Source organism: Psychrobacter sp. AOP22-C1-C5 (assembly GCF_052378885.1).
Taxonomy (GTDB): Bacteria; Pseudomonadota; Gammaproteobacteria; order Pseudomonadales; family Moraxellaceae; genus Psychrobacter.
This window is the reverse complement of record NZ_JBQSYC010000002.1, coordinates 173,014-230,684: the sequence shown is the minus strand read 5'-3', so window position 1 is coordinate 230,684 and position 57,671 is coordinate 173,014. Positions and strand designations below refer to the sequence as shown.

General features: G+C 43.9%; 52 protein-coding genes (2 of these 52 only partly in view). 35 read left to right on the top strand and 17 right to left on the bottom strand.

The genetic code is table 11. The features are described 5' to 3' along the window. From ACT3TH_RS03455 to ACT3TH_RS03400, 12 genes are all read left to right on the top strand, one after another. On the top strand, positions 1 to 683 hold the 3' portion of the coding sequence (locus ACT3TH_RS03455; RefSeq protein ID WP_444754460.1) for an MFS transporter. 682 nt of this gene lie to the left of the window's left edge; the window shows 683 of its 1,365 coding nt (coding positions 683-1,365); its start codon lies off the left edge, out of view; the stop codon is at positions 681 to 683. Between the two features lie 98 nt (positions 684 to 781). Beyond that, the gene (ssb, locus tag ACT3TH_RS03450; RefSeq protein WP_444754459.1) at positions 782 to 1,399 is read left to right on the top strand and encodes a single-stranded DNA-binding protein; all 618 of its coding nucleotides are present in this window, start codon (positions 782 to 784) and stop codon (positions 1,397 to 1,399) included. Positions 1,400 to 2,056: 657 nt separating this feature from the next. Then, on the top strand, positions 2,057 to 2,707 hold the full coding sequence (locus ACT3TH_RS03445; protein WP_444754458.1) for a hypothetical protein: 651 nt from the start codon (positions 2,057 to 2,059) through the stop codon (positions 2,705 to 2,707). Positions 2,708 to 2,798: 91 nt separating this feature from the next. Continuing rightward, on the top strand, positions 2,799 to 3,317 hold the full coding sequence (locus ACT3TH_RS03440; protein ID WP_444754457.1) for a BLUF domain-containing protein: 519 nt from the start codon (positions 2,799 to 2,801) through the stop codon (positions 3,315 to 3,317). Positions 3,318 to 3,368: 51 nt separating this feature from the next. After that, on the top strand, positions 3,369 to 3,806 hold the full coding sequence (locus ACT3TH_RS03435) for a BLUF domain-containing protein (RefSeq protein WP_444754456.1): 438 nt from the start codon (positions 3,369 to 3,371) through the stop codon (positions 3,804 to 3,806). A 547-nt stretch (positions 3,807 to 4,353) separates the two neighbouring features. Beyond that, on the top strand, positions 4,354 to 4,677 hold the full coding sequence (locus ACT3TH_RS03430) for an H-NS histone family protein (RefSeq protein ID WP_444754455.1): 324 nt from the start codon (positions 4,354 to 4,356) through the stop codon (positions 4,675 to 4,677). A gap of 250 nt (positions 4,678 to 4,927) precedes the next feature. After that, a complete protein-coding gene (gspN, locus tag ACT3TH_RS03425) occupies positions 4,928 to 5,752 on the top strand; it encodes a type II secretion system protein N (protein WP_444754454.1) in 825 nt (274 codons plus the stop codon). Next, the gene (locus ACT3TH_RS03420; protein ID WP_444754453.1) at positions 5,753 to 6,649 is read left to right on the top strand and encodes a type II secretion system protein N; all 897 of its coding nucleotides are present in this window, start codon (positions 5,753 to 5,755) and stop codon (positions 6,647 to 6,649) included. It abuts the gene before it with no gap. 142 nt (positions 6,650 to 6,791) lie between these two features. Then, positions 6,792 to 9,044 carry a type II secretion system secretin GspD gene (gene gspD, locus ACT3TH_RS03415; protein WP_444754452.1) on the top strand — a complete coding sequence of 751 codons (2,253 nt, stop codon included), beginning with the start codon at positions 6,792 to 6,794 and terminating at the stop codon, positions 9,042 to 9,044. A gap of 680 nt (positions 9,045 to 9,724) precedes the next feature. Then, positions 9,725 to 10,711 carry a TatD family hydrolase gene (locus tag ACT3TH_RS03410; RefSeq protein ID WP_444754451.1) on the top strand — a complete coding sequence of 329 codons (987 nt, stop codon included), beginning with the start codon at positions 9,725 to 9,727 and terminating at the stop codon, positions 10,709 to 10,711. A 71-nt stretch (positions 10,712 to 10,782) separates the two neighbouring features. After that, positions 10,783 to 11,673 (top strand): tRNA threonylcarbamoyladenosine dehydratase, encoded by an 891-nt coding sequence (locus ACT3TH_RS03405; RefSeq protein WP_444754450.1) that lies wholly within the window; start codon positions 10,783 to 10,785, stop codon positions 11,671 to 11,673. A gap of 21 nt (positions 11,674 to 11,694) precedes the next feature. After that, a complete protein-coding gene (locus tag ACT3TH_RS03400; RefSeq protein ID WP_444754449.1) occupies positions 11,695 to 13,548 on the top strand; it encodes an ATP-binding protein in 1,854 nt (617 codons plus the stop codon). A 148-nt stretch (positions 13,549 to 13,696) separates the two neighbouring features. Here the strand turns inward: ACT3TH_RS03400 and efp are convergent, their stop codons facing one another. Then, positions 13,697 to 14,269 carry an elongation factor P gene (gene efp / locus ACT3TH_RS03395; protein WP_444754448.1) on the bottom strand — a complete coding sequence of 191 codons (573 nt, stop codon included), beginning with the start codon at positions 14,267 to 14,269 and terminating at the stop codon, positions 13,697 to 13,699. Positions 14,270 to 14,426: 157 nt separating this feature from the next. Here efp and epmB point away from each other — a divergent pair, with 157 nt between their 5' ends. The 8 genes from epmB to ACT3TH_RS03355 all read left to right on the top strand — a co-directional run bounded on the left by epmB (position 14,427) and on the right by ACT3TH_RS03355 (position 25,225). After that, positions 14,427 to 15,434, top strand: coding sequence for an EF-P beta-lysylation protein EpmB (gene epmB / locus ACT3TH_RS03390; RefSeq protein WP_444754447.1), 1,008 nt, complete (start codon positions 14,427 to 14,429; stop codon positions 15,432 to 15,434). Positions 15,435 to 15,743: 309 nt separating this feature from the next. Continuing rightward, entirely contained in the window at positions 15,744 to 17,603 is a 1,860-nt protein-coding gene (locus ACT3TH_RS03385; protein WP_444754446.1) for a hypothetical protein, read from the top strand. A 137-nt stretch (positions 17,604 to 17,740) separates the two neighbouring features. Beyond that, positions 17,741 to 19,831 (top strand): EAL domain-containing protein, encoded by a 2,091-nt coding sequence (locus ACT3TH_RS03380; RefSeq protein ID WP_444754445.1) that lies wholly within the window; start codon positions 17,741 to 17,743, stop codon positions 19,829 to 19,831. Positions 19,832 to 20,047: 216 nt separating this feature from the next. Continuing rightward, a complete protein-coding gene (locus tag ACT3TH_RS03375) occupies positions 20,048 to 20,503 on the top strand; it encodes a c-type cytochrome (protein WP_444754444.1) in 456 nt (151 codons plus the stop codon). Between the two features lie 68 nt (positions 20,504 to 20,571). Beyond that, the gene (locus ACT3TH_RS03370; RefSeq protein ID WP_444754443.1) at positions 20,572 to 21,534 is read left to right on the top strand and encodes an AAA family ATPase; all 963 of its coding nucleotides are present in this window, start codon (positions 20,572 to 20,574) and stop codon (positions 21,532 to 21,534) included. Positions 21,535 to 21,588: 54 nt separating this feature from the next. Then, positions 21,589 to 22,626, top strand: coding sequence for a hypothetical protein (locus tag ACT3TH_RS03365; protein WP_444754442.1), 1,038 nt, complete (start codon positions 21,589 to 21,591; stop codon positions 22,624 to 22,626). After that, positions 22,623 to 24,908 carry a transglutaminase family protein gene (locus tag ACT3TH_RS03360; protein ID WP_444754441.1) on the top strand — a complete coding sequence of 762 codons (2,286 nt, stop codon included), beginning with the start codon at positions 22,623 to 22,625 and terminating at the stop codon, positions 24,906 to 24,908. Before ACT3TH_RS03365 ends, ACT3TH_RS03360 begins: the two co-directional genes overlap by 4 nt. A 26-nt stretch (positions 24,909 to 24,934) precedes the next feature. After that, positions 24,935 to 25,225, top strand: coding sequence for a DUF4031 domain-containing protein (locus ACT3TH_RS03355; protein WP_444754440.1), 291 nt, complete (start codon positions 24,935 to 24,937; stop codon positions 25,223 to 25,225). Between the two features lie 22 nt (positions 25,226 to 25,247). Here ACT3TH_RS03355 and ACT3TH_RS03350 read toward each other — a convergent pair whose 3' ends face one another. Then, on the bottom strand, positions 25,248 to 26,114 hold the full coding sequence (locus ACT3TH_RS03350; RefSeq protein ID WP_444754439.1) for a LysR family transcriptional regulator: 867 nt from the start codon (positions 26,112 to 26,114) through the stop codon (positions 25,248 to 25,250). Between the two features lie 305 nt (positions 26,115 to 26,419). On the opposite strand from ACT3TH_RS03350, the gene ACT3TH_RS03345 reads away from it, so the two are divergent. Beyond that, complete coding sequence (locus ACT3TH_RS03345; RefSeq protein ID WP_444754438.1) at positions 26,420 to 27,550, top strand: S-(hydroxymethyl)glutathione dehydrogenase/class III alcohol dehydrogenase; 1,131 nt, start codon at positions 26,420 to 26,422, stop codon at positions 27,548 to 27,550. A gap of 130 nt (positions 27,551 to 27,680) precedes the next feature. Here the strand turns inward: ACT3TH_RS03345 and ACT3TH_RS03340 are convergent, their stop codons facing one another. Next, the gene (locus ACT3TH_RS03340) at positions 27,681 to 28,334 is read right to left on the bottom strand and encodes a DsbA family oxidoreductase (RefSeq protein ID WP_444754437.1); all 654 of its coding nucleotides are present in this window, start codon (positions 28,332 to 28,334) and stop codon (positions 27,681 to 27,683) included. Positions 28,335 to 28,700: 366 nt separating this feature from the next. Between ACT3TH_RS03340 and ACT3TH_RS03335 the strand changes: the two genes are divergently transcribed. The 6 genes from ACT3TH_RS03335 (at position 28,701) to ACT3TH_RS03310 (ending at position 35,560) form a co-directional block, all read left to right on the top strand. Then, on the top strand, positions 28,701 to 29,354 hold the full coding sequence (locus ACT3TH_RS03335; protein WP_444754436.1) for a 2Fe-2S iron-sulfur cluster-binding protein: 654 nt from the start codon (positions 28,701 to 28,703) through the stop codon (positions 29,352 to 29,354). Next, positions 29,351 to 30,343 (top strand): FAD binding domain-containing protein, encoded by a 993-nt coding sequence (locus ACT3TH_RS03330; RefSeq protein WP_444754435.1) that lies wholly within the window; start codon positions 29,351 to 29,353, stop codon positions 30,341 to 30,343. The genes ACT3TH_RS03335 and ACT3TH_RS03330 overlap by 4 nt, the downstream gene beginning before the upstream one ends. 2 nt (positions 30,344 to 30,345) lie before the next feature. Then, a complete protein-coding gene (locus ACT3TH_RS03325; protein ID WP_444754434.1) occupies positions 30,346 to 32,766 on the top strand; it encodes a molybdopterin cofactor-binding domain-containing protein in 2,421 nt (806 codons plus the stop codon). 92 nt (positions 32,767 to 32,858) lie between these two features. Then, positions 32,859 to 34,220, top strand: coding sequence for an XdhC family protein (locus ACT3TH_RS03320; protein WP_444754433.1), 1,362 nt, complete (start codon positions 32,859 to 32,861; stop codon positions 34,218 to 34,220). Beyond that, positions 34,217 to 34,924 carry a nucleotidyltransferase family protein gene (locus ACT3TH_RS03315; RefSeq protein ID WP_444754432.1) on the top strand — a complete coding sequence of 236 codons (708 nt, stop codon included), beginning with the start codon at positions 34,217 to 34,219 and terminating at the stop codon, positions 34,922 to 34,924. Before ACT3TH_RS03320 ends, ACT3TH_RS03315 begins: the two co-directional genes overlap by 4 nt. Before the next feature lie 42 nt (positions 34,925 to 34,966). Next, positions 34,967 to 35,560 carry a GNAT family N-acetyltransferase gene (locus tag ACT3TH_RS03310; RefSeq protein ID WP_444754431.1) on the top strand — a complete coding sequence of 198 codons (594 nt, stop codon included), beginning with the start codon at positions 34,967 to 34,969 and terminating at the stop codon, positions 35,558 to 35,560. Positions 35,561 to 35,661: 101 nt separating this feature from the next. On the opposite strand, the gene ACT3TH_RS03305 is transcribed toward ACT3TH_RS03310, so the two are convergent. The 5 genes from ACT3TH_RS03305 to ACT3TH_RS03285 all read right to left on the bottom strand — a co-directional run bounded on the left by ACT3TH_RS03305 (position 35,662) and on the right by ACT3TH_RS03285 (position 38,705). Further along, positions 35,662 to 36,276: a hypothetical protein gene (locus ACT3TH_RS03305; protein WP_444754430.1), complete on the bottom strand. Its 615-nt coding sequence runs from the start codon at positions 36,274 to 36,276 to the stop codon at positions 35,662 to 35,664. 41 nt (positions 36,277 to 36,317) lie between these two features. Continuing rightward, entirely contained in the window at positions 36,318 to 36,935 is a 618-nt protein-coding gene (locus tag ACT3TH_RS03300) for a hypothetical protein (RefSeq protein ID WP_444754429.1), read from the bottom strand. A gap of 101 nt (positions 36,936 to 37,036) precedes the next feature. Further along, positions 37,037 to 37,786, bottom strand: coding sequence for a PhnD/SsuA/transferrin family substrate-binding protein (locus ACT3TH_RS03295; protein WP_444754428.1), 750 nt, complete (start codon positions 37,784 to 37,786; stop codon positions 37,037 to 37,039). A 3-nt stretch (positions 37,787 to 37,789) separates the two neighbouring features. Continuing rightward, complete coding sequence (locus ACT3TH_RS03290) at positions 37,790 to 38,284, bottom strand: PAS domain-containing protein (protein ID WP_444754427.1); 495 nt, start codon at positions 38,282 to 38,284, stop codon at positions 37,790 to 37,792. A gap of 58 nt (positions 38,285 to 38,342) precedes the next feature. After that, positions 38,343 to 38,705, bottom strand: a complete 363-nt coding sequence (locus ACT3TH_RS03285; protein WP_444754426.1) for a roadblock/LC7 domain-containing protein — start codon at positions 38,703 to 38,705, stop codon at positions 38,343 to 38,345. A gap of 414 nt (positions 38,706 to 39,119) precedes the next feature. Between ACT3TH_RS03285 and gdhA the strand changes: the two genes are divergently transcribed. After that, positions 39,120 to 40,466 (top strand): NADP-specific glutamate dehydrogenase, encoded by a 1,347-nt coding sequence (gene gdhA, locus ACT3TH_RS03280; protein ID WP_444754425.1) that lies wholly within the window; start codon positions 39,120 to 39,122, stop codon positions 40,464 to 40,466. A gap of 173 nt (positions 40,467 to 40,639) precedes the next feature. Here the strand turns inward: gdhA and hutI are convergent, their stop codons facing one another. From hutI to hutU, 5 genes are all read right to left on the bottom strand, one after another. Beyond that, positions 40,640 to 41,971: an imidazolonepropionase gene (gene hutI, locus ACT3TH_RS03275; protein ID WP_444754424.1), complete on the bottom strand. Its 1,332-nt coding sequence runs from the start codon at positions 41,969 to 41,971 to the stop codon at positions 40,640 to 40,642. 49 nt (positions 41,972 to 42,020) lie between these two features. Further along, complete coding sequence (hutG, locus tag ACT3TH_RS03270; RefSeq protein ID WP_444754423.1) at positions 42,021 to 43,049, bottom strand: formimidoylglutamase; 1,029 nt, start codon at positions 43,047 to 43,049, stop codon at positions 42,021 to 42,023. An 11-nt stretch (positions 43,050 to 43,060) separates the two neighbouring features. Continuing rightward, positions 43,061 to 44,623: a histidine ammonia-lyase gene (gene hutH / locus ACT3TH_RS03265; RefSeq protein WP_444754422.1), complete on the bottom strand. Its 1,563-nt coding sequence runs from the start codon at positions 44,621 to 44,623 to the stop codon at positions 43,061 to 43,063. A gap of 134 nt (positions 44,624 to 44,757) precedes the next feature. Further along, on the bottom strand, positions 44,758 to 46,119 hold the full coding sequence (locus ACT3TH_RS03260; protein ID WP_444754421.1) for a YjiH family protein: 1,362 nt from the start codon (positions 46,117 to 46,119) through the stop codon (positions 44,758 to 44,760). Between the two features lie 32 nt (positions 46,120 to 46,151). Continuing rightward, a complete protein-coding gene (gene hutU, locus ACT3TH_RS03255) occupies positions 46,152 to 47,867 on the bottom strand; it encodes a urocanate hydratase (RefSeq protein WP_444754703.1) in 1,716 nt (571 codons plus the stop codon). Between the two features lie 263 nt (positions 47,868 to 48,130). Here hutU and ACT3TH_RS03250 point away from each other — a divergent pair, with 263 nt between their 5' ends. From ACT3TH_RS03250 to ACT3TH_RS03230, 5 genes are all read left to right on the top strand, one after another. Continuing rightward, positions 48,131 to 48,886 (top strand): UTRA domain-containing protein, encoded by a 756-nt coding sequence (locus ACT3TH_RS03250; RefSeq protein WP_444754420.1) that lies wholly within the window; start codon positions 48,131 to 48,133, stop codon positions 48,884 to 48,886. 312 nt (positions 48,887 to 49,198) lie between these two features. Continuing rightward, positions 49,199 to 50,035 carry an amino acid ABC transporter substrate-binding protein gene (locus ACT3TH_RS03245; RefSeq protein WP_444754419.1) on the top strand — a complete coding sequence of 279 codons (837 nt, stop codon included), beginning with the start codon at positions 49,199 to 49,201 and terminating at the stop codon, positions 50,033 to 50,035. A gap of 14 nt (positions 50,036 to 50,049) precedes the next feature. Further along, complete coding sequence (locus ACT3TH_RS03240) at positions 50,050 to 50,778, top strand: amino acid ABC transporter permease (RefSeq protein WP_444754418.1); 729 nt, start codon at positions 50,050 to 50,052, stop codon at positions 50,776 to 50,778. Between the two features lie 160 nt (positions 50,779 to 50,938). Further along, entirely contained in the window at positions 50,939 to 51,685 is a 747-nt protein-coding gene (locus ACT3TH_RS03235; RefSeq protein ID WP_444754417.1) for an amino acid ABC transporter ATP-binding protein, read from the top strand. 406 nt (positions 51,686 to 52,091) lie between these two features. Continuing rightward, entirely contained in the window at positions 52,092 to 52,289 is a 198-nt protein-coding gene (locus tag ACT3TH_RS03230; protein WP_444754416.1) for a hypothetical protein, read from the top strand. 190 nt (positions 52,290 to 52,479) lie between these two features. Here ACT3TH_RS03230 and ACT3TH_RS03225 read toward each other — a convergent pair whose 3' ends face one another. Beyond that, positions 52,480 to 53,355, bottom strand: a complete 876-nt coding sequence (locus ACT3TH_RS03225) for a LysR substrate-binding domain-containing protein (protein WP_444754415.1) — start codon at positions 53,353 to 53,355, stop codon at positions 52,480 to 52,482. A gap of 349 nt (positions 53,356 to 53,704) precedes the next feature. Here ACT3TH_RS03225 and ACT3TH_RS03220 point away from each other — a divergent pair, with 349 nt between their 5' ends. Then, complete coding sequence (locus tag ACT3TH_RS03220; RefSeq protein ID WP_444754414.1) at positions 53,705 to 54,583, top strand: DMT family transporter; 879 nt, start codon at positions 53,705 to 53,707, stop codon at positions 54,581 to 54,583. Positions 54,584 to 54,632: 49 nt separating this feature from the next. Continuing rightward, positions 54,633 to 54,995 (top strand): 5-carboxymethyl-2-hydroxymuconate Delta-isomerase, encoded by a 363-nt coding sequence (locus ACT3TH_RS03215; protein ID WP_444754413.1) that lies wholly within the window; start codon positions 54,633 to 54,635, stop codon positions 54,993 to 54,995. Positions 54,996 to 55,348: 353 nt separating this feature from the next. On the opposite strand, the gene ACT3TH_RS03210 is transcribed toward ACT3TH_RS03215, so the two are convergent. The 3 genes in view from ACT3TH_RS03210 to ACT3TH_RS03200 are tightly spaced (at most 33 nt apart) and all read right to left on the bottom strand, a layout consistent with a single transcriptional unit that may run on beyond the window. Further along, positions 55,349 to 56,095, bottom strand: coding sequence for a lysozyme inhibitor LprI family protein (locus ACT3TH_RS03210; protein WP_444754412.1), 747 nt, complete (start codon positions 56,093 to 56,095; stop codon positions 55,349 to 55,351). A gap of 4 nt (positions 56,096 to 56,099) precedes the next feature. Beyond that, positions 56,100 to 56,747, bottom strand: a complete 648-nt coding sequence (locus tag ACT3TH_RS03205) for an anthranilate synthase component II (protein ID WP_444754411.1) — start codon at positions 56,745 to 56,747, stop codon at positions 56,100 to 56,102. 33 nt (positions 56,748 to 56,780) lie between these two features. Beyond that, positions 56,781 to 57,671 carry the 3' portion of an anthranilate synthase component I family protein gene (locus tag ACT3TH_RS03200; RefSeq protein ID WP_444754410.1) on the bottom strand. 522 nt of this gene lie beyond the right edge of the window, so only the last 891 of its 1,413 coding nucleotides appear in the window; its start codon lies off the right edge, out of view; it ends in the stop codon at positions 56,781 to 56,783.

The following is a 57,671-nucleotide window of genomic DNA, read 5'->3' as shown; positions in this document are numbered from 1 at the left end:
TCATTTTGCCGCATCAGCTGAGTGAGGTAATGGGTTTATCTGTGCGTCAGCAAGGCATGGTGTACTTGCCACTTTTATTCATTGGCTTTGCCATCGCGATTCCTTTTATCATCATCGCTGAGAAAAAACGTAAAATGCGCCAAGTCTTCTTAGGCGCGCTGGCATTAATGACGGTTTCTTTGGTATTACTTGCGCTTGGCAGTCAGGTCGGTGTGGGCATTATCTTAGGTTTGTTGTTGTACTTTATGGGTTTTAACTTGCTGGAGGCCACGATTCCTTCATGGATATCCAAGCGTGCGCCTGTTGCTAATAAAGCGACAGCGATGGGCTTAAATTCCTCCAGTCAGTTTTTGGGTGCTTTTGTTGGCGGTGCAATGGGCGGGCTATTACTTAGTCAGTCCAATCTGCTGGCATGGGGCATATTGGCAGTCATTATGGGCGCAGCCTTGCTTCTTATTATTCCTATTGCCCAGCCTCCCTACTTATCGAGTACGACAGTCACTATTCCCAAAAACATCAATATCCAAGACTGGTCACGTCAAATACTGGCGGTAGATGGGGTTGATGAATTGGTGGTTATGGCAAAAGAGCAGGTTGCTTATTTAAAGTTAGACAAGACACGATTAACAGATGATTCACGACAAGCGCTGTCGCATTTGGCACAGCGCCCCCTAGATATTTAAACAAAAATTGGTTAAAGTAAAATCGTATTGTTGATAGTATGCATTATTGCTATCAGATAACGATTCATCAGATTATTCATAAGAAGAAGGACGACACCATGCGCGGAGTTAATAAAGTTATCATCATCGGTAACCTTGGAGCAGACCCTGAGGCACGTCAATTCAATAATGGCGGTAGCGTAACCAATATCTCGGTTGCGACATCAGAGCAGTGGACAGACAAACAAAGTGGTGAAAAAAGAGAAGCGACGGAATGGCATCGTATCTCATTATTCAATCGTTTGGGCGAGATTGCAGCCCAATATCTGCGTAAAGGCAGCAAAGTCTATATCGAAGGCAGTTTGCGTACACGTAAATATCAAGATCAAAGCGGCCAAGATCGTTATATCACTGAGATTCGTGCTGAGCAAATGCAAATGTTAGATGGCCAAACTGGCGGCCAAGACAGCAGTAACTTTGGTGGTCAAAACCAAGGGCAAGGCGGTTATGGCAATCAAGGTGGCCAAAACAACTTTGGTCAGCAGTCTAACAATCAGCAAAGTGGCTACAATCAAGCTGGAGGCGCTGCTGCTCAAGGCATGGTACAAGGCAATAACCAAAACAGCTTCAGCAATTCTCAAAGCGCTCCCGCTCAGCAAAACCAATTCAATCAACCGACACAGCAAAAGCCTACTGCCATGCCAGATGGTCCCGTAGACGACGATATCCCGTTCTAAATCATATACTTGAAACCAATTATAAAAATAACTAACCCCCGTAATTACGGGGGTTAGTTATTTTTAGAGAGTGAAAAAACATAAAAACTCTGCTACGGCAGAGTTTTTTAATGCCTATTGATAAGTAATATAAAATATTATCTTTAAAATTTTTTATGCAATTGCATTAAATAAATAGTTTAGATAAAGACAGTATATATAAAATTCATTCTAAAATTGGTTAAAAATAAAACGTTTGTTTGTTTTTATTTCGACGATTACTGCTAATTGCTACTTGTTCCTCACAAATAATTATCAAACTATTTAGAAAAAGCAAAATATTAATAAATAGTAAGTTTTATAAGTAATCTAATAACGATTTATAAATGTCATACGATACATCTTGTCTTAAATTTTATAAAAACTACCTTCATACCCTATATCAACCGCCTGTTCTATTGGTTTCAATTAGTACTAGGCGTCTATTTAAAGTGGTTGATATACTCCATTCAAATCAAAAGTCCAAATGATATTAAAGATTGGAATTTCCGCTAAAGTCATTTTTGATGGTCAAAAAAGTTAGAGTTTGGTCGTTCATTGGCCTTAAACATAAAAATTCATTTGGTCGGCAGCTCATAGTGAAGGTGCCCACCTTACTGTTATTGCTAGGTACAAAAAATGAATTATGACGATGTATTTCAAAAAAGCGATTTAGGTAGAGAAGAAGTAAAATCACAAACTCAGGGTATATTGCCGCGAGAAGCAAGAACGTTACTCATTATGATTGATGGTAAACGAGATTATCGAAGTTACCTTGATACGCTTGACCAAAGCAAAATGTTTGCTGGTTTTGGTGGCATAACGCCAATTTTAGAGCTTCTGTTAGAGCTTGAGTACATTGAAGTTGTCGCTGAGACCAAGACGACTTCTGCCGCTTTTAGTTCTCAACCAGTGCCTTCTCAACAAGCGACCTCTCAAATGATTGATCCTCAAGCAGCGCCACCCGCTCTTGATGTCAATATTGAGAAAGAGTTTGATCGTACATTCAATGATAGGCAGACGAGCAAAATAGTAGAAATTGGTAAAAGCTCAATAGGGAATATTTTTAAAGGCAAAAGATCCTATAACGATTATGAAACGATCAAATCAGATTTGGCTACTTTTATCGAAAAAAATGCACCTCCTGTAGAGGCGTGGGGGTATTTGCTCATGCTAGAACAATGTGAAAATAGCCAACATTTATTAAGGTTAGTAAAAGAAATACAGAGTACCAGTAATGGAGATCTGGCGCGTGGAATGACTGTGTTTATTAAGAAAATCCAACACTAATATCCATACTATTGATGCAGTAATTACTGGGTTATAAAAAAGAGCTGAACGGTCGTGTTTGGACAATCTCACAAACTAAATGGAGTGTTTTATGGAATCAGTTGAGCTTTCAGAATTAAATCGTCACAGAATGCTGCATGGAGAGCATATTATTGTGCGTCTGACCTATATCAGTCGTTATAACGATAATAACCCCAATGGCGAAGTGACTCGTATCCTTGCGCAAGCTCAAGAAAACAACGAGCGTAATGGCATTACTGGTGCATTGGTGTTTAACCATAATTACTTTTTACAAAGTATTGAAGGAGCAAGACCTGTCATTAATGAATTGCTCAGAAAGCTGGTCCAAGACGATCGGCATTATGCATTACAAATTATCGAATGCCGTGAAGTTGAGATGCGTCACTGGAATAAGTGGTCAATGAAGTATCTAATTCCAAGTGATGAAAACAAGGGCTTGGCGCTTAAGTTTTCAACAGGCTCTCAGTTCAATCCTTATCTAATGAGTACCAATCAAATTATAATGTTGATTGAGACATTATCAGAACTTCAAGAGAGGGAAGTAGTTACTGCCTCTAATAAGAAGAAATCTTGGTTTTCTATTGGTTAATTGGCGTTTATAAAAACTATCAAGCCCCAGACACTTTTATAAGAGATAAATATGAAACCAATGACTTCAGATGCACATATTTTAATGAGCATGACATACGCTAGCCGCGCCAATCCAAACGTATCTGCTAAAGACTTCAACGAAATCTTGCAACAAGCACAAGTAAATAATGCGGTTAACGGTATTACTGGCATGCTGACATTTAATAAAGACTACTTTTTGCAAACGGTAGAAGGTCCAAGAGCGCAAATTAACCATCTGCTTTATAGTTTGATTGGCGATCAGCGACATCATGATTTACAGATTATTGAAACTCGGGAATTAACCCACAGAGCATGGCCTGAATGGTCAATGAACTATGCTTCACCGACTGAAAAAAATGCTGCTATTTACTTAAAGTATTCCACCACGATCGATTTTAATCCGTACTTACTGAGTGCCAAGTCAGCCCAAAACTTGATGACTGAGCTTAGTAATCAACGTGACTAAAATGAGAAAGTTTTTTACTGAAAAGCATACTATTTATAAAATAGTATGGGCGCTGTGTAGATAAAAGTAAGTATCACCTTATAATGATTTCAATGCTTAATATCTATATTTAAAAAAATGATGACCATTTGATTTTTAGAAGTCTGTACATAAAGCAACAGACTTCTTTTATTTGAATTTTTAAATCGTTATTTTTATCAATAGATATAAATTATTTTTATAAATAAATGTTTGTAGATGATGTTTTTTTTGACATTAAAAAATAAATAATACGTCATAAAATCGATCAATAAATATAATTTTTACTTATTCGGTTTTAATGTCTACTAACTACTTATAAAAAAATAATAATCTACTATTGATTTATCATAAATTTTTGTTTATATTATACGTACTTATAAAAACTATGACTAATGATTTTTAGTCATTTGAAAGTGCCATTGATTCATAATTTTATTCAATGACAAATGAGTAAATAACACTAGTACTTAATAGTTAATAATATATCTATTGAGGTTATATCTCTTATATTACAATTGGATTTACCATGAGCAAAAATAACGCAATCGACTTAGACAGTTTGAACGTAGATGAGCTACGCGCCATCACTGAAAACGCCCAGCAACTTATTGCTAAAAAACAACATCAGCGTTTGTATGATGCTTATATGCAGTTTGAACAAATTTCAGAAGACAGTAATGCAACTATCGAAGAGATTTTGAAAGCTGGCGAAAAGCTTGAGAAAAAGCGCAGTATCAAGTATCGCAATACCGATAACAACGAAGAAACGTGGACAGGCCGTGGTCGCAAACCTACTTGGTTGGTTGAAGCATTAAATGCAGGTCATGATATTGAAGATTTCGCTATCTAAATAAGCCTTTTTCAATCATGCAAAGAACAAACGCTACTTTATTTGTAAGGTCTACGTATAACGCTTTATATAATTAATAATCTTTATTGCAGCCAGACCTAGTGCTTATAAGTACTTATAACAGTAGACGGAAGCCAGTATCTTTATTGCCAGTATTTTGGTAAAAAGATACTGGCTTTTTTTCTGTCATCTGTATGCCATTGTTTGTTATGATAATGACGTTTTTGTCTCATAGAAGAGTTATGCAACTGTGCCCCAACTATCTGCATCGTCTCATAAACACCCTCGCAAGCTATGGTGGCTGGTTGGGCTCATATTATTTGCATTATTTGCCGTATTGCAAATGCCAGCGGCATGGCTAGTGGAGAAGTATGCCCCTGATACGCCCTATGTGCAGCATGTGTCTGGCAATCTATGGCAAGGTTCAGTCATTTGGCAGATGCCATCTTCAGCGACGCCCCTTACAGGCACAGCAGAGTGGTCGTGGGAACCGTGGCATTTATTTTTGGGTAAGCTTGGTGCAGATGTTGATATCCAGTCAGAACAAACTCGGTTAAATGGCCAAGTCAAAATAGGCAGCGACTCTTGGCAAGTGGCCAATATGAGCGGTAAGATTGCCCCTGAGACTTTGGCCAGTGTGGTCGATTGGAAATTGCCCAGCACACCGATTCAAGTCAACAACGTTTCACTCAAACGTCAGTCTGGTTCAGATACTACGGATAATGACTCAAGCAAAGATTCGTCTGGGTTCAGCCAAGCGGATGGTCAATTGACGTGGGTTGGCGGCGAAGTCGGCTATCCTAGTGGCGGTAAGGTGTTTTATATCACGATGCCAGCCATGCGCGCTGAACTCAGTGCAGAACAGAAAAACAATAAAAATCTTTTGCATGTCAATTTGCTCAATAATCAAGATAAGCGTCTAGGCGACTTGTATCTCGATGGCGATAACATGTTGGATGTCAGTTTGACCCAGCGTTTATTAGAAAATATGCCTGAATACAAAGGGCAAGCGCCCCAAGATACACCCGTTGTCAGTGTGCGTCAGCCGCTGCTCGCTGGGCTGGGGACGCGTTAGATGATAAACATCTCTACAAGTCTAAAACCTGTGCTTGATGTACTCAATCGCTTCTCAGGTTGGTTGTTATTATTGGCCATGGTTTGGTTGTGCTGGACAGCGGCGCGATTACTGTGGTTATTATTGGCGGCGCCATTAGCACCTGCATTGCCATTAGCACCTCTGCAAAACACCACTACCTCTAGTAATGATTCTAGTAGCTTATTCGCTATTTTTGCTGATCCTGATCCGGTGGTCGCCGCTGTTCAGCCGCCACCCAATATCGGTTTGAAAGGTGTGCTATTGGCCATACCAGAGAGCCTGTCTTCAGCCATGCTAGATGTCAACGGTGAAGTAAAAAATTATCGCATTGGCGATCGTTTAAAAGACAGCGACTATACGCTTGTCGCGGTTGATTGGAATGCTATTATCATCGCTGATGCCCGTGATAAACAAACAGTAATTAGAATGCCAGAAGCCATGCCATTAGATCAAAGCGATATGATAGCGAATGGCGTTAGCAATCAGCGTTTACCGGACAACAACATGCTGCCTAGCGCTCCTCAAACGGCCCCGAACCCCAATCCTGAATCAACCGAGACTAGTGGTGAGAGCAGTCCGCAATCCGCTATCGAAGAAGCTGTCACAGCGTTACAAGAAAACCCAGCCAGTTACCTCAGCAGAATGGGTGTTATGGCCTCAGGTGAGAGCTATCAGGTGACGGCAGCAATGCCAGCTAAACTGCGTAACCGATTGGGACTTGAACCAGGTGATCAGGTGCTAACAGTAAATGGTCAAAGCGTCGGCAACAATCCTGCACAGGATGCAGGTGTGCTACAACAGGTACAGCAATCAGGCGAGGCACAAATAGAAGTGCGACGCGGCGAGCAAGTCATTACCATTCGTCAGCAATTTTAGACAGATTACATAGGCTAGAAAATTTATTTAAAATAAGTAAGACTTTGGCTGGTGTTACGGTAAGCCATGCGCTCACCGAATACTCTTAGAACATCATAAACCCAGTACATCCTAAGCGACATCACTGTAGGTAATCATCAATATGGTAAGTTCTCATAATTTTTCAGTTACGCCTTTGCACCATATTTTGCAGCGTTTGATGCGACTGTGTCGTCCTCTTTGCCTTGCAGTGCCATTGTGGGCTGCTGGTACAGGTCTTGCTAATGCTGAGAGCTGGAAGGTCAACTTACAAGATGCCGATATCAAAGCTTTTATTAATGAAGTGGCCACCATCACTGATCAAAACTTTGTCCTTGATCCCCGTATCAGTGGTAATGTGACGGTGATCTCTAATAAAGCCTTGTCCCGTGATGAGATTTATCAGCTGTTCTTGAGTGTGATGCAAGTAAACGGGGTAGCGGCGATCAATTCAGGAACGACTATTAAGCTAGTACCAGACAATGTCGCCAAGCAGTCCGGCGTGGCTGTAGATTTGCGCGGTAATAGTGTGGGTGAGACACTGGCTACCCGCGTGATTTATTTGACCAACACGCAAGCGGCAGAAGTGCTGGGTGTCATTCGCCCATTGATGCCACAATCGGCCCATGCCGCTGCTGTGCCGGGTGTCAACGCTTTGGTATTATCTGATCGCGCTGAGAGTCTCAACCAGTTGACAGAGCTGATTCGTGATTTGGACAGCAACGTTAACGACAGTTTGCGTGTAATACCACTACGTCATGTCGATGCCGAGCGCATGATGGACTTGATCAGCTCACTGGTAATGACGACAGGAGGCGGGCAAGCACAAGGCGGCAGCAGCAATCAGCTCAAGGTCATTGCCGATACGTCCAGTGATCGACTATTGGTTAAAGGCAGTCCTGAGATGATTGCCAAGGTCCAAGAGATGGTCAATCAGTTAGATACGACACCATCAAGGCGTTTGAGTGGTTTGCGCGTCTTTCGACTAAAATACGCCAGTGCTGGTCATATTGCGGAGATGCTACGTGGCTTGCTTGCCAATCAATCTATCAATAGTGCCAGCGCTGCCTCCTCGTTAGAATCCGCATCATTGAATGATACCAGTAGCACAGGCGCTGCTCTGACTAGTGAGACAACAGGTCTTAACACCAGTGCTGCGAATTCAATTGCGGCGAGTCCAAGTTCAAGTGGTGGGGGTGGATCTACTGTGGGTGGTCGTCCTTTTAGTATCATTGCAGATGAAACCCAAAATGCCGTCATCGTCAATGCGGCGCCTGAACTGATGTTTGAGATTGAAGAGGCGGTTAATCAGTTAGATAATCGCCGCGCGCAAGTCCTGATTCAAGCGGCTATTGTGGAAGTCTCAGGAGATGACGCAACCCAGCTCGGTGTACAATGGGCGCTTGGTAATGCCAATAGTGGCTATGGTGTGGTCAATTTTAATAATGTTGGCGCCAGTGCGACTTCGCTTGCAGCAGCTGCTTTGGCAGGTGGCGCGGGTATTAGTGCAGCAGCAGGCTCAATAGCGGGTGCTTTGATTGGTATTGGCGATAGCCGCAAAGACAGCCGAGGAAACACCGAGTTTTATGGCGCAATCTTACAAGCGCTGGATTCTTCTACCAGTGCCAATCTACTGTCTATGCCATCGATTTTGACATTGGATAATGAAAAAGCCAGCATTTTAGTGGGTCAAAACGTGCCGTTCGTGACGGGTTCCTTTACGACCAGTGGCAACAATTCAAACAATCCATTCCAAACCATCGACCGTCAAGACATTGGTATCAATCTTAATGTCATTCCGCACATTGGCGACAATGGCACAGTACGCTTAGAAGTCTCCCAAGAGGTTTCGTCAGTAGTACCAGGCAGTACGGGCAACGCGAGTGGCTTGATTACCAATAAGAGCCTTATCAATACAACGATTCTAGCCGATGATCAGCAGACCATTGCGCTCGGCGGCTTGATGCGTGACAATACCACCACGCGTCAACAAAAAGTGCCGGGTTTGGGTAGCGTGCCAGTCCTTGGTCGATTGTTTCGCTCGGACAATGACACGACCCAAAAAAGCAACCTGATCATATTTTTACAGCCAACCATTCTTCGTGATGGCGGTGCAGTCGCTAGCGTCACGGAACGTAAATTCAATCAGATGCGCGTCCTACAGTTGGTCATTGATAAAAACGGTACGATTAAGCAATTACCACTAAGCGGGACGGAAGGCTGGAACGGCAACGTCAGTGCAGATTATGAGTTGATGCCACTTAACCCGCTTGTGCCTAAACGTGATCAGACGCCAAAACCAAAAGCGGCGCCTCAAGGTTTCACTAAGGTAGACGCTCCAAGTAGTGGTATAACCACCTATCCCTTAAGTCGCTAGTGTCTTGAGCACTTGCTTTTTTCATAACACATTAATAAAGCGACATCATTCTATTATGTTGACCCTCCAATGTACGGTGTAAGCAGTAAATGCTATACCGTACATTAGCTTGCGTATTCATAACACAGATAAACACAGTAACTTTTGTATGTCCGTATACTAAATACTAGTTATAGAGTCGATTTATTTTAAAAATGACGTTATATTGAGAGTGTGGCTCTCATTTTAGAATAGTTTTTTAGATTGATTGTTTTAGACTGAGTGTTTTAAATTGCTAATAATAAATGTGCATGCTGTTAGACAAGAACAATAAATGTCGATAGAAACATAAGGGTAAAACTGGCAATGAATACTACTAAAATAAAAAAATGGTGTGTCTTGGGCGGGGTTGCAACAGCATTATTAATAATTCCCAGACGCAGTAGCCAACGGGGTGATACAAAAAACGCTACTAACTCTAACAATAAAATAGATCATGACAGTAACAACAATATTTCTACGATGAAAAAGATGAATAAATAGCAACTATATATTCATAGAAAGTTTCAAGATTTGCTTATTATAATATTTTTTATTTTTTGAGAAAAAGTCACAGACAAAATAAGTATAAATTTGAATGTTTATGTAAGATTATAATAAATAAAATAATTTACTAAAAATAATAACTTTGGAGTCTGTTTATGACCCATAACCATATATCTACAATGAATGAGCTGCAATTATCCAGCATCTATCCGCTGATTGACACTCACACACACTTTGATGCGCCAGTTTTTGATAACGATAGAGACGTGCAGGTGTATAACGCTTATGATCAGGGCGTGCGCCATCTGGTCTTAGTGGGGTATTTATACAAGCACTTTGAACGTATGTATGATACTGAGCGATCAATTAAGCACTTCCCACAATCTTCTACTACAGAAACTGATGGTCAGAGTGAGCCCCATATAAACGTTCATGTTGCGTTAGGTTTGCACCCTTTTTATATCGAAAAGCATACTGATAATCACCTCAGGGACATGGCAAATAAGTTGGCTGAGCAGCGCCCACTTGCCATTGGTGAGATCGGTTTGGATACCTTCACAGCAGCTATGAAAGCGCCAAACGTGGTTGCTAAGCAAGAGCGATTTTTTAAGGCGCAGCTGGACATGGCTGTGGCGCATCAACTGCCAGTCATGCTACACATTCGCAAGGCACATGCAGAAGTGCTAGCCATATTAAAAGCACATGAGTATGACGCCCATAAGCTTGGCGGCATTGCGCACAGTTTTAGTGGTGGTGTGCAAGAAGCAAAGGCATTCGTGAAACTCGGTTTTAAGCTTGGCATTACAGGGCAAGTGACCAACCCCAATGCCAAAAAACTGCGCCTAGCCATTCAAGCAGCGGTCAAAGAATATGGCATTGAGTGCTTGGTGATAGAGACGGACTGTCCAGATATGACGCCCATTATGTGTCAGACAAAAGAGGATGATCTATCAGTACTTGGTCAAGACTCAGATTACAAGTATGATGACGCCCCTATCCACGATAGAAATGTACCAGCCAATCTACCGTGGGTATTACTGAGTCTCAGTGAGTTACTTGGTGTACCGCCAGCTGTCCTTGCTGAGCAATTGTGGCATAACAGTTGCGCCGCTTTACAAACGTCATGGACTTATCCAGAATAACAGATAGGGTTACGAGTGACTCAAGTAAGCGCAACTAATATTATTCAAAATAAAAGAGCATATAATTGGTTATGAGTGAAACACGACAATTTGAGCAATCAATGACAGTACCCGTTGCTATCGAACCTTCTTTGGCGCCAGAAAACGTTGAGACCAATGAAGATAGTAATGAACAATATGAACGTCGGTTTCAGGGCACAAAAACGCTCTATGGCACGTCAGCAGTTGATACGTTTGCCGCAGCGCACGTTTATGTCATTGGCGTAGGGGGTGTTGGTACTTGGGCAGCAGAAGCGCTGGCTCGAACCGCAGTTGGGACGATCACTTTGATTGATTTGGATGTATTGGTCGCCTCTAATGTCAATCGACAACTGCCAGCGCTCGACAGTACCTTTGGTCAAAGTAAGATCGCAGCTATGGGGATGCGTATGCGTGAGATTAACCCCAAAATCACGCTGAATTTGGTAGATGATTTTTTGACAGTAGACAATGTCGAGACACTGTTGCCCAGCCGTCAAGAAGCAAAAGACGCCGCCGCTCAAGGCAAGCCTATTGTTATATTAGATTGTGTGGATGACATGAATGCTAAGCTGGCCATCGCGCTGCATTGTCGCTTTAATAAACTAAAGCTGGTTTGTGCTGGCGGGGCAGGTGGTAAGACTGATCCCAGTCAGATCAGAGTAAGTGATTTACGGGAGAGCTACCAAGACCCATTACTTGCAAAATTAAGAAACAAGTTGCGTCATGAAAAAGGGATCAACAGTGCGTTAAAAGAGAAGTTCGGCATCAAATGCGTTTATTCTACAGAGCCGCCTCGGGTAGATAAGAGCTGTCAAACGGGGGGATTACATTGCGGTGGTTATGGCTCAGCAGTGGTAGTGACATCAGTGGTAGCAATGATGATGGTAAGCGAAGCATTACAGTTGCTGATAAAACAGGCGGATACAAAATCTAGCGCCTGATATTACTTAAGGGAGTCTATCTTGTCTATACTCAACTCACCTAAACACAGTTACCCAGTAGCGGTAGACGAAGCAGAACGCATCAATAAGCTGAGAAAATACCAAGTGCTTAATAATAATGATGAGCCTGCATTTAGACGGCTGATTGATCTTGCAAAGTTATTTTTTGACATGCCCGTCGTGACCATCACCTTCATGGATGAAGAAGTACAGTATCTAAAATCAGGCTACGGACTCGGTGATATTTGTCAGACGTCACGTGAAGCTGCTATTTGCAATTATACGGTATTGTCCAACGAGGTTTTTATCGTACCTGATTTATCCAAAGACAGTCGTTTTAGCCAAAATCCATTGGTGGCACAACCGCCTTACTTGCGGTTTTATGCGGGTGCGCCGATTATCATGTATGAGGACAATAAGAGCTACCGCTTGGGGTCTTTGTGCTTGATGGACATGAAGGCCAATCATCACTTTAGTGAGCAGCAAGCGAAGATACTGGCACAGTTTGCAACGATGGCAGCAGATGCCTTGCAACTACAAGACAAGCAGCGTGATGCCAAACATGCCAACGAGATGAAATCAGACTTTTTGGCCAACATGAGCCATGAAATCCGCACGCCAATGAATGGTATTATCGGTATGGTAGAGATGCTGGGAGAAACCAAACTCAGCCGTGAACAGCAAGAGTACATAGACAATATTAAAGTGTCTAATGAGCATTTGATGTCAATCATTAACGGCATCTTGGATTTGTCAAAAGTAGAATCTGGCAAAATGATCATCGATTCTGTGCCAGTCAATTTGTCTGCACTATGTAATGAAGTGGTCAGTCTTTTTGCGGTGAAAGCACGTCAGCGCGGATTGATTTTAGATTACCACTACACTGAGTCGTTATCACCTTATGTACAAGGGGATCCAGTACGCCTCAAACAAATCTTGGCAAACCTTGTCAATAATGCGATTAAATTCACTCGTGAAGGCGGACGAGTCAGTATCGATGTCAAGCATTTGTTAAATTGTCATTGTCATGACCATGATGATCATAATATTCAAGCACACCGTAATAACGACGTTCAAAAAAGCCCCATAAGTAACCATGCGGTTTCTGGTGCTTCTAATGGTCAAAATCTCAGTGGCCAAACTGCTAACAGTATGAATGGACATCGTGAAGTCATGACCTTATGTATCGAAGTCAAAGACACGGGCGTGGGTATCAAAGCAGACTCTTTAGAAGCGATATTTAATGCCTATGATCAAGCAAATAAATTTACACATCGTCTTTATGGTGGTACTGGGCTAGGGCTTTCTGTTTGTAAGTCTTTGGTCGATTTGATGGGCGGCTATATTGATGTCGATAGTGAAGTTGGAGTCGGTACTACTTTTAGTGTTCTGTTGCCGCTACCTACTATCAATGAAAATCAATATGAGACATGGCAAGAGACGAATGATTTTACTTTGGTTGAGCCGACCCATGAGCGTGCAGGTCATATTCTGTTGGTTGAAGATGATGCCGTCAATGCCATTATTGCCAAAAAAGCCCTGACCAACAGCGGTCATACAGTCACGCACGTCACAGATGGACAGCAAGCCATTGAGATGTTTGCGTTGTCGCCTGAACGTTATGACGTCATTTTGATGGATCATCATATGCCGATTTTGGATGGGGTGCAGACCACTATTAAGTTGCATGAACTCTATGAACCCCATTTATTGCCGCCTATCATTGCTTTAACAGCCAACGCGATGGATGGTGAGCGCGAAAAATATTTAAAAGTGGGTATGCAGGATTATTGCACCAAACCGTTTAAACAAGAGCAATTAAACGCATTGGTACAATACTGGCTGATACAAAAGCAATTGGACGAAGAAGAGTAGGAATTCAGAAGTTGCTGATAACGGGGGCTAGTAGTAGCTATCGTGTGATTATAGTAATCGTAAGCGCAAAAAAAGCTGAACCGCTTGATAAGGGTTCAGCTTTTTTATTGAAGCATGGATAAATAGTATCCATGCTTACTAAGTATTATTAATTAACGCGAGTTTGATAATCACCAGTACGCGTATCAACACGCACGACTTCACCTTGCTGTACAAATAATGGCACACGTACGACAGCGCCTGTCTCTAGCTTAGCAGGTTTACCGCCGCCACCTGAAGTATCACCGCGCACACCAGGATCAGTTTCAGTGATCTGTAATTCCACAAAGTTTGGCGGGGTGACTGATAAAGGTGCACCATTGAACAAAGTGATAGTACACAGTGCATTGCTGTTTTCTTTTAACCACTGAGGCGCATCGCCTATTGCATTTTTGTCCGCTTGGATCTGCTCAAAGCTTTCAGGATGCATAAAGTGCCAAAACTCACCATCGTTATACAGATAGTTCATTTCAGTATCCATTACATCAGCGGCTTCTAAGCTGTCGCCTGATTTGAACGTTTGCTCTAGTACTTTACCACTACGAAGGTTGCGCAACTTAACGCGGTTAAAGGCTTGACCTTTACCAGGTTTGACAAACTCGTTTTCAAGGATGGCGCATGGGTTGCCATCGAGCATAACTTTTAGACCAGCTTTAAATTCATTAGTAGAAAAACTTGCCACAAGAGACTCCTAGGGGTTGTAAATATTATGATAGGTAGGGCTTACTATACAAAAAGCTGCGGTTACGCCAAGTGCTTAGAGGGTAACTGGTATACTTTGATAGGGTACACCGTAAGGGCGTATAATATCGCCTTTTAGGCACAGATAGTAGGCTGTCATGATAAACCATTTAATCACACAAAAAAACTGGCAAACGCAATTATCCGAAGCCATTACCTCTGTCGACGAGCTGCTTGGCATACTAAAGCTTGAATCATTACGTGCAGAGGTCTATGTGCCTAAGCATTTTGAGCTGCGAGTGCCGCGTGCGTTTGTGGCAAAAATGACTGTGGGTGATAGAAATGATCCTTTATTAAAACAAGTATTGCCAGATCAGCGTGAACAAATCAAAGTAACGGGCTATGTATCAGATCCTTTGAGCGAGCAAACGCAAAACCCCGTCAAAGGCATGCTACATAAATACCAGTCAAGGGTATTATTGACCATTACAGGCGCATGTGCCATTCACTGTCGCTACTGCTTTCGTCAGCATTTTGACTATAGTGCCAATATGCCAACGGCTGATGCAAAAGAAAATATCATTAACTATATCGCTGCCCATCCTGAGATCAATGAGGTCATTTTGAGCGGTGGCGATCCTCTAAACGTGACAAACAGACGTTTATTTGCTTGGTTGGATACGTTAGAGTCCATTCCGCAGTTGACCACCATTCGACTGCATACCCGCTTACCATTGGTCATTCCAGCACGTTTAGATGATGCGTTATTGGACAGACTGTCTCAAAGTCGCTGTCATATTGTGATGGTTATCCACTGTAATCATGCCAATGAGATTGATGCATTGACCGCAGAGCACTTGCAACGCGCGCGCACGGCTGGCATTACTTTATTGAATCAAGCTGTTTTGCTAGCAGGCATTAATGACAGCGTTGAGGTTCAAACACGACTGAGTCAGCGTTTATTCTCCGCTGGCGTGTTGCCTTATTATCTACACGTACTGGATAAGGTAGCGGGTGCCGCTCACTTTGATAGCGATGAGCGATCGGCAGTTGAGCTTTACTGGTCATTGCTAGCAGCATTGCCTGGATATTTGGTTCCTAAGCTGGTAAGAGAATTGCCGAATAGGCACTTTAAGGTACCAGTTGACGTTTACAGTAACGCTTAATAAAGACATTATGATATATTAAAAAACTGATAAAAAAGAAGGGTTGTGAGTGCGTAAAGCGCACAAAACAAATAGATAAGTAGGCTTGTTCTATTCTATTTTTGAAGTGGTTACATACAAAAAAAGTCCTGCTAGGTATGTCCCAAATTGGTTCGATAGTAATTTTGTCAGACCGTAAACGGTTAAGTTTATGCTAAATGGTGTCAAGCTTTTGATTAATATGTAAATATTGTCTGCGATTTTTTTTGTTGATTAAAATTTATCTCATTTTATAAAGATGAGGACATGCCTTAGTTCCTAGGAATACTGATGATCACTTTATCAACGTTTCAAGAGTATCTATCTTCTAAAGAGATCTTATCTTCTAAAGAGTCGCTATCAGAGCCACCGTTACCACTATCGAACCGATCAGTTGATGGTCAAGAGCATTATTTGCTCAAACTATTGGCGATTTTGCCTTCTCAAACGCCAGCACAACAAGCTGAGCAATTAGAAAAAATACTCATCGTATTACGCAGCACCAATATAGATGAGCAGCAACGTCTGAAACTCACAGCGACAGTGATAGATGCCACAGATCAACTCATCGCGACTTTACGTCAACACTATATTTATGAAATAGGCGCGCTTAGTGATGGGCAGATAGCTTATGCCGCTCAGGTAAAATCACTCTATTATCTCATCATAATGGTTTATGACAGAGTGATATGTCATAAACAATCATTGCCCATCAGTCAGCGAAAATATCCTACAGGCAAAGTCTGGCAACGCTATTTTAAAACCAATAGAGCCTCCTCAATAACGCTTGCTACGGCTATTTACCAGGCGCTACTCATGTACCAAAAGCTGATGGTCGAAGATGCCATGTGTTACCAAAAACCCTCGTCTTACTTGTGGGCCAAAATCAATCAGCTGTATTCTCTTGCGTATCAGCACCATGTAGTCAATACCAATTTGAGTATGATCAATCTCACTAAAGTCACTCAATATGCCAATACGGTGCATCAGCTTTACTGTCAAATTTGTTTGCACAGTTTGTTGAACGTACGTGCCATGCCGCGCCCCAATATTTTGCTTGTACAGCGTTTGTTGCCTGAATGGGCTAGGCATATCGTCGCAACGATAGAGCCAAGGACGGAGACACGGGTATTCGTCGATTTGCAGAGCGATAATCCGCCCACTTATTTGACGGCCAATTCTGACATTAATCCATACGAGGACCATTGTCAGTGCTTATTTATAGAACTCACGCCCGTGGTTGATCATCTTGAGACACGTAGGCAAGCCTTGCTTGAAGAGGGGAGTGAAGGTGTTGAATATTGCTTATTAAATAAAATAGCGATGATGATTGCGTATCGCTATTTGCAGCCAAAACCTAGTCTAGCAACGAAGTTCCCTATCAAAAAAGAAGCCGTTTTGATGACAGGCTTTAATACCATTCACTACCATGTTAGCGGTTCAAAAAACTTTGCAAACTTGATTGCAATGAAGGATCTGCCAGAGGAGCAGCGACCTTATTATGATACAGACGGCCAAAAACAGAATGGCCGCCGCCTATTGATCAGCGAGACTTTGGGTAGTAATAATGAAGCATCCTTATTTCGTACGTTTCAACTGGCTACAGACGCAGGCAGTCTATTGACGATCAATAAAAACGACACACAAACACTCTCAAACCGTGCCGAAGCAGTAGCGAATGATGCCATTATTGTAGACAATGAGAAAGTCAACTTGAAAGCAATGACTGCTAATGATGAAAATGATGAATTGGTATCGACTGCTCCGCCACCGCTGGCTGTCATGAGTTTGGTTTTGGTTTGCCGATCTGATGCGAGCGCGCCGACTGATTGGTCAATGGGAATAGTTCGCTGGCTGAACTTTGATAACGAAGAGACTGAGGTTGACTGGCAAGTGCTTGGACATACATTAGTAGCTTGTGGCTTGCGTTTAGAAGGTAGAGAAACCCGCAATAAACATTTTGTGCCAGCATTTATCCTTGGTAAAAACGAGCAGCTAAAAACCACAGGCACATTAATAGTGCCAACGGCCTATTTTCAGAAAAATGACAGAGTAATCATGCGTATCAACAACAACCAAACTCTTTTACGTTTGGGGTCTAGACTACTGGTCACTGATGAATTTAGCCAATATGAGGTGGCAAAACTATAATTTGCTCATGTTTTTGTTTAAATAGTCGCACCAGTTCAGGATGAAGGTAAGTTAAACTGCAACCAGATGAATTATTGTCTATAATGACAGGTAAAGCAAAATATAAAAATAAGTTCACAAGATTCTAAAGGCTTCTTATGCGCATTCAGTCCACTTTAAATCTATTAGTCATTGATGACGATCAGCTCTATGCTGAGCGCCTTGTATCCTTGTTAGAAAATTATTATGACACCGTAAATTTGGGGTTTTTGGATGACAAAGAGGAGTTATTAAAGTCGCTGCGGCAACAACCTTGGGATACTTTGGTATTTGGCAATGCGTATGATATGAGCTTTACAGATGTGGTGGCTATCGTCCAAGAGCAAGGGATTGATCTGCCCATGATCTGCTTAGCGAGTGAAGAGATGGCCACAACTGCCTTTAATGACGAAGGATTGCCTATTACTATTAGTGGCACCATGGTCAAAGCGCTTAGAGCTGATCAAGAGATGGCAGTGGTGATGTCTATTTGTTTGCAGCATGACAATTTACGCAGTCGCCGTGAGCTCAAGACCTTACGTCATGTCATCTCTGAAGCAGAGCAACGTGCCAATGTTTTGATCAAAAACTCTAAAAGTGCCGTTGCTTATATAGATCAAGGTATTCATATCTTCGCAAATGACCCTTATCTTCAGCTTTTTGGTTTTGAATCGATGAATGATGCCATCGGTGTACCTATTATTGACCTGATTGCAGGCGGTGATAACGTCAAGGGTTTCAAGCAGTTTTTGCGTCAATTCGATAAAGGCAGTCGGCAAGAAGTAGAGTTTAAATTTGAAAGCTTACGCAAGGATGGTAGCACCTTTGAAGCAAAGCTACAGTTGGCTGCAGCGACCTTAGAAGGTGAGCCAGTTACTCAAGTCATTATTCAACAAAACAGTAATAACAGTGCCGAAGTGGCCAAACGCTTAGCAGCGGCTGAACGTAAAGACAGCTTGACAGGTATTGATAATCGCCTTGGCTTTGAAGAACAAATAGCCATCGTATACCAGCAAGCGCAGCAAGGTTTGCTGACGGCAGCGTTGTTTTATATTCAGCTTGATAATGTCGGTAAAATTAATAGCAGTCTGGGCTTACAAGGAGTGGATGCAACCGTCAAACAGGTTGCTTATACGTTAGATGAGCTGATAACAGACGGACATGTAAGCCGTTTTAGTGATACGGCATTTACCATTCTTGTAGAAGACAAAACGACATCAGAGCTTGAAAAGCTGGCCAAGCATATTAACTTGCGCATCAGTGAGATGTTTATTGAAGTGGACAAACGCACAGTTAGTACCACGGTCAGTATTGGTGTCGTCAAGATAGAGAGAAATACAGCCGAGCCCAGTATACTGCTTGAGCGTGCCATGCATGCCATTAATCAAATTATGATAGAAACCTCTAATCATGGTGGTACTTATCATTTGTACGATCCAAGCGAGCATGCAAATAGTGATGATCATGCGTTGGCTGAATCTTTGGTTGATGCGATTGCCAATAATCGCTTTGAGTTATCATTCCAGCCTATATACGATATCACTCATGATCGCAGCGATTTTTTTGAAGTCTATCTACGATTGCCGTTGGCGAATGCCGAAAACACCGTTCTAACTCCTGATCAGTTTATGGCAGTGGCCAAAACACACAAATTGCGCGAAAAGATAGATCGTTGGGTGCTAATCAATGCTTGTAAAAAAATAAATGAGGTTCGAAAAACGCATCCTGAAGCCAGATTGCTGGTGCAATTGACCAGTGCTTCATTGGTTGATAAAAAACTGCCTGATGTGGTCAGCCAACTGATAAAAGCTGTCGGCGGCGCTGCTGGCACGTTGACATTGCAGTTCAATGAAAAAGATATCTCAGATCATTTAACGGTAGCAAAAAATCAATTTTCGGCACTGGGTCAAGTCAGTTGTCAGATGGGTATCAACAACTTTGGCTCTTCTGCCAGATCGATAGAAATCGCCAGTTTTGTGCAGCCAGACATGGTGCGTTTGGCTCATAGTTATGTAGAAGGTATTGATTCAGCGGACAATTTAGAGGCGGTTAAGTCTCTTATTGGGCGTACCAATGAGGTCAATGTCGACGTACTTATGCCTTATATTGAAGATGCGGCAACCATGTCTGTTGCGTGGAGCGTGGGCGCACGCTACTTGCAAGGCTTTTATTTAGAAGAGCCGAGCAGCACGATAAAAATTGCAAATTAAATACCAGTTTTGATAGTTACACTATGGCCCGTACCATAAAATCTACAGATTACAATTATTCTATAAGCGTTGTTTATTGGGTTAGGCCCTCCTAGACAACGCTGTGTTTTTACAGACAGTTAGGGATAACTGATGTTACGTTGTCTGTGTTTCATTCTACATTATGGTTGATATCGTTCATCCTAGCTGACACTCCTCAACCAAAGATTGCTAAAAATGTCTATTCTTACGAGATTTCAATTAAGCGGTATTTTTGCCGCTGTTTTATTACTTACCGCTTGTGAGCATACGCCACCTGATCACCGTGCACCTGTTACATTACCTTTGTATACTGAGGGTGACGCTACTAATGGCGCGGCTATTTATAAACAAGCCTGTAGCCAGTGTCATCAGCTCAATGCTGGTCTCAATAAAAAAGGCCCACAGTTGATGAACATATATGGTGCGCCAGCCGCTCAGCTAAAAGATTACAATTATAGTGAAGGGTTGATGCAATCAGGTTGGGTATGGGATGCAAAAACACTTGATCCTTATATTGCTGATGCTCAAAAAGCCATGCCAGACTCAAAGATGCTCTCAGACCCTATGCCTGATGTTAAAGAGCGTACGGATTTGATTGCTTATTTGTCAACGCTTCGTGCCGCAGCACCAATAGTAGAAGATAATTCATAGTAAAAGACAGTAAAGAGCATTTCTTATTTAATATCGTTACTCCTATAAAAGTGAGCCAGTAAATTACTATGACCCATTCAGCGACCGACTATCGCCACAATCAGCAAAAAATCGCACAAATGATGCTGCAATTGAATCAAATTGTGTTGGATAAGCCAGAAGCCGTTAAGTTGGCTCTCAGCGGCATCTTGGCGGGTGGACACCTATTGTTGCAAGATTTGCCAGGTATGGGTAAGACGACTTTGGCACAAGGATTGTCACAGTTGCTAGGATTGAGCTTTAGCCGAGTGCAGTTCACTAACGATATGTTGCCTGCTGATATTCTGGGTATGAGTATTTATGATCAAAGCAAATTGAAATTTGAGTTCCGGCCAGGCCCTATTTTTACCCAGCTTTTACTCGCTGATGAAATCAACCGCTCTAGCCCTAAGACACAAAGTGCTTTGTTAGAAGCAATGGAAGAGCGGCAAGTGACGCAAGATGGGCAGACGTATCGTTTACCGCAACCATTCTTTGTGATTGCGACGCAAAACCCTTTACAGCAGGCAGGTGTATATCCACTGCCTGAATCGCAGTTGGATCGTTTTTTACTATGTTTGTCACTGGGTTATCCTTCACCTGCCGCAGAGCGCGAATTGCTAAAAGGTGAAGATCGCCGCGAACTCTTAAAAGACTTAGAGGCAATGCTTGATACAGAAACGGTGTTGTTGGCACAACAAGGGGTCAAGCAAGTTTATGTTGCCGATGTGGTCTTAGATTATCTACAGCGTCTGGTTGCGAAAACTCGAGCGAGTCAAGAGTATCATGGTCTATCACCACGTGGTGTATTGTCACTACAGCGCGCTGCACAGGCTTATGCGTATGTGTCGGGGCATATGGAGATGACGCCTGAAGATATTCAAGCGGTATTTGCAGCAGTCACGGATCACCGTTTGGGCCAGCGGTTTGTACCAGCCCATGTGACGGGCGGTGGACAAGCGCCGCAGACCATTGCACAGCGTATCTTGGCAGAAGTTCCTGTTGTACATTAAAAACCCAAATGCTTGTGGTGTTTTCAATTCGATAGTAAGAATAATAGGGTAATCATGAGACTTTTGCCAGAAGCCTTAACTGCTCCTGCAACGTCAGCATTAAGTCGTTGGTTTGCCTCGCGTGCGCCCAAAGGTGACAGTGCGACACTCAATTTGCGCAATATCTATATTTTTTTTAGCCGTGAAGGTATGTTGTTTGCAGTGCTATTGGTCATCACCTTTATCGCTGGTATCAACTATGGCAACAATTTGGTGCTGGGGTTGTGTTTCTATCTAGTCAGTGTTTGGCTGATCAGTTTTCATGTGACCTTTGCTCATGTTTCAGGGTTACACGTATCTTTGCTCGAAGTGACCATGACAGAAGCAGGTGCGCAAGCTTGGGTGTCTCTGCGCATACGTAATAATAGTGGCCAACCAAGACGCCAACTACTATTTACCTTTGATCAGCACAATAAGAAAACGAATAAACGCGCTGATAAAAAAAATAAAAACAACGAAGACAGTCAACATTCTGTACTTGTCACCCAGCTACAAGATGAGCAAGTCATTCATTTGCCTGTGCAGACCTATCATCGCGGTCAGCTCGAATTGCCAAGATTGACAATCAAAACGGTTTATCCTTTGGGTATTATGCGTGCATGGTCTTATGTGTATTTTGCGCGGACTACTTGGGTTTATCCGAAGCCAGAAGTATTTGATTGGCAAACGCATTACTCAGTAGCAAGCTTGGAAGATCTGCCAACGGGCGGTCAATATCGACAAGGTCAAGATGATTTTGACCGCTTAGACACTTATAGAGAAGGAGAGTCGTTGGCGCGCGTTTCTTGGGGACATGTTGCGCGTGGACAGGGCATGTTTACCAAGCACTTTGCTGATCCTGTCGGTCACGAGCAAACCTTAGATTATCTAGATATGCCAGCTGCGCATCATGAGCAGAAGCTTGCCCAATTGGCGTATGGTGCGATGACGTTGGGTCAATTAGGTGTACCATTTAAAATGCGCTTACCGAATGACGGACCCTCTACTGTACCACTGGGTGAAGGTGACGGGTTTGCACAAACCTGCTTGCTAAGATTGGCGAAAGCACCATGACAGACTCTCAACGCTTTATAAAAACCCCGTCTACAAACGCTTCTAGAGATGTCTCTAACGCCGGCTCTGTTAGTTTCGAGCAATTAGCATTAGGTCGGCGTATCAAATCTCATGCCACACCGAACCGCGAAAATAAATGGTATCGAAAATTATTGGCACTACCAGCGTATCATTGGGTATTAATCGCTCAAGTGATTGTAATTTTGCCTCATGCAGCTCACTTGCCTTTGTGGTTAATAGGATTTGCGATAGTCAGTATTATCGCCCAGCTACCAAGGCTAAAGGCACGTTTTAAAGAAATACGTCATTTAAAACGCGTGTATCAAGGCATGCAAATGCTTGGCTTTTTATTGGGGCTGGCAGGTCTGTGGCTGACTTATAGCACAGCATTTGGACTGGATATGGGTGTGGCATTTTTGGTGCTATGCCTAATAAGTAAGCTTTGGGAGTTGTATAAGCGCCGTGATGCTTATGTCGTACTGAACTTATCGCTGTTTGTACTTGCTGCGCTATTTTTGATGGATCAAGGCTTGGTGACAACGCTAGAAGTGGTCGTCGGTGCAGTCATTGTATTACTGGCGTTCATTGCACTAAATGATGATAGCAATACTCGCGGTGAGGGTCGACTACGTACGCTCGGCGTCTTGGGTATCGGCGCATTGCCATTATTGGTGGTACTGTTTTTATTCTTTCCGCGTCTGCCGCCACTATGGTCAGTACAGCTATCAAGTGGGCAAGCGACTACTGGCGTGTCTGACAGTATGTCTCCCGGTGATTTTGCCAATTTGGGGCAATCTACTGAGCTGGCATTTCGTGTGGAATTCGAAAATAATCGCCCGCAGCAGCAGGAGCTTTATTGGCGAGGATTGGTATTTAGCGATTTTGATGGTGTCACATGGCGGCCAAGTCCGCAGCAAAGACAATGGCGACCGTCACAGCAAATGCCTGTTTGGATAGAAAATGCGCTTGCTACAGTCCCTGATGAGGCAAAAACATCACCGGAAAGTTATAAGATTGTTCTAGAACCCACTCAGCAAAGTTGGCTGTTTGGACTCGATTATCCTTTTTCGCAGCGCTCAGACGTTAGTGTGACATCAGACTTCACGTTGTTAAAAGATCAGCCTGTCACTCAACAGCTGCGTTACGATGTTCTACAGTTTACGCCAATGCGTATCGATCCCGTTTTGAACGAAGGACTACGCCAGCTAAATCTGGCATTGCCAGCCGACGGTAATCCGCAAGCGCGTATACTGGCCAAGCAGCTCTTCGCTCAATCAGGGTCAGATCCTATTCGCTATATAAGTGCGATTGAGCGTTGGATTAACCAAACGGATTTTCGTTACACACTATCGCCGCCGAGGTTAAATACCAACCGTATTGATGAATTTTTATTCGAGACCAAAGCGGGGTTTTGTGAGCATTATTCTTCAAGCTTTACCTTTATGCTCCGAGCGGCAGGTATTCCAGCGCGCGTTGTGGCAGGCTATCAAGGTGGAGAGCTGAGCCGTGGTGGTAATGTCTGGGAAGTGCGACAAAAGGATGCGCATGCTTGGACGGAAGTCTGGCTTGAGGGTCAAGGTTGGGTACGTGTAGATCCGACAAGCTTTGTGGCGCCTGAGCGCGTAGAGCAAGGTATGAATGCATTCACGCAGTCACGAGGGGCGTCGATGTTTGGTGATGGCGCTGGTGCACAAATCAATTATCAGCAGTATCAAATGCTACAATCTTTACGTCGTTTGTCAGATCAGGCCAGCTACTATTGGCAAAAGGATGTCGTCGGCTACGATCAAGGTAAACAAGCAGATTCACTCTTAAAGTGGTTTAATATCCGCTCGGTCATGGAGCAAATTATCTGGTTGGCGACGAGTGCTATTATAGTAATGGTGATTTTGGTGTTGATCATCTGGCAACGTCGCCGCAAGCGCTGGCATCCAGTAGACCGACCATTGGCGCGACTGTCAAAACGTCTCAGTAAACGAGATAAGTTGCTGGCGCGACAAGATAATGAAGGGCAATTGGCTTGGCTTGAACGCTTGGCAAGAACGATTGATCAAAACAATCAAGCGAGTCCTCAGATTGTCAGTAATCAAGACAGTGATAATCAAACTGGTCGGAGTCAAGGAAGTCGTACTGATACAAGAGATAGACAGGCTAAAATTGTGTCCATTCAACAAGACTATCGACAGTTACGTTATGGGCGCCTTAACGTATTGGATACCAGTGATGCTGAGTATCAAAAAGTGCTGGAGCAGTTAAAAAAGAATATACGTGAACTGCGCTAACGTTTTACGAATAAGAGAGGTAAGGTATGGCGATATATGTGGATTTTGTACGTATAGAGTTTAAAGGCCACAGATGGTGTCATATGCTGGCAGATACGCTGCAAGAGTTGCATGAATTTGCGGCATTGATTGATGTAGACAAGCGCTTGTTTCATCGCAATGCCAGCTATCCACACTATGATGTCACGGTACAAATGCGAGAGACGGCGATTGAGTATGGCGCGCTCCCCGCCGATAGAAAGAAAATTATCGAGTGTGCCAAGAAGCTAAAAATAGAATTGAACCATCAAGTCGCGTTGTCCGAGCAATCTATATAAAGCTATTCTTGTCAAAGTTTTATTAAACTAAGTGCTCTGCTAAATAATCTACAAGCAATCTAATCTTAGGCGATAGATGACGGTTGTGCGGATAAATTGCCCAAATACTTTCCTCAGGCTCTCTATAACTATCCAATATGCTGACCAGCTCCCCTGTTTTTAAATACTTTTGCACATAATAATCAGGCAATTGCACAATTCCCAACCCTTTTAGCGCTGCATCAACCAAACTATGACCGCTGTTATATTGCACAGTGCCAGACACTGGCAGGTTCCTTTCTTTACCGGTTTCTATAAAGCGCCAATAGTCGCGAGTGCCAAGTAAGCAGTTATGTTGACCAAGCTCGCTCAACGTGCGCGGAGTACCATAATGGTTAAGATAAGCGGGGGCTGCACAGACAAAGTTGGTACGACGACTGAGTTTTTTGGCCATCAGTGTCGAATCGCTTAATTTGCCGACACGTATTGCTAAATCATAACCGCCTTCAACCAAATCGATCTTTTGATTGCTCAAAAAAGCGGTTACTTCGATATCGCGATACTGCACCATGAAGTCATTGATCAGCGGCACCAATTGTTGTTCGCCATACGTCACAGGCGCAGTCAGTTTGATTCTACCTTGAGGTTTTGATTGTAAGTTACTGACCGCTTGCTCAGCCGCATCCAAGCCATCGAGCACACCGCGGCAGTGTTGGTAAAATACGCGGCCTTCTTCTGTCAGGGAAACCTTGCGAGTAGTACGATACAAGAGTTTAATACTAAGCCTCTTCTCGAGTGCGCTAATCTGCCGACTGACCTGCGCGGTGGATATTCCAAGCTCTTTTGCTGCACGCGTGAAGCTTTCGTATTCAGCTACGTAAACGAATTCACTAATGCCATCCCAGCGCATGATTATTACCTCTGTGTAAAAGATATTTGCAAATATAGCATATTGTTATCTCTACAGAAAAAACTATAATAGTAACCATTAAGATAAATAGCAAAAACGCTCCTGCATCTCAGCTTGCCTGCACTTAAGAAGCAAGATAAGCTAAAAGCGTGTTATTTAAAGCAGTTATTACCGCGTTACTTATTCTTTATAAGAAGTTTCCTATCAAAAGTACCAATAGATTGTATTTAACTAATGGTCATTGCTTAAGTGCTGTAGCGACAATTATTGCGTAAAAATAATCAATTAAAAAAGAGAATATTCCTATGTCAGACAAATTTATTAAATCCAAAGCCGCCATTGCGTGGGGGCCAAATCAGCCACTATCGATTGAAGAAGTGGATGTCATGCTGCCCAGAAAAGGCGAAGTCTTGGTCAGAATCGTGGCAAGCGGTGTTTGCCATACAGATGCGTTTACGTTGTCTGGTGAAGACCCAGAAGGCGTGTTCCCTGCAATCTTGGGTCATGAAGGTGGCGGTATCGTCGAGCAAATCGGTGAAGGCGTGACTAGCGTCGAAGTTGGTGATCATGTCATTCCTTTATACACAGCAGAATGCGGCGTCTGCAAAATGTGTACCTCAGGCAAAACCAATCTTTGCTCTGCGGTACGTGAAACTCAAGGCAAAGGCCTTATGCCAGATGGCACTACGCGTTTTTATAAAGACGGTGAGCCAATTTATCATTACATGGGCTGCTCAACCTTCTCAGAATACACCGTTTTACCAGAGATCTCTTTGGCCAAAGTCAACAAGGAAGCACCATTAGAAGAAGTTTGCTTACTTGGGTGCGGTGTCACCACAGGTATGGGCGCTGTTATGAATACTGCTAAAGTCGAAGAAGGCGCGACCGTCGCCATATTTGGCTTGGGCGGTATCGGCCTATCAGCAATTATCGGCGCTGAGATGGCAAAAGCCAGTCGTATCATTGCCATTGATATCAATGAGAGCAAGTTTGAGCTGGCCAAAAAACTTGGCGCCACCGACTGTATCAATCCTAAAGATTACGACAAACCTATTCAAGAAGTCATCGTTGACTTAACCGATGGCGGCGTTGATTATTCGTTTGAATGTATAGGTAACGTCGACGTCATGCGCTCAGCACTTGAGTGTTGTCACAAAGGTTGGGGCGAATCGGTCATCATCGGTGTGGCAGGGGCAGGGCAAGAAATATCTACGCGTCCATTCCAGTTGGTGACAGGTCGCGTTTGGAGAGGTTCAGCATTTGGCGGTGTCAAAGGTCGCTCAGAATTGCCAGGCTATGTTGAACGCTATTTGGCGGGCGAGATTCCTCTACAAGACTTTATTACGCATACCATGCCATTAGAAGGCATCAATGACGCGTTTGAATTGATGCATGAAGGTAAGAGTATCCGTTCTGTGGTGCATTTTGCAGAGTAATTTGCAGAGTAACATCTAGCTAACGTATCAGAACCACAAATTAAAAATGCTACTCCTATAAAGGGGTAGCATTTTTTTATAAAAAAACAGTATAGCAGTGGTATTTTGCTGCTATAAGCTTGTCCTACTTTTAATCAGGCATATTTGCTAACTGCTCTAAAATATTAAGGTAGTTATCAACGCCCTGCGCTCCGCTAACCAAATGCCGCTCATTAAAAATGATGGCTGGCACGCTTTGAATACCTTGCTGTTGCCAATGTTTCTCAGCGTTTCTTACTTCCTGAGCAAACCGTTGATCTTTAAGAACGCTCAATGCTTCATCACGATTAAGTCCAATCTCTGCTGCGATATCGGCTAGTACTTGGATGTCAGAGATGTCTCTGTTGTGGGTAAAGTGAGCCGTGAACAATGCTTGTTTTAACTCATGCATATGTCCTTGCTGTTCTGCCCAATGCAAAAGCTGATGCAAGTTAAAAGTGTTGTGCATTCGAGTGTCATCATTAAAATTGAACTCAAAGCCAACCTCGTTACCAGCTTCCTTCAGTCTGACTCGGCTAGCATCAGACTCTTGCTTAGTAGATCCGTATTTTTCAATAATATGCTCACGCATATTTTGGCCCTCGCTTGGCATGTTGGTATTCAATTCAAATGGATGCCAATGTATCTCGTAATTGGTATTCGTTTGTTTAAGTGCGTCATCCAGCTGACGATAACCGATGACGCACCAAGGGCAGACGACATCAGAGACAATGTCTATGCGTAGTGGTTTTTGAGTATGTTCCATAATGCCTCGCGTGAGTGATTTTGTCGTTTTATTAAAAACGTACAGTGTTTACCGTTCTATTCATATTAAAAAAAAGTTGGCACTACGATAGTGGAATCCAAGTGACGACTAAATAGCACATCTATAATTTCGATAATATGTGCTACAAACCCTTCATAATGCCTAACTATTGATAAATCAAGGAAAATACTGTTGTGCAAATGGTATTTGGGATTAAAAACTACACTCTAATGCCTACAAAGTGAAAACAAAACAACGTAGTCGATAAGTCATAATCAATTCATCGACGCAACTGTTAAGAAGCGTTTGTAAGTATTTTTCTTTTAAGATCATTCTTTCCTGTTCATCTGCCAGCGAGAAGCCAGCATGTCTACTTTGACGTTAAAAATTAATAAGCGGGATTATCCCCTCGATAATCTTGACACGCGCACGACATTGCTTGATGTCTGTCGCCAGCACTTGCAAATCACTGGACCCAAAAAAGGCTGTGACCACGGTCAATGTGGTGCCTGCACAATACTCGTCAACGGAAGACGGGTCAATTCCTGCCTGACACTTGCTGTCATGCATGAGGGTGATGAAATCACTACGATTGAAGGTATTGGCATGCCTGACTCATTGTCAGCGCTGCAACAAGCGTTTAATGACCACGACGCGTTTCAGTGTGGCTATTGTACGCCTGGCCAAATTTGTTCAGCGACCGCATTAATAGAAGAGGTCAAGCAAAATTGGCCAAGCTACGTAACTGCTGATCTAAAAAATCCTGATGGATTATTGGTGCAAGAAATCGCTGAGCGCATGAGCGGTAATATTTGTCGTTGTTCAGCCTATCCCAATATCATTAAAGCCATCTCACAAGTGCTCGAAAGTGAAGTTGCTGAGCAGTCTTCAAAGTCGAACACAGAGGCAGCACAAGGATCGCAAGTGACCGGTATCTGGTCACCGCCGCCCAGCGAAACGCAACTTGGTAAATCATCAAATAATACTCAAGCCACCAACACGTTAGGAGGTCGCTCATGAGACGTTTTGAATATGATCGTGCTGATGCACCACAACAAGCTGCCATGTCAGCAAGTGCAAAAGAAGCTGCTTTTATCGCTGGTGGCACCAACCTATTAGATTTGATGAAGCTTGAGATTGAAACACCTATCAAGCTGGTAGACGTGACGCGTTTACCGTTAGAGCAGGTAGAGATGACAGTTGAAGGCGGATTACGTATCGGTACGCTCGTCAGTAATAGTGATTTGGCAGCCCATCCTGAGGTAATCGCCAACTATCCAGTACTATCACGAGCCATTTTGGCGGGAGCCACAGGTCAGCTACGTAATAAAGCCACGACAGGGGGTAATTTTTTACAGCGCACCCGTTGTTACTATTTTTATCAAACCGACAGCCCATGCAACAAGCGCGAGCCGGGTACTGGCTGTCCTGCTATCAACGGTGAGAATCGTACCCTTGCAATCTTAGGAACCAGCGATGCCTGTATCGCTCAGCATCCTTCTGATATGGCGGTTGCCATGCGTCTGCTCGATGCAAAGATCGAAACAGTTAAAGCAGATGGCAGTACGCGTACTATTCCTGTTAAAGAATTTTATTGCTTACCAAAAGATACGCCGCACATCGAAAACGTGTTGGAAAGAGGCGAGCTTATCACTCACGTTGTTTTGCCAGCACCTATCGATGGTATGCATACTTATGACAAAGTGCGTGACCGCGCCTCTTATGCATTTGCATTGGTATCCTGCGCTGCCGTCATAGATGCTGATAATAATGGCAACCTGACTAACGTACGTTTGGCATTTGGCGGTATCGGTACTGAGCCATGGCGTAATGAAGAAGTTGAGACGCTATTAACGAACACAAATGGCAATAATGAAGTCATAAAGCAGGCGGCAGATTTGCTATTGCAAGATGCCAAAGGTAATGGTCAAAACGACTTTAAGATACCTTTAACGCGTCGTCTATTAAAACAAGTCATTCAGCGTGCATTAGCTGGCGAAGGAGCATAATCATGTCATTATTGGACTCAGTACTTCCCTTAGAACCTACCAAAAAAATGACGATGGATAAGCCAGTCGAATCCTTGTTTAACAAAACAGCAAGCAATCTGGTTGGCAAGCCAATGAACCGCGTCGATGGCCCATTGAAAGTCAGTGGTCAAGCGCCTTATTCGGCAGAGATTCATCGCGAAAACCAAGCTTATGGCGTTTTAGTCAGTGCAAAAATCGCTAAAGGGCATGTCGAAAGCATCGATAGTAGCGCTTTGGACAACATCCCTGGTATTATCAAAGTAGTGAGCGATCCTGAGCACTTTTTGCGCAATCCACAACAAGGGACTGAAACCAAAGCTCCCACGCAAGGCGCCAGCGAGATTTTTTATCATGGTCAGCCTATTGCCGTTGTTGTCGCTGAGACTTTTGAAGCGGCAAGGGAAGGTGCTAACGCAATCCGTGTCACTTATAAAAACGAGACTGAACAGGCGGCCTTAGATTTTACTAAAGAGCAGTCCAGCGCTCATGAGGTAAATGAAAAAGAAGGTTCAGATAAAAACGCGGTAACTGGTGATCCAGAGCAAGGTCTGGCAGATTCGCCTGTTACTCTTGATCGCTTTTATCATACGCCAAATCAGAGTAATTCTGCTATGGAGCCTCATGCTACGTTGGCGTATTGGGAGGATGATAAACTTGTCTTGTATACATCCAATCAAATGGTTGCATCATGCAAGCAGCAAGTCATGGATGCCTTGAATCTTAATAAAGATCAGGTCCAAATGATTTCTTATTACGTCGGTGGCGGTTTCGGTAGCAAATTGGGAATCGCGCCTGAATCGATTGCAGCAGCCATTGCTGCCAAAGAATTGGATCGTCCTATCTTGGTATGCATGACTCGCCAACAAGTTATGGAAGCGACTGTAAAGCGTTCAAATACACGTCAGCGCATTGCCATTGGCTGTGATGAACAGGGAGTGATTAATACTCTGATTCATGACTCTATCAGTAGTAACTTACCAGGTGAAGGTTTTTTTGAGCCTTCTGCTTTGTCTACCCATTACTTGTACCGCGGCGAAAACCGCCGAGTAAATTACAAACTGGTCGATATGAACCAATTGCTTTCGGGCTCCATGCGAGCGCCTGGCGAGGCGGTGGGTATGATCGCACTTGAGTGTGCAATGGATGAGTTGGCAACCCAGTTGGATATTGATCCGATTGAGCTGCGCCGTCGTAATGAGCCGACGCAAGATCCTACTCAAGAGATTCCGTTTTCGACGCGCCAGTTACTTGCTTGTATGGAGCAAGGTGCAGAACAATTTGGTTGGAGCGAGCGCAATACCAAACCTGCCAGTCAACTGGATGGCGACTGGTGGATAGGAACAGGAATGGCGGCTTCTTCTCGCGGTAACTCACTACAGCAGTCAGAAGCCCGAGCGACTCTACAAGTTGATGAGTCAAAAGCGCTTGGCGTCAAGGCTGTGATTGAGACAGATATGACAGACATCGGTACGGGTTCTTATACCGTGTTTTCGCAAGTAGCAGCCGACTTATTAGGCCTACCCATTGATCATATTGAGATGAAGTTGGGTGATAGCGAATTACCACCTGCCTCAGGCTCAGGTGGTAGTTTTGGTGCTGCAAGCTCTGGTAGTAGTATTTATCTTGCTTGTGAGCAACTGCGTGACATACTGGCAGAAAAAGTCGGTCTTTATTCTGATACCATTCTGCTCGATCAAGGTCAAATCAAACAAGTTGGTACACATGAGCCTAGTGGGACTGAGACCGCTATTGAGACTATTAAAGACAAGGCCGAAGGTGTAAAAAACACCCTTGCCGAAAAAGCAGGGTTAACATTATCAGAATCCGCTGCTGAAAAGTATGACTTTGGCGATGCTCAGTCTTATGCTTTGGTAGATGTACTCGCTGAATATGACGAGCAAAAACTCAGTGCCAAAGGTCAAATTCAAGCAGGTAAAAATGAAAAAACCCATCGCCAAGCGTCTTTTGGTGCCAACTTTGCAGAAGTTGCCGTACACAAAGTCACGGGTGAGATTCGGGTTAAGCGCATGACGGGTGCCTTTGCGGCTGGCCGTATTCTTAATCATAAGACAGCCACTTCGCAATGTTATGGCGGTATGGTGTTCGGTATTGGTTCAGCGCTGATGGAAGAGGTCATTCATGATAAGCGCGATGGTCGTTTATGTAATCATGACCTTGCTGAGTACCATGTGCCAGTCAATGCGGATGTACCACAATTGGAAGTCATTTTAGTAGAAGAAGATGATCCCTACACCAATCCTATGCATATCAAAGGCATCGGGGAAACGGCTATTTCAGGCGCAGCGGCTGCGATTGCCAATGCTATTTATAATGCCGTTGGTGTGAGAGTCTATGACTTTCCGATTACCCTCGACAAATTGCTTTATGAGATGCCAGAGTAATTTTTGATATCCATTGTTCTACAAAAACCCGCTTAATTGGCGGGTTTTTACAACTTTAGTATTTATCGTATATAAATAAAATAAGAGGCGTTATGAATCAAATTGCTGACATTCTTAAGCTGGCAAGCGAGGCTCAGCAACAAAACGTTGACGCCGTATTGGCAACTGTCGTGCGTATTGAAGGCTCCGCATATCGCCGCGCTGGTGCCATGATGCTCATCTGTGAAGATGGTCGCTCGGTTGGAATGATTAGTGGTGGCTGCTTGGAGCCGCATATCATCAAACGTGCTTTTTGGCTCACGCGTGATGGTGCCAATGTGCAGGTCTATCAAACAGGCGATGATATTGAATACACAAAAAATGGCGAAGCAAAAGAAGCAAATCAAAGCGATAAAGAACCAAACCATAGCAAAGATAGCATTGAGCTTTTAGATGCTAATGTAGCGACTGATTTAAATGATGATTTTGAGAATGATTTTGAAGATGATGCTTATGGTGAGTTAGACGAGCTAAATTTTGGGCTAGGTTGTAATGGTCGGGTACACGTGTTGTTTGAACGAGTGGCGACTGCGAAACCTTTGTTAGAAATAATCCGGCAGGTTCGTCATACTCAGCAGCCTTTAACAATAGCCACTTTAATTCGGGCTGACGGTGGGCGGCTTTTGCCTGACTTACACATTGGTATGCGAATTAATCTGGACGACTATACTCATTCAGGACAAGTAGCTGATATTGCTCACAGTGAGTTGGCAATCAGTAGCTCTGAGGCATCAAGCACATTTACCAACATGATTGACGCATTAACAGAGCAGGAGATGTCTGACAAAAATGCTGAGTATGTGGTTTTACGAGATGCAGATGTATCCACAGAATGGCTAGTACAACGACTACAACCGCAGATCCGCTTGCTGATTTGCGGCGCAGGTAATGATGTGATGCCGCTGGTCACTATGGCAAAGTTGCAAGACTGGCATGTCACAGTCATAGACAGCCGTGCTCAATATGCGACGCGTATGCGTTTTCCTCAAGCGGATGCTGTGATACCGCTACCATTGGATAGTACTGAAAAATTACTCAAACTGAGTAGTAATGCTGCTGTGGCTTTGATGTCGCACAGCCTTAGCCAAGATCGTGCAAGACTGGCCACACTGCTGGAGCATCCTAATAACTATAGATACATTGGACAGTTGGGACCGCGCTATCGTACCGAACGCTTGATCCAAGAGATTGGCGCTATCAAAGACGATCCTGCAACCATAGCAGAAGGTATTAACAAGATGCATTTTCCTATTGGTTACAAATTGGGTGGAGACGGGCCAGAAGCATTGGCACTTGGCATCATTGCCCAGATCAATGCGGTTATGTATGATCAAACGCCGCCAGTAGGATTTACCGATACTGATCTTTCAAATACAGTAACCACAAGTAGCGATATGACGATGAGTTTGGTATGAATGGCAATCAGTCCATTCAAGTATCTCTGGAACCACAAGCATCGAACCATGCCGTTATTATTTTGGCGAGTGGACTCAGTCAGCGTTTAGGTCAGGCGAAACAGTTACTCCACAAAGATGGCGAACCGTTGATTCGTTATATGACCAAACTGGCAGTAGCTACCCAGCCGCAAGCCATCATCGTAGTCATTCCTGATAATAGCTCTGCAATCGATAGCGCGATAAACGAATTAAGTGTTCAGTACTCAGCGATTCAAGTAGTGGTAAATCTCTTGCCCGAAACAGGCATGGCTCACAGTTTGTACTTAGGAATTGAGGCGTTGACTGACGTTACAGACCTATCGATTGAACGAGTGCTAATTATGGGGATTGATCAAATCTTACTCGATGAGCCGCATTTAATTGCCTTGCTGGCAGGTAAGCAGGCAGTGGTGGCGAGTGGTTATCATAGCTGGACGTATTTAGATAAGGCAAATACCACTGATACACTTAAAAAAGATATCATCGGACTGCCTTCAGTGATTGATTATGAGTTATTAAAACGATGGCAGTCGACGCTAATAGGGGATAAGGGTTTGCGTCACTTGATTAGAAGCTTGCCATCCAGTCGAATAAGTACAGTGACTAATGCGCAGCTGAGCTATGACATTGATACGCCTGAGCAGTGTGCTTATGCACAGCAGAGAGGCTGGCTGGATAAATAGCCTTGACGGTATCAGAGCAATATCAATCCTTAAGAGATAAAAATGACCAATGTGATAGAAACAGACCGCCTTTATCTTAGGCAATGGCAAACAAGCGACTTTGTGATATTCGCTGAGATGAATGCTGACCCCGAGGTGATGCAATACTTTCCAAAGTTATTATCGACTACTGTGAGCAACACTATTGCCAAAAAATGCCAGCAGCTTATTGAAGACAATGGCTGGGGATTTTGGGCGGTCAGCTTAAAGGACAGTTCAAAAAAGCGTAATAATTTTATCGGGTTTGTGGGCTTAAATGATACACATGCAAATATGTCGTTTGCCCCTGCGGTTGAGATTGCGTGGCGGTTGCGCAAGGAGTGTTGGGGACAAGGTTACGCAACTGAAGCGGCACGTGCAGCGTTACAGTTTGCCTTTACCGAGCTGGCACTTGATGACGTTGTCTCATTTACTGCTGTTATCAATAAGCGCTCGCAACTCGTTATGGAACGTATCGGCATGACGGATTCACAGGATAATTTTTATCATCCCGCACTCAATGCAGATCATCGACTTGCTGAGCATGTACTGTATAAAATAACTCGGCCGCAGTGGCAGAAAGCTGTCGCCCTTAAGCCTATGCGCTCTTTTAAATAGTCTAATAGCACACGCAATATCGTTGGGTTTGACGTAATAGTGGTTTAGTAAGCCAGCAGCAAGGATAAATGCTCAACCGAACCTAAAAATGCCAAGCGGGTTTAACTGAGAAACCTCAATCCAGACGTTTTTAGTGCCCATACCAGCTCTACAAAGGCACGGCTATTGGTCAATGGTTCCCCATCAATGATAAGAACGTAGCCTGCACCGTCAATCCATAAAAACACAAAGCTGGTTTCGGGAATCAGTAGATCCACTTGTTGAAAAAACGAGATGGCTTGGCTTTCTACTGCCCAGCCGCGTTGCTTTTGACGAAGCATAAAGCCTGAAAAATCAGCCGCCGCCACACTCAGCATGTCCGCTTCTTCTTGGCTGTAGCCAATGCGTGCCAGACAAAATCCTTCGTCAGAGCCAATCGCGGCACGGCGTTTGCCAGATAAGCTAGCAACCACGTACGGTAAAAACTGATCCAATGGCAAATTGGGCGCTGGCAAAAGGAGAGACAGCTTTTCAATCCAGCCTTGTTCTATAAAGCTCTGTAGCCATGCGTCAGAATAACGCTCGAGCCAATCAGCGGCAAGTAAAGTCTGCTCATAAGACAAAAGATCTTGTAGCGACCGCTGTTCATCGGTTGGTTCACTTTGTGAAAATGCCTCAAATATACCCGCTGGCGTTAAGGTCAGGTAGGTTTTATCAGCATTTAAGTAAGAGGACATAGCGGTTACCATTATGATAAGAAGTTTAAATAGAGGATAAATTAGGTCTTAATGGTTTGGTCAAGGCGTTGCTGACAATTGTTCCAGCGTTCACCAAATTGCCAGTCACTTTTGCCCAGACGAAACCAAACCAAAGAGAAGGCAAGGCGATCGTTGCGGGCAATACAATGGGCAAAGAACTCATTTTCGATTTGCTCAATGGTACTCCAATCCTTGTTATCGCGTGCTTGCATCAATTCGGTCGTGATGTCTTTAGAGATTTGTTTGGCATCATCGCTACTAATACGCAATCGCTCTTGTTGCTCATTGAGAGAGGGCGAAACCAAAACGCTCCAGCGAGTTGCCAGCATACTATTGCGCTGAATGTATCTTTTTTTACCAATACAATCTAGAAAACCTTGTTGCACGTGAGGAGGCAGACGATCCTTGATACGCGTAAACAAGTTGTTTACATCGTAAGGGATATCATACCAGCAGCCATAAAAGAAATCTGCGACCGCACCTTGCAGTGGCTCTTTCTCAGTCAAGAGCAACGCTGCATTGATACGTTGCTCGTGGAAATGACGATTATTCGGTGCCAAAAAAACTTTGCGCGAGTACAAACGAAACACTCGGCGCACTTCCTTCTCACTTTCTTTGATTAGGTCTAGGTCAGACATAAGGGTGTCCTTTAAGCCGTCGTTACTATTGTATTGCCACTATGGACAAGCAATAGGCTATGACTTATTTGAGCAAAAGAGTGCCACAGGCTAACGAGTGGCTAATCAAGCAAAGTTTGCATCAAATCTATCATAAATTCGCCATCTTCCTCGCTCATTGCCTCAAACCCTTGGGGCATGCCAAGCTCAGCCAATGCGTCTTTACCCTCGTCATCGTTGTGCAAGTTAAGAATAGCATCGATAAAAATCTGTGAATCAGCGAACCCATCCTTAATAAGAAGTACATGACTGATATCGGCCAAGTCGCTTTCGATAAGGACGGTCAGCTGGGTTTTGGTCAGGCGCGAAAAGCTGTGAAAAATCTCTGCCAAAAAGAAAGCTGCTTGCGCCTCGCCTTTGATAACCTTACGGGCAGCTGCCTGATACGTTTCAGTGACATCCCAGTTTAGATCAGAGTCTTCTAGATCAACGGCTTCTAATAAACGTAATCCTATTAGTTTGACATCACGGTTGTCCGCCATTGCGACAGTGGCACCAGCCTGAATGTCTTCTAGACGATGGATATCACTGTTTGCCGCAGCAGCAATAACCATTTCATCAGATTTGCCAATGGGACGAGCAACGGCTCGGTAACCATGCTCACGGATCAGCGTTGCGGCATCAAAAGGGTTGGCGTAGATGATCTGAGTATTGCCTGCATCAATGACCTGTTCTTGTTCAGCATGCGATGCAGGTATGTTTAAGTGCATATTGAGGTTGGCACGTTTTTGAATCAACGTATTGAACATATGCCAGCCTGCAAAACGTTCAGGCGAAAAATCAGGGGCGATTAACATATTGTGTGTCGTCATGATTTAGCCTTCCTCATTTTGTTTCATTTCAGCGTATTGCGCTATTGCCGCTTCGATTTTGCTGCGTGATGGCTTGCGGCGTACCGAGGTATAGCCGACTGTTTCGCCGCGGCGAACGTTGGGTACGACGGTTGCATAGACCCAATAGTGACTACCATCTTTGCATAAGTTTTTGACATAGCCATGCCATTTTTGTCCAGATGCTGCTTTTTCCCACAAATCTTTGTAAGCCGCTTTTGGCATATCGGGATGACGCAATATATAGTGCTGCTGACCAATTAACTCATCGATATGATAGCCACTGATTTCGACAAAAGCATCGTTAACGTGCGTTATGACACCATTCAGATCAGTTCGCGATACAATCAATTTACCATCAGGGTAGGCGCGTTCAATGCCAGTGTCATAGACAGTACGTGACATCCCATCATGATAAGTCAAGATAACTTGCTTGGCTGGCATATCAGGTTTATGTGCATCAGGGATCGGGGAACCCATAGTAATATCCTTCATTTATCGTTAGATTCATAATGATTAAAAAGCAAAAACCACTTAATCAGATAAGCTTTGCAAGAGCTTCTGAGGCACGTTTGATGTCTAAAAATATCAAACCAAGCTTCGCATTTGGCTTTGCCATAATAGTTAATACAGCTTCCTCTCCTGATGAGGTCATAATCACGTAACCTTTTTCGCCCTGAATCATAATGCGATCGATACCACCACGTGCCAGTTCACGACCTGCGCGGTCGCCCAATGACAACAAGGCTGCTGACATAGCACCAACGCGGTCTTCATCAATGCCAGTCGGTAGCGCTGAGGCAATCATAAGACCGTCGTTAGAAATAAGGGCAGAAGCTTCAACGTCTGCTGATGAGCTGTTTAGGTCTTCCAAAATCTGCTGGAATGAATCTGTGCGCATATCGATTACTCTGTACTGGTTGTTGGTTTATATTTATGAAATAGTAGGGCTAGCCAGAAATATCCTCATTTCAATAAGGGTATTGTAATTCCTTACTAATAATATTGATATCAAAATTTTTAGTTTAATTTGAAAATTTTGATATTTTTTACCGTTCATTATTTCTTCTTAACCGCCTGTCTCTGTCTTATGCTGATAAAAACACGGCACAAATAATACTTATAACTTTTTATGATGACGATATTTACTAGACTTATCTGATTTAAAAGTGATATACATTAAAAGGCAAAAATTTTTGTTTTTGAATTTGTAAGGCAAATAAAAATTCACGTAACTTTTTCTCATCTTTTCTATACAGAACAGCATGTAAGAAGCATTCGGGAAGTACAATCATCACTTTCACAAGGAAGATATATGAGTATCAGTCAGGCCATCGAAAAAATTGAAACACGTTACGCCCATCAACCTGAGTTTGTGCAAGCGGTAAAGGAAGTCGCTGTCACTATTGCGCCGCTATATGATGCCCATCCAGAGTACGATACCTTTAAAATATTCGAGCGCCTCGTCGAGCCTGACCGTATTATTTGCTTCCGTATTAACTGGGAAAATGACAAAGGGGAAATTCAAGTCAATCGTGGCTGGCGTGTCCAGTTCAGCAATGCCTTAGGCCCTTATAAAGGCGGTATTCGATTTCATCCTACCGTCACTCAGTCTGTTCTAAAATTCTTAGGGTTTGAGCAAATATTCAAAAATGCGCTAACTGGATTGCCCATGGGCGGCGGCAAAGGTGGCTCTGATTTTGACCCAAAAGGCAAAACGGACAGTGAAATCCGTCGTTTTTGTTATGCGTTTATGCGTGAGCTGCATCACTACGTGAATAAAGATGTTGATGTGCCAGCAGGTGACATTGGGGTGGGTGGCCGCGAGGTCAGCTATATGTTTGCCATGTATAAGAATCTCACGCACGAATATGGTGGTGTCTTGACCGGTAAAGGTGTGGGTTTCGGTGGCAGTTTGATGCGTACGGAGGCCACAGGTTACGGTGCTGTCTACTTCCTAGAAAATATGCTTACTGCGCAAAATGACGATATTAAAGGTAAAAGAGTGTTGATCTCAGGCGCAGGTAACGTCTCATTGCACGCGGCTGAAAAAGCGACCATGCTTGGTGGTATCGTCGTCACGGTTTCAGATTCTCAAGGAACGTTGTACGATGAGGCGGGACTGAATCAAGAAAAAATTGATTGGTTAAAAGCACAAAAAGCCAAAAGTAAACCGTTGGCAGACTATGTGGATGTTTATGGCGGTGAGTGGCTTGTTGAAAAAAAGCCATGGCAGATCAAAGGTGACATTGCGATTCCATCAGCGACCCAAAACGAAGTCAATGAAGACGATGCTAAGCTCATGGTCGACAATGGCATCAAATATGTCGTTGAAGGCGCCAATATGCCATTGACGGCGGACGCGATTGACTACATCCATGAGCGCCGCGTACATTACGCGCCAGGTAAAGCGGCCAATGCGGGCGGTGTGGCGGTATCTGGGCTTGAGATGTCGCAAAACTCAGTACGCCAATATCAGACCTTTGAGCAGATAGATTCGCGCCTCAAAGAAATCATGAAAAATATCCATGACTGTGCAGCTGAGGCCTCAGAGCAGTATGGCCAAACTGAGAATGGTTATATCAATTATATGGCAGGTGCCAATATGGTTGGCTTTAAGCGCGTGGCTGATGCCTTGGTTGCTTATGGTATTTTAAATTAAAGCAAGAGCATTTGATTTTTATTGAACTATTAGGGCGTGACTGGTACAAATTTTTTTGCTTGCTGTACCTATACGGACAGAGGCGGCAAAACTTCTCGTTTAAAGATAAGTATCCCAGTCACTTTTTATACTGACGTGATTGTAAAGTAAGTAGATAGGGCGGTTTTTGCGCCCTATATTTTTGTGCGCCATTTGCCCTGAGACATAATACCTTCGATAGGGTTAAGACCTATTTGATACGCCAAATCAGCAGGGCGAGTAATGTCCCATAATGCCAAATCCGCATCGCAGCCCACTTCTATTTTACCTTTATTTGTCAAGCCCAAGGCCTGCGCAGCATAAACAGTTGATCCTGCCAATACTTCTTCAGGTGTGAGATAAAACAGCGTACAGCCCATATTCATCGCCAACAGTAATGACGTGAGCGGTGACGTACCTGGATTGCAGTCGGTTGAAATCGCCATGGGTACTTGGTGTTTACGCAAGGCATCAATCGGTGGCAGCTTGGTGTCACGCAAGGTGTAAAACGCCCCCGGCAAGAGGACTGCCACCGTATTGCTGGCCGCCATCTTTTTGATATCGTCTTCCGATAGATGCTCAAGATGATCGCTAGATAATCCTTGATATTCAGCGACCAACGCACTTCCGCCTATGTCAGATAATTGCTCAGAGTGCAGTTTGACGGGCAGACCTAATGAGCGTGCGACTTCAAAGACGCGCTTGATTTGTGCAGTGCTAAACGCGATGTTTTCACAAAACCCGTCAACTGCATCGACCAAACCTTCTGAATGTAGTATTGGCAGCCATTCGCAAACTTGTTCAATATAGTCATCGGCACGGTCCTGCATGTGAGACTGGTATTCAGGTGGCAGGGCATGAGCAGCGAGATAGGTAGTGCTGACATGAATATTATATTTTTCACCAAGATTGCGAGCGACCGTCAGCATCTTGCGTTCGGTTTTTAAATCCAAACCGTAACCGGACTTGATTTCGATACTGGTTACGCCTTCCTTTATAAGTGCGAGCAGGCGTTTTTCACTTTGGGCAAATAATGATTCGATACTGGCCTCACGGGTTGCGCTGACGGTGGCGACAATACCGCCGCCTTGTGCTGCGATGTCTTGATAGCTGGCACCATGCAGACGCGCTTCAAACTCATTGCTACGGTTGCCACCATAAACGATATGAGTATGACAATCGATTAATCCGGGCGTTATCCAGTGACCGTTTGCGTCTGTTATCTGATGGTCTTGATAGGACGCAAGATGCGGAGTCATTTGCTCATGCGTACCCATCCATGCAATTTTGCCAGCTTTGATACCGATAGCGGCGTTCTCTAACTGACCGTAAGGTGTGTTGTCTATGGCTGTCGATTCGTTGTTCTTTTTATCGGTATGACTGTCAAAACCATAGTGCGCTGAAAACGTCGCAAGATTGGCGTTAATAATGATGTGATCGAATGAGGTTAAGTCATCACCGAGCATCTGTGCGGGCGAGTTGGTCATAATAAGCTCCTGCTTCGTACTGACTGTCAGACGAACATATAAAATTGATTTATAAAGTGAGTAGATGCTGTTCACTAACGGTCGCTAACAGGCGAGCGGCGACCTTACAGCTACGATTATCAACATCAAAGGTAGGGTTGATTTCAGCAATATCCGCCACTTTTACTTTGCCAGATTGCATAATCAATTTGACCGCGCGCTCAACGAAACTCAGCTCAATACCGTAAGCCGCTGGCGCACTGACGCCCGGTACGACGCTCGACGGTAAGCAGTCCATATCAATGGTCATATAGAGCAGATCTACTTTACTGATAAATGTCTCAATTTGCTTGGCAAGACTATCCCACGTCTGATGATGACAATCCTCATCGCTGATAATATGAATGCCCAATTGCTCAGCACGATCAAAGAGGGCGGCGGTATTAGAAAACCGACTGACGCCAATGCAGCAATAGTTAAATGGCTGATTGCGTTCGGCAAGATGTTCGGCAATTTGGCGGAACGGTGTGCCAGATGTCGCCATATCAGACTGACGAATATCCAAATGGGCATCGAAGTTGATAATGCCTATAGTTGGCGCTTTATCAACCGTCACATCGTCTGCTTTTGCCAACGTTTGCCACAACCCTAAAAAACTGCCGTACGCAATGGCGTGACCACCGCCAAGTCCGATGGGTAAACCGCCTTGCTGAATAACATAGCTTACTTTATCGGCATATTTGGTTTGAGCCTGTTCAAGCGTGAGCGGCGCAAAATCATCATCGTCATGACAATGGATATCGCCTGCGTCGCCGAGCAGCGTTGACAGCTGCCCATCGAAGCGTTGTTGCAAATCATATATGACAGGTAGAGTAGCAAAGGCTTGACGAATCAGAGGCGGCGCGGCTCTTGCACCCACGCGTCCTTGGTTGCGTCTAACCCCTTGATCACAAGCGAAACCGACCAATCCAATGTGCTGCTGCTCATAAGGCTGTACCAATTGATACCAGTAGCGTGCACGGTCAGTTTCAAATGGCTCTGCACGTCCTGTCCATCGAGTCATATCTGCGCCAGTGTGGCTAACCGTTGCATTGGTCATCGCAGGTCTCCTTATTTAGAATCGTACCAGTCGTTACGTAGTGATTGCCAATGCTCAGCAAGCGTGCCATCTAACACCAGCTGCTTCGCCGCTTCGATATCAGGAGCAAGGTAGCGGTCTTTGTCATAAAAAGTCACTTGCGCGCGGAGCTTTTGATGCGCTGTCGTCAGCATCTCTGAGGTCTCAAGGCTACGATGAAAATCAATACCTTGACCTGCTGCCAGTAGCTCAATACCGATAATGGTGGCGGTGTTTTGCACCATTTCATACAGACGGCGCGCGCAATAGGTCGCCATCGACACATGGTCTTCTTGGTTGGCAGAAGTTGGAATGCTATCTACGCTACCCGGATGAGCGATGGATTTGTTTTCTGAGGCAAGCGCTGCTGCGGTGACATGGGCAATCATAAAACCTGAGTTCACACCCGCATTATCCACCAAGAATGGCGGTAGTCCGCCTGACAGAGTGGCATCGATTAGTAAGGCAATACGGCGCTCAGACATAGAGCCAATCTCGGCGATTGCCAAGGCTAAAATATCAGCAGCAAAGGCAACTGGTTCAGCATGGAAGTTGCCGCCTGAGATCGCAACAGGACCATCGTCATTATTGAAAATAAGCGGATTGTCGGTCACGGCATTGGATTCAATTAATAAGGTTTTGCCCGCTTGATTGATAATATCAAGGCACGCGCCCATAACCTGCGGCTGACAGCGCAAGCAGTAGGGATCTTGTACTCTATCGTCTTGCTCGCCATCATGAGAGGCACGGATGGCACTGCCTTTAATCAACTGACGGTGTGCTTTAGCGATTTCAATTTGGCCATGATGACCACGTACTTCATGAATACGCGCATCAAATGGGGCATCTGAGCCTTTTGCCGCATCAATAGACATGGAGCCAACGATGGTTGCGGTTTCGAGCAAATCACGCGCTAAAAAATAACCACGTAATGCCAGCGCCGTTGATACTTGCGTACCGTTAATGAGGGCAAGACCTTCTTTGGCAGCCAACGTTATTGGCTCAAGACCGTGTTGTGCTAAAGCGTCGGCCGCGAGGACTTTTTTACCATCGACATAGACATGACCTTCACCCATCATCGCCAGCGTCATATGCGATAAAGGCGCTAAATCGCCAGATGCCCCAACCGAACCTTTCGCCGGAATATTTGGGGTGATTTGATTGTTAATCAATCCTAATAGACTGTCGACCACTGCGCGGCGCACACCAGAGACGCCTTGCGCTAGGCTTGCCACCTTCATCACCATAATCAATCGCACCACATTATCTGGCAGAGCCTCACCCGTACCTACCGAATGAGAAACGATCAGGTTACGCTGAAGTAGCTCAAGCTGGTCATCACTAATACGGGTCTTTGCTAATAGACCAAAGCCGGTATTGATACCATACGCACTTTTATCGCGTGCAATAATGGTTTGTACGTCTGCATGTGACGCATCTATCGCTTCATAAGCGCTGTCAGGTAAGGTCAATTTGACAGGGTGGTCATAAATATCGCGTAGCATCTCAAAGCTAAGTTGACGGGGATGCAGAGTAAATTGTTTGATATCAGTCATGGGGTAATCCTAATTTTATAAGCAGTATTAATAATAATATGTATTTTTATACATCGTTTGCAGTAACGGGGTTTTGGTCTGACAAAACGATTCATTTCGTCTAAACCGACTGCTGTTATTTAATTCGAGTCATATCATCCAATCCAATTCATATATAAGGCCAGTTGCCCAAATGCGGCTGCCAGTAAAATACTAAGTACCACGCGCTCAAACCAAATAATGACCATTTTACCAACAGAGATGGGGATTTCGGTCGCTAGCACGCAAGGAATCATGGCAGAAAAAAACAGCACACTGCTAATGGATATCACGCCTGCGACATAGCGGGTCAACATATCCGCCTCACTCAGCAACAGCGCTGGCAAGAACATCTCAGCCAATCCTGCTGACATTCCTTTGGCTGCGACAAGTGGCTCTGGTAAACCGCCCAACCATGTAAATGGGTAGAGGAGTAGTCCTAGGGCATCGAACACTGGCGTATATTTTGCCAATAATAATCCGGTCAATCCCACAGCGATAATGGAAGGGACAATTGCTGCTGCCATGATAAGACCGTCACGAAAGTTTGACCACAAAATATGTTTGAGGTCGGTTGCTCGTCTGGACGTGGACAAACCCAAATCAAACGCTGCCGCCAAGCGTTTACCACGTTCGTAATCAAGGGTTGGGCGGTCAACTTCGTTATCAAACAGACTGATCGGTGGAATACGAGCAGTAATGGCAGTGACGATAAAAGTAATCACCAGCGTCGACCAAAAAAACAGATTCCAAAATTCCATTAAACCGAGCGTTTTTGCCACAATCACCATAAATGCGGCAGATACAGTAGAAAATCCCGTCGCAATAATAATAGCTTCACGCGCCGAGTATTGCTTTTGCAGATACACGCGATTGGTGATGAGCAAGCCAATCGAGTAGCTGCCTACAAAAGAAGCGACGGCATCAATGGCTGATGCACCAGGTGTTTTCCAGATGGGTTTCATAATAGGTTGCATTAGTACACCTACCATCTCAAGCAAACCAAAACCGACCAAAAACGCTAAAATCAATGCCCCAAGCGGTACGATCATACCGACTGGTAAAGCCAGTTTTTCAAACAAAAACGGCAACATGTCCGTTTCCATCATAAAGGCCGGGGCTGTACCTGTGATATACATCACGGCCAAAACCAATCCCAGTACTTTAAAAGCGGTCAAAATTTTATGGGTCAGGTTCTTGCGCCATGAGCCATCTATGAATGGTTTGCTCACCCCAAAAATCATGAGCATAAATAACAAGGTGACAGACAACGTATGCTGTTGATTGACCAAGTAGGTTGCGCCATGATCGAACAAAATAGTGCTTTTCTCACCGATGGTAAAAGGGATAAAGAACATTACCAATCCGATGGTACTAAACACAATCAGCTGTATCAGCGCTACAGGTTTGGACAACAGCTTTTCTGGTGGCATCGCTGCCGCATCGTTGAGGTGGGAAGCCCCATTTTGTTCATTCATATTATCCTCCTTGATAAAATGGTCCAAGTACGCTATTTAATCATCGGTAGGTTTAGACCATAGTCTTTGGCTGTTTTGATCGCTAATTCATAACCTGCATCCGCATGGCGCATGACACCTGAACCGCAGTCATTGACCAATACGCGTGCTAAGCGTTTGGCTGCCGCATCCGTTCCATCAGCGACGATGACCATGCCAGAGTGCTGCGAGTAACCCATGCCAACGCCGCCGCCATGATGAAGTGATACCCAAGTGGCACCGCCTGCGACATTGAGCATACCGTTTAATAGTGCCCAATCAGACACGGCGTCTGAGCCATCTTTCATACTTTCGGTTTCGCGGTTTGGACTGGCAACGGAGCCAGTATCCAGATGGTCACGGCCAATGACGATAGGGCCTTTAAGCTCGCCATTTTTGACCATTTCATTAAATGCCAAGCCTGCTTTGTCACGTTCACCCAGACCCAACCAGCAGATTCGCGCTGGCAAACCTTGGAACTGAATGCGATCTTTTGCCATGTCAAGCCAGCGATGAATGTGTTGGTTTTCAGGGAACAATTCCTTAATCTTTTGATCCGTCTTATAAATGTCTTCTGGATCGCCTGACAGTGCTACCCAACGGAATGGGCCTTTGCCTTGGCAAAATAGAGGACGAATATAAGCGGGGACAAAACCGGGGAAATTAAAGGCATCTTTGACGCCTTCATCAAATGCAACCTGACGGATATTATTGCCATAATCGGTCGTTGGAATGTCCATGTCTTGAAGATCCAGCATCGCTTGCACATGGACGGCACAGGAAGCAGCCGCCGCTTTGGTAAGTGCTGCGTGTTGCTCTGGATCTTCTTGGGCAGCTTTCCATTCTTCAACCGTCCAGCCACTTGGTAGATAGCCGTTGATTAAGTCATGGGCTGAGGTCTGATCGGTAACCAAATCAGGCTTTATTTCGCCTGCACGCGCACGCTTGACCATCTCAGGCAAAATGTCTGCGGCATTACCAAGTAGAGCGATTGAGACCGCTTCACCCGCTGCGGTATGCTGCTTAATTAGCTCATAAGCATGATCGAGATCATCCGCTTGCTTATCGACGTAACCCGTACGCAAACGAAAATCGATACTAGACTGTTGGCATTCGATGTTTAGAGAAGTTGCGCCAGCAAAAGTTGCGGCGAGTGGCTGTGCGCCGCCCATACCGCCAAGTCCCGCGGTCAAAATCCAACGTCCTTCCCAGCTACCATCATAGTGCTGACGACCCGCTTCGACAAAGGTTTCATACGTGCCTTGTACGATGCCTTGTGTGCCGATATAAATCCAGCTACCCGCCGTCATTTGACCGTACATAAACAAGTCTTTGCGATCAAGCTCATTAAAATGCTCCCACGTTGCCCAGCGCGGTACAAGGTTTGAGTTGGCAATCAACACACGCGGTGCGTTTTCATGAGTTTGAAAGACGCCAACGGGTTTACCAGACTGCACCAATAAGGTTTCATCGTCTTCTAATTCTTTAAGAGATGCCAAGATTTGATCGTAGCTTTCCCAGTTACGCGCAGCGCGTCCGATACCGCCATAAACCACGAGACTTTTTGGGTTTTCGGCGACGTCAGGATGTAGGTTGTTTTGTAGCATGCGATAAGGCGCTTCGGTGAGCCAGCTCTTACAATTCAACGTGCTGCCAGTGGAGGCCGCAATATTGCGACTCTCGTCACGGCGGGTAAATTTGTTGTTTTCGACTTTTGCGGCTTTACTCATTCCATTATCGGTAGTCATGATCATTCCCTATGTTATTGAGGCAGTATTATTTATGCAGTTTTCTAGTGAAATTATTTGAGATATTCAGAAGTTGTATATACAAATTATCAAAGATTATTTTTTCATGCAAGCAGTTTTTTATAAATGGGTAAATTATTGATGGAATGAGCATAAATGATAGAGTGATCTGAATAAGGCCTAACGTGATTGTCATGATATTATGACGCTATTCTCATTAGTGAAACTGACGGTTAAAGACAGATATGACAAAAGCAATTCCGGCATATCAGCGGATTAAAAATGCAATACTGGACAATATCCATTCCGGCAAATGGCAGGCGGGTAAGGCGATCTCAACAGAACTGGCATTGGCAGCAGAGTTTGGTGTCTCTCGTATGACGGTCAACCGCGCTTTAAAAGAATTGAGCGAGGAGCGGGTATTAGAGCGCAGGCAAGGATCAGGGACGTTTGTCGCCCAGCAGCAGTTTAATCATACCTTTGTGGAAGTGCGTAATATTGCGCAAGATTTAAAATCAGCCAATCGTGATTACCAAGCGGAGGTAGTGAGCAAACGCGCTGTTACGGCAGATATGCTTGATGATGAGCTGCGGCGTAAATTTGATATTGATGGGGACTCTGATTCGAAACAGACTGATGGTGTCGATAGCAACATGGAAGTGCCTGTTTTATACGAGGTAAAGATTATCCACTTTGCTGACGGTGAGCCGATACAATTTGAAGAGCGCTGGGTTGATGCCAAAAAAGTTCCCAAGTTCATCGAGCAAGACTTTAGTGTGGTCAATACCAGTGATTATTTAATTGCAAAAAGCCCGCTAGAGCGCGGCAGTTATACCATTCGCGCACTCGCAGCACCAAATAAGATTGCGGAGTTTTTACAAGTTGCACCCCAGTCGCCAACCCTAGTATTGTGTCGTCAAACCTACTCGGCAGGTCAGGTAGTGACCTTTGTCAAAATGTGGCACGCAGGGGATCGTTATCAATTTTCGGGTGAACTATAATAACCTTGCGTATGCTCACTGTTTTTGTACGTTTATTCTTTCTAAAGTGCGCTACTATGTGGCTTTGCTGCCATTGACAAAGCAACAGTACAATCAAGATTTGCCATAAAACTGTCTAAAAGTTTAAAATAACATAGAAACAGTATTGAAAAATATGCTGAGTATCCTCAAATCGGGCAGCCAAAGCAAAATATAATGCACAGCAGGTATTTTATTGTAATATCTGTCTGTGCTAGTTTTAGCTTATTTGCTGGCATTATGGTATTGATATAACAGTCTCGATTCATTCATTTACCCTTATAAGGACGTCCTATGAAACGTCGTACTCTCTTAGCCCTTGCCGCTAGTACAGTCCTACTTGCCGCATGTGGTCAGTCTACTACCAATGACGCTGATACCACAGCGACGGACAACGCTGCAACAGGCGGTTCTGATTTGCTGCAACGCATCAATAATGGTGGCACCATCAATGTCGGTACAGAAGGCACTTACCCACCGTTCACTTATCATGATGAGAGCGGTAAGCTCACAGGTTATGATGTTGAAGTCACGCGTGCGGTTGCTGATAAATTAGGCGTTGACGTTGAATTTAAAGAAACTCAATGGGATGCGATGCTGGCAGGTTTGGACTCAAAACGTTTTGATATGGTTGCCAACCAAGTCAGCTTAACGACTCCTGAGCGTCAAGCAAAGTATGACAAAACCACTGCCTATAGCTGGTCAGGTGCGGTTGCTTTGGCACCAACTGATGACAACCGTTATAGTTCTTGGGATAACCTAAAAGGTCTACGTACCGCTCAGTCGCTCAGCAGTAATTATGGTGAGTTGGCAGAACGCTACGGCGCAGAGATCGTCCCTGTGGATGGTATGGCACAAGCGATTCAATTGGTCAAACAAGGCCGCGCTGACTTTACGATGAATGACAATCTGGCGGTATTGGATTATCTAAAAAAATTCCCAGATTCAGGGCTTGAGATTAAACTGACTGCGCCTGCGAGTGAACAAACTGGTTCAGGTTTGGTGCTAATCAAAGGCGATGACGCTGTTGTAGCAAAGCTGAATGAAGCGATGGCTGCGCTACAGGCCGATGGTACGCTCACCAAACTTAGTGAAGAGTTCTTTGGTGCCGATATAAGTCAACAAAAATAATGCTAGGATCTATAATGTCAGTGTCGTGGTTAGCTGAATTATTGGCATTATTGCCATTTATGAGTCCTGATCGGGCGCAGATTGTTATCTCGTCTTTTTGGCCAATGCTAAAGGGCGGTATCTACTATTCAATACCGCTGGCGTTGATCTCATTTACGATTGGTATCATCATTGCGTTGACAGTTGCACTGATTCGTATTGTGCCGCGTGCTGGCTGGTTCCATGAGATTATTTATCGGCTTGCCCGTGTTTATGTGTCTGCCATTCGCGGAACACCGATGCTGGTCCAGCTGTTTATTATCTTTTATGGATTGCCAAGTGTTGGGGTCAAGCTTGATCCCTTTCCCTCAGCCATCATTGCTTTTTCGCTCAATATTGGCGCTTATGCGTCAGAGACGGTACGGGCTTCAATCTTATCAATTCCGAAGGGGCAGTGGGAAGCAGGCTCAACGGTTGGACTGACATACTTACAAACGTTTCGCCATGTCATTTTGCCGCAAGCGCTTCGAGTATCCGTACCGCCTTTATCCAATACCTTTATCAGTTTGGTAAAAGACACCTCTTTGGCCTCATTGGTCTTGGTGACGGAGCTATTTAAACAAGCGCAAATTATTACGGCACGTAACTATGAATTTATGCTGGTTTATACGGAAGCGGCGATTATTTATTGGGGTATTTGTCTGTTCTTGACCTTTATTCAAGGCAGGTTGGAGACAAGACTTGATCGTTATGTGGCGAGATAACAGCTTGTAGACACTGTGAGCGCATTTTTCACCACGTATTGCTGCTATATTCGATCCACTATAAAAACTACATTGCTACTAGCGCGTTATAAGGTTTGTCTTTGTTTTATTCAGGACTGACTATAGTAATAAAACAGACATCAGTACAATAGGAATTTTCATGATCAAAGTCACTAATATTCATAAAGCCTTCGGTAAAAACGAGGTGTTGAAAGGCATCGACTTGACCATTAATAAAGGCAAGGTAGTCGTCATATTAGGGCCTTCAGGATCAGGTAAAACCACTTTTTTACGTTGTCTTAATGCGCTGGAGATTCCTGATAAAGGCGTCATTGCCTTTGATGATGGCAGCTTGACTGTTGATTTTGCGACCAAGCCTAAGAAAAATACTTTGTTGGCACTCCAACGTAAGTCGGGTATGGTTTTTCAGTCTTACAACTTGTTTCCCCATAAAACCGCGCTTGAAAACTTGATGCTTGGGCCTACCGTCGTACAAGGACAAAGTAAAGCGCAAGCACGCGAGCGGGCACTTGTGTTACTGGACAAAGTGGGACTGTCGGACAAAGCTGATCTGTATCCTTTCCAGTTGTCTGGTGGCCAGCAGCAACGCGTTGGTATCGCCCGTGCACTTGCTATTGAGCCGTCATTACTATTGTTTGATGAGCCAACGTCCGCGCTTGATCCGGAGCTGGTGCAAGACGTTCTTGAAGCCATGAAGCAGCTGGCCTCTGAAGGTTGGACAATGGTCGTTGTGACTCACGAGATAAACTTTGCTCGCGATGTCGCTGATCACGTAGTCTTAATTGAAGATGGTGTGGTGGTTGAAGAAGGCAGTGCTAAGCAGTTGTTTGAAGACTCGCGCCATCCACGTACGCAAGCATTTTTGCAGCGTATCGATCAGAAGTAGCTTATGTCGTTGTAACGTGCACAGCTGTAAAAATAAAGCCCATTCAGGGCTTTTTTTATGTCTATCATTTGAGTTTGACGGCTAGAGTATAAGATAAAATACTCCTGTGCACTCCCGGTATTTACAGTGTTTCTTGTCTGTCCATATAGTAAATATGCAATACTAGCGAGCTACTACATTGCTTTACGTCTATGGTTTCATGCAATTTTTAGTTGTCCGAAACGTATGTATTTTTTAGCACTCAAGCAAATGGCTCTTTCAAATCTAACTCCATTTACCATAACATTCCTTGCGGGAACAAGTGTGGTTCCTTAGTGAGGACTTGAACCTTTGGCTGTCACTCCTCTTCTAATCCCTCAGCGTACTTTCTGATACACTACTATAATTTTAATAGGGAATTAAGCATATGACTAAGCTACAAATGGTTACTTTAGGGGCATGGTTGCTGTCCATACCTTATTACTTTATTAGCCAACGATTAACAGAGGATATGATTGCTCCTATCCGTATTGATCTATTGGCTATCTGTGCGATATTAGCAGCATTAACATTAGCTACCTTGATTCAGTGGTTAGTTAAGCAATATAAGTTACGGTCAACTTAAAATTATTTATAAAATAATCCGGTGGTGTTCTAAAAAGCATGCTGACATCAGACACAATTGACATAAAAGAATACCAAATCAAATATTTTAAAGTAATTATCGAGAAAAAATGAGTATAACCTAAATAGTCACAAGCTACGTTTCTATACCAAAGCTGAATGGAGAATTATTTTAAATAGAGCTAAGAGATTTAGGTAGTGACTAAGTTTTCAATACACCAATCCCATACCGCATCCACATTCTTCCTAGATGCAGTCACTCGTTTTCGGACAAGATAATAATCTGGTTCTACGATTAAATCCGACTCACTAACTTGAATCAATCGACCCGCCGATAAGTCTGCTTGTACAAAAGCCTGACAGGCAATCGCAACTCCTTGACCAGCCAAAGCAGCATCTAAAGCGAGCGCAGTTTGGTTAAATACTGCGCCCGGTAATTTACCTGTGATCCCAAAGAAGCGTGGCCAATGATTGTGCGAGTCGTGCAATAGTGGCATATCACGCAAGTACTTAAGTGACATAGGAAGTGTTATGTCACCGATAAGATAAGGGCTGGCAACTGGCACAAGTTTTTGTTTAAACAATAGCTGCGTCTCAAACGACATAGGGAATGGTGGATGAGTGAAACGCACAGCAATATCCACCTGATCACGATCAAAGTCTGCAATGGATTCAGTCGCTACCATGCGCAAATCAATATCAGGAACTGCGGTCGTTAAGACAGATAGTTGAGGCAACAAGATTTTAGTTGCAAACGCAGGTGTCACGCTAATGGTGACAGTTTCAGGCTCTTTAAGTAGTTGTACTGTTGCCTGGTTTATAGTGTCAAAAGCCTGTGTGATTTCTGCAAAATATACGCTTCCTTTATTGGTAAGTGCAACGCCTCTAGGTAGCCTCTGAAATAAGGAAAAACCAATATATTCTTCTAATATGCGAACTTGCTGAGCAACTGCTCCTTGGGTCACAAAGAGCTCATCAGCTGCTGCACGAAAACTTAGCCTACGACCAGCAGTTTCAAATGCACGTAAGGCATTTAGCGGTGGCAGAGAACGAGAATGACGTGACATAGTAATCCCTCACACAATAGATTTTCTATAGTCTAACACCTTTTAATATCATGCAAGGCATTCACATTCATTAGCTATAATGAATAAATGATAGCTAATGAAGTAGAGAGTGACTGTAGAAAAACTTATTCCTGTTACAGCAGTAGATCAAACACAGGTGCTATTCCAGCTCATAAACTTCTTCAACATAGTTGTCTTACAGCCATACTCTCATTTATGGGCCAAATGCGGCTTAGGTCATATTGGTTCTATGCTTGCTACCTATTGATGAGGGTTTGTTCTACCTCACAAGTGAGGCAAATCGCCGTCTAGCTACTTAGATAGCTTTCGAATTTTTAAGGTGGCTTTTATGTTTAGAGTATATGCAGCGCTCATTTTACTGGGTGTGATTTGGGGGTCAAATTTCATTTTTATGAAGTGGGCTACAGAATTAATCTCTCCAGCTCAAACTGTGTTTTTACGAGTATTATTTGGTTTTTTGCCGTTGGCACTAATCGCATGGCGTAGTAAGGTCATTACTCGTAAACAACTGCCTCACATACCACATTTTATAGTGATGTCAGTGCTCGCAACTTCCTTTTATTACTATGGGTTTGTTGCAGGCACTGCATTATTACCCAGTAGTATCGCAGGATTACTGAGCGGTTCAATTCCCATTTTTACTTTTTTAGGTGCTGCGTTATTCTTGCCTGAAGAGCGACCAACTAAGCAAATGGCTCTAGGCGTTTTGTTAGGGTTTGCTGGTATTGCATTAAGCGCCCGACCTTGGCAAGGGGCAATGGGTATTTCTCTCATAGGCGTATTATGGATGTTAGCAGGATCTCTGAGCGTCGGTGCATCATTTGTATATGCACGTCGTTTTTTATCTCCTTTGAAACTACCACCACTTGCGTTGGCAACTTGGCAGACGGGTATAGCCGTTATAACGCTGTCAGTACTGATTGATTTTGAGGGTATTACTAAGATAGCAACAAGCACGAAGGCAATGTGGGGAACAGTACTTGGACTTGGTGTATTAGGAACAGGCGCAGCTTATCTCATCTATTATTTTATTATTGAAAAGTTAGGTTCTGTGAAGGCTGCTGGTGCTACTTATATTGCGCCAATCGTTGCTGTTATCATTGGTGTCATAATTGGAGAGAATATCACCAGTTTAGAGATCATAGCCTTAATATTGATCCTTAGTGGCGTTCTATTGATCCAAACTGGCAAAAAGGCTTCAGTTTAGGTTATATTTTTTAGACGTACTTCTCATTCATACTTAAAAGGATATATTTATGCCGCATTTAACCATTCAAGCGACACCGAATGTCAGCATTACTCATAAAGAATCACTACTTAAATCTTTGAACAAGGTGCTCTGGGAGAGTGGACATTTTGGTAAGCCCACAGATATTAAATCCCGTATGATACCTATCGATACGTTTTTAGTGGGCCTTGAAGATGAAGAGCAAACAAACGGCTTTATTTATGCAAATCTAAAAATAATGACAGGCCGTAGTTTGGACATTCGTAATCAGTTGTCAGAACTGCTGGTAACCACCATAGAAGTGGCGTTAAGTGAGAAACAATCTGAACGAGTCGACTTGCAAATATGTGTAGAAGTAGAGAACGGCAGCGGGGTTTATCATAAAAAATAATGAAACTTCATCTCAGAAAAATACTATCTAAGGTATGTCCTTAATCCAAACGATAATATATAGATGGGGCAAAAACGTCTGAATGTCTGATTAATAGCTCAATACTGTTTATCTCGTTTGACTGCAATTTGTATTATGTTTATTACCAATTTTGAAATTGGGAATATGCCATAGATATCATTCTTTTGTTTTTTTGAAAGCGAGATATTAGGCGATGAGCTATGCTGAATAACTGTAGAAATTAATATGGAAGGATCCAATCAGACAGCTTGAGTGCAATGATTCAGGATATCGATTTTATAGTCATTAAGTTCATATTTAACATGAGCCTATTCTCAAAAAGATGATACGTCTCAATCAATCCATAAAAAGTAGTCAGGTTCTCGGCTGTCATTTTTCTGAATAAAGCAGACTTTTTCGGCTTGCGTTCTTGGTTGATGCTGCGCATTGGCACCGCAGTCTTTTGAGCGCTGTTTTAGCCACTGAATCTGTTCTTGCTTTAAGTCAGCCTCCATATGCTCACCGTGTAACCGTCTGACTTCATTTCGCGTTACTTGATAGCTTTTATTCAACGCCTTATCAGAAGTCGCATATTTACTATCAATAAGAGCCGCTTGTGATGTTAGTGGTAGATAGGTCGAGTTTTCCTTATACGTGACGGAACTGCCATCTAGTGTCCACTCATTGCCTGCATGTATCTTCTTTTCTATAGGGTTTATAAAGCCTTTGATACCGTTATCTTCAAATTGATAACCTTGAAATCCACATGGGGTCACGCCATCTTTGCATAAGCTATGCTTGGTCTTGGCAGAGTAAAGCTTGACGCTATAGGGTGACTTATCGATACTCTTATCGTATGGCTTTATGTGCCACAAGCGCTGTAAATCTGGCGCGACCAGTAGCATATTGTCACAAGTCACGCTGCCTTCTTCGCAGTCTTCATAAAGGTTCAGGCGTTGTCCTTGTACGTCCATTCCTAATACAAAGTTAGTCTCTGTAGGGACTACTGCTGTACTAAAAGACGCGGCTAATAAGAGACTGACACTAACGCCAGTCTGTTTTAATAAGCGCAACCTATATTGGCAAAAGGCACGTATCATGGGTTTACACCTGCTGTAAGAAGTTCTTGAGCAAGCGCTTAGCACCCTCAGTCGCAAAAGACTCTGGGTGAAACTGTACGCCCTGAATCGGGTATTCCTTGTGCTGTAATCCCATGATCTCATCACCTGCTAGCGCCGACTCAGCTAAGCTAAACTCGCTATGGTTATCATTAGTGACGACAGCTGTGACGGCTAAGCAATCTGGCAGGGTATTTGCTTGCACCATCAATGAGTGATAGCGCATGATCTCAAGCTCTTGGGGCAATCCTTGATAGACGCCTGCGTTGTCGTGACGAATCGACGAAACCTTACCATGCATCGGAACGCTGGCACGTACCACATCGCCGCCGAACACATGCGCAATGCCCTGCATTCCTAGGCAGACGCCCAATAGCGGCGTTGTTTTTCCCATGACTTCAATCACTTCGCTACAAACCCCGAAATAAGCAGGATCGTCTGGTGCACCCGGACCGGGCGAGATGATGATTCGGTCAAGATTCATCGCCTGTACATCAGCTAGAGTAATCTCATTATTGCGTTTGACGATGACGTTTGCTGCTTGACTGTCATCCATGGTTTGCAAAATCTCACCAATATATTGGTAGAGATTAAAGGTAAACGAGTCGTAGTTGTCGATAATTAAAACATTCATGATTTATAAACTCTTTAATAAAATAGGCTCAAGTTATGGCGTCATAAAGCTGTCTAAGACTACTTTCATCGCTGACAGTTTACGCTGGATTTCTAAATACTCATCTGCTGGATTGGAGTCATAGACGTTGCCACCGCAAGTCTGTGCGTAGGCGGACTCACCATTGATAAATAGGCTGCGAATAGGAATCGCAAAGATGCAATCGCCATTAAAATTAAAAGATCCCAATGCACCGCCATAAGCGCCGCGACCGTCTGGTTCCAGCTCATTAATTACTTTGATGGCTTCAATCTTTGGCGCGCCTGATAGGGTGCCTGCTGGGAAGTTGCTGGCAAGCGCGCTGAACATATCTTCATTCGGATGTAGGATACCAACGATTTCAGAAGAGATATGCTGTACATGAGAGAAGCGCTTGATGTCCATCAGACTGCGCACTTTTACCGTACCAAATTGCGCCACACGGCCGATATCATTGCGATGCAAGTCAACGAGCATATTGTGTTCAGCAATCTCTTTGGCATCGTTAAGCAAGGCGCGGGCAAGTTTACGATCTTCGACCACATCGACGCCGCGCTTGGCAGTGCCTGCTAGGGGATAGGTTTCCATCTCACCCTGACGCAAGCGAAACAACAGCTCAGGAGACGCACCAATAATGCATTGCTGGCTAAACTTCATAAAGTACATGTGCGGCGATGGATTAACGGCGCGCAGTTTCTCATAAATGGGCATCTTATCGCCAGCGATATGGTACTTAGATTTAAAACCCACTTCACACTGAAAAATACGACCAGAGACGATATCTTCTTTTACTTGCATGACCGCTTTGGCATGGTCTTCTTCACTCATGCCATCACCCAAAAATTCAACGGTGGGCGGCTCATAGCTGGGTATCTGTGCTTCAAGCAAGCGTTTAATCTGTTCTAT

Coding starts and splice junctions, on each gene's coding strand:
- ssb (WP_444754459.1), top strand. CDS start 782: ATGCGCGGAGTTAATAAAGTTATCATCATCGGTAACCTTGGAGCAGAC.
- ACT3TH_RS03445 (WP_444754458.1), top strand. CDS start 2,057: ATGAATTATGACGATGTATTTCAAAAAAGCGATTTAGGTAGAGAAGAA.
- ACT3TH_RS03440 (WP_444754457.1), top strand. CDS start 2,799: ATGGAATCAGTTGAGCTTTCAGAATTAAATCGTCACAGAATGCTGCAT.
- ACT3TH_RS03435 (WP_444754456.1), top strand. CDS start 3,369: ATGAAACCAATGACTTCAGATGCACATATTTTAATGAGCATGACATAC.
- ACT3TH_RS03430 (WP_444754455.1), top strand. CDS start 4,354: ATGAGCAAAAATAACGCAATCGACTTAGACAGTTTGAACGTAGATGAG.
- ACT3TH_RS03420 (WP_444754453.1), top strand. CDS start 5,753: ATGATAAACATCTCTACAAGTCTAAAACCTGTGCTTGATGTACTCAAT.
- gspD (WP_444754452.1), top strand. CDS start 6,792: ATGGTAAGTTCTCATAATTTTTCAGTTACGCCTTTGCACCATATTTTG.
- ACT3TH_RS03410 (WP_444754451.1), top strand. CDS start 9,725: ATGACCCATAACCATATATCTACAATGAATGAGCTGCAATTATCCAGC.
- ACT3TH_RS03405 (WP_444754450.1), top strand. CDS start 10,783: ATGAGTGAAACACGACAATTTGAGCAATCAATGACAGTACCCGTTGCT.
- epmB (WP_444754447.1), top strand. CDS start 14,427: ATGATAAACCATTTAATCACACAAAAAAACTGGCAAACGCAATTATCC.
- ACT3TH_RS03385 (WP_444754446.1), top strand. CDS start 15,744: ATGATCACTTTATCAACGTTTCAAGAGTATCTATCTTCTAAAGAGATC.
- ACT3TH_RS03380 (WP_444754445.1), top strand. CDS start 17,741: ATGCGCATTCAGTCCACTTTAAATCTATTAGTCATTGATGACGATCAG.
- ACT3TH_RS03375 (WP_444754444.1), top strand. CDS start 20,048: ATGTCTATTCTTACGAGATTTCAATTAAGCGGTATTTTTGCCGCTGTT.
- ACT3TH_RS03370 (WP_444754443.1), top strand. CDS start 20,572: ATGACCCATTCAGCGACCGACTATCGCCACAATCAGCAAAAAATCGCA.
- ACT3TH_RS03365 (WP_444754442.1), top strand. CDS start 21,589: ATGAGACTTTTGCCAGAAGCCTTAACTGCTCCTGCAACGTCAGCATTA.
- ACT3TH_RS03360 (WP_444754441.1), top strand. CDS start 22,623: ATGACAGACTCTCAACGCTTTATAAAAACCCCGTCTACAAACGCTTCT.
- ACT3TH_RS03355 (WP_444754440.1), top strand. CDS start 24,935: ATGGCGATATATGTGGATTTTGTACGTATAGAGTTTAAAGGCCACAGA.
- ACT3TH_RS03350 (WP_444754439.1), bottom strand. CDS start 26,114: ATGCGCTGGGATGGCATTAGTGAATTCGTTTACGTAGCTGAATACGAA.
- ACT3TH_RS03345 (WP_444754438.1), top strand. CDS start 26,420: ATGTCAGACAAATTTATTAAATCCAAAGCCGCCATTGCGTGGGGGCCA.
- ACT3TH_RS03340 (WP_444754437.1), bottom strand. CDS start 28,334: ATGGAACATACTCAAAAACCACTACGCATAGACATTGTCTCTGATGTC.
- ACT3TH_RS03335 (WP_444754436.1), top strand. CDS start 28,701: ATGTCTACTTTGACGTTAAAAATTAATAAGCGGGATTATCCCCTCGAT.
- ACT3TH_RS03330 (WP_444754435.1), top strand. CDS start 29,351: ATGAGACGTTTTGAATATGATCGTGCTGATGCACCACAACAAGCTGCC.
- ACT3TH_RS03325 (WP_444754434.1), top strand. CDS start 30,346: ATGTCATTATTGGACTCAGTACTTCCCTTAGAACCTACCAAAAAAATG.
- ACT3TH_RS03320 (WP_444754433.1), top strand. CDS start 32,859: ATGAATCAAATTGCTGACATTCTTAAGCTGGCAAGCGAGGCTCAGCAA.
- ACT3TH_RS03315 (WP_444754432.1), top strand. CDS start 34,217: ATGAATGGCAATCAGTCCATTCAAGTATCTCTGGAACCACAAGCATCG.
- ACT3TH_RS03310 (WP_444754431.1), top strand. CDS start 34,967: ATGACCAATGTGATAGAAACAGACCGCCTTTATCTTAGGCAATGGCAA.
- ACT3TH_RS03305 (WP_444754430.1), bottom strand. CDS start 36,276: ATGTCCTCTTACTTAAATGCTGATAAAACCTACCTGACCTTAACGCCA.
- ACT3TH_RS03300 (WP_444754429.1), bottom strand. CDS start 36,935: ATGTCTGACCTAGACCTAATCAAAGAAAGTGAGAAGGAAGTGCGCCGA.
- ACT3TH_RS03295 (WP_444754428.1), bottom strand. CDS start 37,786: ATGACGACACACAATATGTTAATCGCCCCTGATTTTTCGCCTGAACGT.
- ACT3TH_RS03290 (WP_444754427.1), bottom strand. CDS start 38,284: ATGGGTTCCCCGATCCCTGATGCACATAAACCTGATATGCCAGCCAAG.
- ACT3TH_RS03285 (WP_444754426.1), bottom strand. CDS start 38,705: ATGCGCACAGATTCATTCCAGCAGATTTTGGAAGACCTAAACAGCTCA.
- gdhA (WP_444754425.1), top strand. CDS start 39,120: ATGAGTATCAGTCAGGCCATCGAAAAAATTGAAACACGTTACGCCCAT.
- hutI (WP_444754424.1), bottom strand. CDS start 41,971: ATGACCAACTCGCCCGCACAGATGCTCGGTGATGACTTAACCTCATTC.
- hutG (WP_444754423.1), bottom strand. CDS start 43,049: ATGACCAATGCAACGGTTAGCCACACTGGCGCAGATATGACTCGATGG.
- hutH (WP_444754422.1), bottom strand. CDS start 44,623: ATGACTGATATCAAACAATTTACTCTGCATCCCCGTCAACTTAGCTTT.
- ACT3TH_RS03260 (WP_444754421.1), bottom strand. CDS start 46,119: ATGAATGAACAAAATGGGGCTTCCCACCTCAACGATGCGGCAGCGATG.
- hutU (WP_444754703.1), bottom strand. CDS start 47,867: ATGAGTAAAGCCGCAAAAGTCGAAAACAACAAATTTACCCGCCGTGAC.
- ACT3TH_RS03250 (WP_444754420.1), top strand. CDS start 48,131: ATGACAAAAGCAATTCCGGCATATCAGCGGATTAAAAATGCAATACTG.
- ACT3TH_RS03245 (WP_444754419.1), top strand. CDS start 49,199: ATGAAACGTCGTACTCTCTTAGCCCTTGCCGCTAGTACAGTCCTACTT.
- ACT3TH_RS03240 (WP_444754418.1), top strand. CDS start 50,050: ATGTCAGTGTCGTGGTTAGCTGAATTATTGGCATTATTGCCATTTATG.
- ACT3TH_RS03235 (WP_444754417.1), top strand. CDS start 50,939: ATGATCAAAGTCACTAATATTCATAAAGCCTTCGGTAAAAACGAGGTG.
- ACT3TH_RS03230 (WP_444754416.1), top strand. CDS start 52,092: ATGACTAAGCTACAAATGGTTACTTTAGGGGCATGGTTGCTGTCCATA.
- ACT3TH_RS03225 (WP_444754415.1), bottom strand. CDS start 53,355: ATGTCACGTCATTCTCGTTCTCTGCCACCGCTAAATGCCTTACGTGCA.
- ACT3TH_RS03220 (WP_444754414.1), top strand. CDS start 53,705: ATGTTTAGAGTATATGCAGCGCTCATTTTACTGGGTGTGATTTGGGGG.
- ACT3TH_RS03215 (WP_444754413.1), top strand. CDS start 54,633: ATGCCGCATTTAACCATTCAAGCGACACCGAATGTCAGCATTACTCAT.
- ACT3TH_RS03210 (WP_444754412.1), bottom strand. CDS start 56,095: ATGATACGTGCCTTTTGCCAATATAGGTTGCGCTTATTAAAACAGACT.
- ACT3TH_RS03205 (WP_444754411.1), bottom strand. CDS start 56,747: ATGAATGTTTTAATTATCGACAACTACGACTCGTTTACCTTTAATCTC.